The organism is Blautia sp. MSK18_10 (genome assembly GCF_020553185.1).
In the GTDB taxonomy this organism is placed as follows: Bacteria; Bacillota; Clostridia; order Lachnospirales; family Lachnospiraceae; genus Blautia_A; species Blautia_A wexlerae.
Genome location: NZ_JAJCGT010000027.1, coordinates 1 through 47,104 on the forward strand (window position 1 = coordinate 1; position 47,104 = coordinate 47,104).

The 47,104-nt window shown below is 42.6% G+C and carries 38 protein-coding genes, 1 other RNA gene and 1 pseudogene; 38 read left to right on the forward strand and 2 right to left on the reverse strand.

The genetic code is table 11. The features are described from left to right. Positions 1 to 168: 168 nt before the first annotated feature. From ssrS to LI074_RS11530, 32 genes are all read left to right on the forward strand, one after another. Positions 169 to 350: non-coding RNA, 6S RNA (ssrS, locus tag LI074_RS11375), on the forward strand. Between the two features lie 78 nt (positions 351 to 428). Continuing rightward, positions 429 to 1,490, forward strand: coding sequence for an aldose epimerase family protein (locus LI074_RS11380; protein ID WP_055149247.1), 1,062 nt, complete (start codon positions 429 to 431; stop codon positions 1,488 to 1,490). 231 nt (positions 1,491 to 1,721) lie between these two features. Further along, entirely contained in the window at positions 1,722 to 2,618 is an 897-nt protein-coding gene (locus tag LI074_RS11385) for a YihY/virulence factor BrkB family protein (protein ID WP_008703238.1), read from the forward strand. 109 nt (positions 2,619 to 2,727) lie between these two features. Beyond that, a complete protein-coding gene (locus LI074_RS11390) occupies positions 2,728 to 3,606 on the forward strand; it encodes an undecaprenyl-diphosphate phosphatase (protein ID WP_173679625.1) in 879 nt (292 codons plus the stop codon). A gap of 42 nt (positions 3,607 to 3,648) precedes the next feature. Then, positions 3,649 to 6,348 (forward strand): FtsK/SpoIIIE family DNA translocase, encoded by a 2,700-nt coding sequence (locus LI074_RS11395; protein WP_227218779.1) that lies wholly within the window; start codon positions 3,649 to 3,651, stop codon positions 6,346 to 6,348. Positions 6,349 to 6,361: 13 nt separating this feature from the next. Next, entirely contained in the window at positions 6,362 to 7,453 is a 1,092-nt protein-coding gene (locus LI074_RS11400; RefSeq protein WP_144137148.1) for a chitobiase/beta-hexosaminidase C-terminal domain-containing protein, read from the forward strand. A gap of 50 nt (positions 7,454 to 7,503) precedes the next feature. Then, the gene (rlmH, locus tag LI074_RS11405) at positions 7,504 to 7,983 is read left to right on the forward strand and encodes a 23S rRNA (pseudouridine(1915)-N(3))-methyltransferase RlmH (RefSeq protein WP_022381411.1); all 480 of its coding nucleotides are present in this window, start codon (positions 7,504 to 7,506) and stop codon (positions 7,981 to 7,983) included. Positions 7,984 to 8,021: 38 nt separating this feature from the next. Next, a complete protein-coding gene (locus LI074_RS11410) occupies positions 8,022 to 8,558 on the forward strand; it encodes a DUF2284 domain-containing protein (RefSeq protein WP_022381410.1) in 537 nt (178 codons plus the stop codon). A 73-nt stretch (positions 8,559 to 8,631) separates the two neighbouring features. Continuing rightward, positions 8,632 to 8,916, forward strand: coding sequence for a YabP/YqfC family sporulation protein (locus tag LI074_RS11415; protein ID WP_020993926.1), 285 nt, complete (start codon positions 8,632 to 8,634; stop codon positions 8,914 to 8,916). Beyond that, on the forward strand, positions 8,910 to 10,094 hold the full coding sequence (locus LI074_RS11420; RefSeq protein WP_118669839.1) for a sporulation protein YqfD: 1,185 nt from the start codon (positions 8,910 to 8,912) through the stop codon (positions 10,092 to 10,094). Before LI074_RS11415 ends, LI074_RS11420 begins: the two co-directional genes overlap by 7 nt. Positions 10,095 to 10,234: 140 nt before the next feature. After that, positions 10,235 to 11,245, forward strand: a complete 1,011-nt coding sequence (locus LI074_RS11425) for a PhoH family protein (RefSeq protein ID WP_118669840.1) — start codon at positions 10,235 to 10,237, stop codon at positions 11,243 to 11,245. Next, positions 11,242 to 11,736, forward strand: coding sequence for an rRNA maturation RNase YbeY (ybeY, locus tag LI074_RS11430; protein ID WP_022381407.1), 495 nt, complete (start codon positions 11,242 to 11,244; stop codon positions 11,734 to 11,736). Before LI074_RS11425 ends, ybeY begins: the two co-directional genes overlap by 4 nt. 103 nt (positions 11,737 to 11,839) lie before the next feature. Continuing rightward, positions 11,840 to 12,697: a glutamate 5-kinase gene (gene proB / locus LI074_RS11435; protein ID WP_008703221.1), complete on the forward strand. Its 858-nt coding sequence runs from the start codon at positions 11,840 to 11,842 to the stop codon at positions 12,695 to 12,697. 92 nt (positions 12,698 to 12,789) lie between these two features. Then, the gene (locus LI074_RS11440; protein WP_173698126.1) at positions 12,790 to 13,011 is read left to right on the forward strand and encodes a DUF896 domain-containing protein; all 222 of its coding nucleotides are present in this window, start codon (positions 12,790 to 12,792) and stop codon (positions 13,009 to 13,011) included. Beyond that, complete coding sequence (locus LI074_RS11445; RefSeq protein ID WP_062807706.1) at positions 12,989 to 13,546, forward strand: 5-formyltetrahydrofolate cyclo-ligase; 558 nt, start codon at positions 12,989 to 12,991, stop codon at positions 13,544 to 13,546. The genes LI074_RS11440 and LI074_RS11445 overlap by 23 nt, the downstream gene beginning before the upstream one ends. 14 nt (positions 13,547 to 13,560) lie before the next feature. After that, a complete protein-coding gene (locus LI074_RS11450) occupies positions 13,561 to 14,811 on the forward strand; it encodes a glutamate-5-semialdehyde dehydrogenase (protein ID WP_055052767.1) in 1,251 nt (416 codons plus the stop codon). A gap of 137 nt (positions 14,812 to 14,948) precedes the next feature. Next, positions 14,949 to 17,006 carry an LPXTG cell wall anchor domain-containing protein gene (locus tag LI074_RS11455; protein WP_243868822.1) on the forward strand — a complete coding sequence of 686 codons (2,058 nt, stop codon included), beginning with the start codon at positions 14,949 to 14,951 and terminating at the stop codon, positions 17,004 to 17,006. Positions 17,007 to 17,157: 151 nt separating this feature from the next. Next, positions 17,158 to 18,057, forward strand: coding sequence for a M14 family zinc carboxypeptidase (locus LI074_RS11460; protein ID WP_008703215.1), 900 nt, complete (start codon positions 17,158 to 17,160; stop codon positions 18,055 to 18,057). Between the two features lie 143 nt (positions 18,058 to 18,200). After that, positions 18,201 to 19,601 carry a tRNA (N6-isopentenyl adenosine(37)-C2)-methylthiotransferase MiaB gene (gene miaB / locus LI074_RS11465; RefSeq protein WP_020993922.1) on the forward strand — a complete coding sequence of 467 codons (1,401 nt, stop codon included), beginning with the start codon at positions 18,201 to 18,203 and terminating at the stop codon, positions 19,599 to 19,601. 121 nt (positions 19,602 to 19,722) lie between these two features. Continuing rightward, entirely contained in the window at positions 19,723 to 21,042 is a 1,320-nt protein-coding gene (locus LI074_RS11470; protein WP_055052823.1) for an MATE family efflux transporter, read from the forward strand. Between the two features lie 455 nt (positions 21,043 to 21,497). Continuing rightward, positions 21,498 to 21,815, forward strand: coding sequence for a metal-sensing transcriptional repressor (locus LI074_RS11475; protein WP_173698128.1), 318 nt, complete (start codon positions 21,498 to 21,500; stop codon positions 21,813 to 21,815). Between the two features lie 116 nt (positions 21,816 to 21,931). Further along, positions 21,932 to 24,586, forward strand: a complete 2,655-nt coding sequence (locus LI074_RS11480; RefSeq protein ID WP_173698129.1) for a heavy metal translocating P-type ATPase — start codon at positions 21,932 to 21,934, stop codon at positions 24,584 to 24,586. Between the two features lie 19 nt (positions 24,587 to 24,605). Continuing rightward, entirely contained in the window at positions 24,606 to 25,661 is a 1,056-nt protein-coding gene (gene rsmH / locus LI074_RS11485; protein WP_055059502.1) for a 16S rRNA (cytosine(1402)-N(4))-methyltransferase RsmH, read from the forward strand. Positions 25,662 to 25,953: 292 nt separating this feature from the next. Next, the gene (locus LI074_RS11490; protein ID WP_055052772.1) at positions 25,954 to 26,586 is read left to right on the forward strand and encodes an RNA polymerase sigma factor; all 633 of its coding nucleotides are present in this window, start codon (positions 25,954 to 25,956) and stop codon (positions 26,584 to 26,586) included. After that, the gene (locus LI074_RS11495; protein ID WP_055052824.1) at positions 26,573 to 26,941 is read left to right on the forward strand and encodes a hypothetical protein; all 369 of its coding nucleotides are present in this window, start codon (positions 26,573 to 26,575) and stop codon (positions 26,939 to 26,941) included. Before LI074_RS11490 ends, LI074_RS11495 begins: the two co-directional genes overlap by 14 nt. Then, entirely contained in the window at positions 26,925 to 27,551 is a 627-nt protein-coding gene (locus LI074_RS11500) for a hypothetical protein (protein WP_055052825.1), read from the forward strand. The genes LI074_RS11495 and LI074_RS11500 overlap by 17 nt, the downstream gene beginning before the upstream one ends. Next, positions 27,548 to 28,171 (forward strand): PrsW family glutamic-type intramembrane protease, encoded by a 624-nt coding sequence (locus tag LI074_RS11505; RefSeq protein WP_020993918.1) that lies wholly within the window; start codon positions 27,548 to 27,550, stop codon positions 28,169 to 28,171. The genes LI074_RS11500 and LI074_RS11505 overlap by 4 nt, the downstream gene beginning before the upstream one ends. A gap of 152 nt (positions 28,172 to 28,323) precedes the next feature. After that, the gene (locus LI074_RS11510; RefSeq protein WP_020993917.1) at positions 28,324 to 28,668 is read left to right on the forward strand and encodes a hypothetical protein; all 345 of its coding nucleotides are present in this window, start codon (positions 28,324 to 28,326) and stop codon (positions 28,666 to 28,668) included. After that, a complete protein-coding gene (locus LI074_RS11515; protein WP_173698130.1) occupies positions 28,665 to 32,087 on the forward strand; it encodes an Ig-like domain-containing protein in 3,423 nt (1,140 codons plus the stop codon). Before LI074_RS11510 ends, LI074_RS11515 begins: the two co-directional genes overlap by 4 nt. A 655-nt stretch (positions 32,088 to 32,742) precedes the next feature. Then, a complete protein-coding gene (locus LI074_RS11520) occupies positions 32,743 to 33,399 on the forward strand; it encodes an IS607 family transposase (RefSeq protein ID WP_167338119.1) in 657 nt (218 codons plus the stop codon). Next, positions 33,329 to 34,492: an RNA-guided endonuclease InsQ/TnpB family protein gene (locus tag LI074_RS11525; protein ID WP_044952123.1), complete on the forward strand. Its 1,164-nt coding sequence runs from the start codon at positions 33,329 to 33,331 to the stop codon at positions 34,490 to 34,492. The genes LI074_RS11520 and LI074_RS11525 overlap by 71 nt, the downstream gene beginning before the upstream one ends. A gap of 195 nt (positions 34,493 to 34,687) precedes the next feature. Next, entirely contained in the window at positions 34,688 to 35,932 is a 1,245-nt protein-coding gene (locus tag LI074_RS11530) for a serpin family protein (RefSeq protein WP_020993915.1), read from the forward strand. A 39-nt stretch (positions 35,933 to 35,971) separates the two neighbouring features. Here LI074_RS11530 and LI074_RS11535 read toward each other — a convergent pair. After that, positions 35,972 to 36,496: pseudogene (locus LI074_RS11535) on the reverse strand (OLD family endonuclease); the annotation flags it as partial. Beyond that, on the reverse strand, positions 36,486 to 36,779 hold the full coding sequence (locus LI074_RS17910; RefSeq protein WP_319017571.1) for a helix-turn-helix transcriptional regulator: 294 nt from the start codon (positions 36,777 to 36,779) through the stop codon (positions 36,486 to 36,488). The pseudogene LI074_RS11535 and the gene LI074_RS17910, both read right to left, overlap by 11 nt. A 428-nt stretch (positions 36,780 to 37,207) precedes the next feature. Here LI074_RS17910 and mutS point away from each other — a divergent pair, with 428 nt between their 5' ends. From mutS to LI074_RS11570, 6 genes are all read left to right on the forward strand, one after another. Continuing rightward, the gene (gene mutS / locus LI074_RS11545) at positions 37,208 to 39,838 is read left to right on the forward strand and encodes a DNA mismatch repair protein MutS (protein ID WP_020993914.1); all 2,631 of its coding nucleotides are present in this window, start codon (positions 37,208 to 37,210) and stop codon (positions 39,836 to 39,838) included. A gap of 6 nt (positions 39,839 to 39,844) precedes the next feature. Beyond that, positions 39,845 to 41,896 carry a DNA mismatch repair endonuclease MutL gene (gene mutL, locus LI074_RS11550; protein WP_022379970.1) on the forward strand — a complete coding sequence of 684 codons (2,052 nt, stop codon included), beginning with the start codon at positions 39,845 to 39,847 and terminating at the stop codon, positions 41,894 to 41,896. Between the two features lie 19 nt (positions 41,897 to 41,915). Next, the gene (gene miaA / locus LI074_RS11555) at positions 41,916 to 42,860 is read left to right on the forward strand and encodes a tRNA (adenosine(37)-N6)-dimethylallyltransferase MiaA (protein ID WP_022379971.1); all 945 of its coding nucleotides are present in this window, start codon (positions 41,916 to 41,918) and stop codon (positions 42,858 to 42,860) included. Between the two features lie 95 nt (positions 42,861 to 42,955). Then, a complete protein-coding gene (locus LI074_RS11560) occupies positions 42,956 to 44,230 on the forward strand; it encodes a methionine gamma-lyase family protein (protein ID WP_173698131.1) in 1,275 nt (424 codons plus the stop codon). Continuing rightward, entirely contained in the window at positions 44,227 to 45,417 is a 1,191-nt protein-coding gene (locus LI074_RS11565; RefSeq protein WP_173698132.1) for an NAD(P)/FAD-dependent oxidoreductase, read from the forward strand. Before LI074_RS11560 ends, LI074_RS11565 begins: the two co-directional genes overlap by 4 nt. Next, positions 45,414 to 47,009, forward strand: coding sequence for an NAD(P)/FAD-dependent oxidoreductase (locus LI074_RS11570; protein WP_173698133.1), 1,596 nt, complete (start codon positions 45,414 to 45,416; stop codon positions 47,007 to 47,009). Before LI074_RS11565 ends, LI074_RS11570 begins: the two co-directional genes overlap by 4 nt. Positions 47,010 to 47,104 lie beyond the last annotated feature (95 nt).

Sequence of the window (47,104 nt, forward strand, 5' to 3'; positions counted from 1 at the left end):
TTGTATGTCTCGGGATTTTGGCATATTCATGCCAAAACACCTCGCGGGATAGTGGTGTGTGAACAGTAACCGATAATCTCCATATTATAAAAAAATATAATTAATTCTACATTTTATGTTGAAAAAGAACATATACTGGAGTATAATAAGAATCAGTTAAAAACAGTGAATATCCTGAAATGTACGAGGCCCCTTCTTTTTTTGAACCTACATCGACTTTAACGGGAACCCAACATCGCAGGCCGGATGTCAGGCCGTCATTATGCAGCGGAAGACAGAAGGTCTGTTGAGGATACCCACCTAGCTGCGGCTAGGCGTCAATGGGAAGGGAACGGCATTTCGGGAACTGTAAAAATGAGCCGTAGAGAGGCTCTTTTTTATTATCTTTTGGATTTAATATTATTTTATGATACGGGAGGTTGGAAACAATGAGTGTTTCTGAAAGAAAGTTCGGTGTATTACAGACTGGGGAAACAGTAAAAATTTTTCATCTGGAAAACAAATCCGGGGCATATGCGGAAGTGACAGATTTTGGAGCAATCCTGGTTAAGGTCTGCGTACCTGATAAAGATGGTACTTTAACAGACGTAGTACTTGGATATGATGATCTGGCATCTTATGAAGTAAATGGATGCTTTTTCGGTTCAACCATCGGCAGAAACGGAAACCGCATCGGCGGTGCGAAATTCTCTGTCAATGGCAAAGAAGTAGTTCTTGCTCAGAATGAGAATGACAATAATCTTCACAGCGGTCCTGACGGATTTGAAAAAAAGCTCTGGAAAGTGGCTGAGATTTCCGATGATAAAAACAGTGTTATATTTAACCGTATAAGTCCGGATGGCGAGAATGGTTTCCCGGGAGAATTTGATGTGTCTGTAAAATATGAGTTTACGGAAGACAACGAACTGAGGATCCATTATCAGGGAATCTGCGATGAGCCGACAGTTGCCAATATGACAAATCATTCTTATTTCAATCTGAATGGTGAGGGAAGCGGAACCGCCATGGATCAGTATCTTACAATCCATGCAAAATATTATACACCTGTAGCCGACAGTCATTCCATTCCTACAGGAGTGTATGAGGAAGTTGCAGGGACTCCCATGGATTTCAGAACTGCCAAACAGATCGGGCAGGATATTGAAGCAGAATTTGACCAGCTGAAATTCACAGGCGGATATGACCACAATTATGTGACAGACAACTATGCAAAAGGAAACAGAAGACTGATCGCAACCGCATACAGTGATAAAACCGAAATTGCCATGGATGTCACTTCCGACTGTCCATGTGTACAGTTTTACGCAGCAAATTTTGTCGAAAATGAACATGGTAAAAATGGTCATACTTACAATAAGCGGGATGCTTTCTGTCTGGAAACGCAGGTTGAACCGAATGCGGTCAATGTTGAAGATTTCCACTCCCCGATTCTTAATGCAGGTGAACAGTATGATTCTGTGACTGCTTATCATTTCTACATCAGAAAGTAAAAATCTGACCATAAAACTAATTACATATTGATCCGGTTTTTTTCATATCTACAGCGTTCCAGCATGAAAAGAACCGGATTTTATTATCCATAATTCATGTTTGTCATAACGGCAGTTTCATGGTATGATAGTAAACAGAGATATTCGAAACAGTTATCTTTATAATTACAGCAATCACCATAAATGCATTATCAGAAATGACTGCTGTAAAATAACAGAATGGAGACATATATGAAAAAGAAAAATAAAACCCGGTCTGTTACAGGGCTTTTATTCGGGTTTATGGAACGTGTATCCGGAGATCACGTAGGAGCTTATGCGACACAGGCAGCGTATTTTCTGATCATGTCTTTTATTCCCTGTATTCTGTTTCTGACTACACTGGTACGGTATACACCTCTGACCTATAATGTAGTCAGGGATGCGATCGTTGCTTTTATTCCGGAGAATCTGCAGAGTTTTGTTCTGGGGATCGTGGTAGATGTATACAAAAGAAGTACTGCAATTGTCCCTTTGTCAGCAATTGTGGCACTGTGGTCTGCCGGAAAAGGAATGCAGTCTATCATCAATGGATTAAATACCATTTATCACGTAAAAGAAACCCGTAACTGGCTGTTAACCAGAATTTATGCAGTATTCTATACTTTATCACTGGTGATTGCGGTAATCGTGTCTCTGCTTATGCTTGTACTTGGAAACGAAATACAGAAAGTTGTATCAAGATATATTCCTTTTCTTGGAAGAGTTCTGGGAAAAATACTGGGGGCAAGAGCACTGTTGGTATTTGGTGTGTTGTTTCTGGTTTTTCTTATGTTGTATAAGGTTCTTCCGAACAGAAAAGCCACATTCAAAAGCCAGATTCCCGGAGCCTTGATCATAGCAGTTGCATGGTCGATATTTTCATACGGATTCTCTTTTTATTTTGAGATTTTTCCGGGGTTCAGTAATATGTACGGAAACCTTGCGACGATCATCATGGTCATGGTATGGTTGTATATCTGTATGAATCTTCTGTTATACGGTGCAGAGATCAATGCTTATTTTGAAAAAGAATTCCGGATTGCACATAAATCGGTACAGGAACTACTGGCACATGAAAAAGAAAAAAAGCAGCAGGAAAATGAATGAATTTTGGCTACGTTGTGAACATGACAGTCAGGGGGCTTTTTATTGTAAAGCCTTTCTGAGTGTGCTATAATAAACCATAATTTTGGAGAAACAAAAAGGAATCAGTTCTATGATCGTTGTATATTTGATATTTTTGGCTGTCATTCAGGCTGTGACGGAATTTCTTCCTGTCAGCAGCCTGGGACATTTATGCATATTGGAACAATATATGGGAATCGGCCACGAAACCGAATTGCTGTCAGAAACGATGCTCCATCTTGGAAGTGCAGCAGCAATTATATTTTTGTTCCGCAAAGATTTAAAAAAAATCGGACTAGGACTTCTGGGGATGTTTATGGATATGATCGGTAATCTGAATCTATATATCCATAACAAGAAGACAGGGGAAAGTTTGGGCTATGCCAGAATAGTCACCGGAACATATCGGAAAATAGGTGCACTTCTTGTGATTTCCATGATTCCAACAGCACTTCTGGGACTTACAGGAAAACGGCTGGCTCTTCTGGGCGCAGACTCTCAGATTGTTCCGGGAATCGGATTTTTACTTACAGGCGTATTTCTTCTGGTAACAGATCTGAATAAATCCGGTGGAAAAAAGGGACCGAGAGAGGCTTCTTATGACAGCGCCATGTGGATTGGAATTTGTCAGGGGATTGCTGTCTTTCCGGGGATTTCCAGAATGGGATTTACGTTATGTGCTGCACTGTTATGCGGATATAACCGCAAATTTGCGGTTCGTTTTTCTGTTTTTATGAGTCTGCCTGCTATCATAGGTGCTTTTTTTACGGAAATCGGAAATTTTGGTGCTTCTGAAATGACGGCAGGACTTGGGTTTACCTATGTATTTGCAATGATCATCGCCGGTTTTGCGGGATGTCTTGTTATCCGAAATACAATAGCCATGACTCAGAATATAAAATTACGCTATTTTGCATATTATTCATTTATAGTCGGTATTATTACACTGGCATTAAATTTTGCCCTGTAAAGGGAAGATATTTACGAGAAGATCAAGGAAGGGAGCCTTAGAATGGCAGCATCAAAGAGTAAGAATACCGGGCATTCGGGAAGAAATACAAAAAAGAAGACAGCAATGGAACAGGAAGTCGGCAGATTTCAGACAGAAATCATATTATTTGTGATTTTGGCCGCATGTGTGATCCTGATGGCAAGCAATTTTGGAGCAGGTGGTTTTGTGGGAGATGCGATCAGTAATTTCTGTTTCGGACTGATGGGACTGATGGCATATCTGTTTCCAATCGTATTTTTCCTTGAATCAGCATTTATTCTGATCAATAAAACAAACCGGCTGGCATATAAGAAACTTGCAGCGGCGTTTGTGATGTTTCTGTTTCTGTGTGGGGCAGCGCAGCTTCTCACAGACGGATATATGCAGAGTACAACTTTGCTGGATTATTATGCTTTAAGCGCAGATTATAAAACAGGCGGTGGTCTGATCGGAGGAGCGATCTGTATTTCTGTCACATCTGCTTTTGGAACTATCGGCGGATATGTGATCATTATACTGGCATTTGTTGTATGTATGATCATTATCACACAGCGCTCTCTGCTTGATTTTGTAACGCGGCTGGTTATAAAGGTGTGTGATTTTGTAAAAGACAGACATATGCGCTATATGCAGGGGCAGCCTGAACGTGAGCGATATAGAGAAGAACGTGCCAGAGAACGTCAGCTTATAAGAGAACAGCGGCGTGAAGAAAAAGTCCGCAGACTGGAGGAAGAAATTGGCGATGATGAATTTTCAGATGATGACTTTCTCATGGATCCTTCGGAAGCAAAAAAAATGAAAAAAGGCGGCTTTCTGGAAGGAACCAAGCTGACAGGCTATTCTGAACAGAAGCCAAAGAAAAAGGGGAAACTTCTGAAAAAAGCAGCAGATACAGATAAAGCAGCAGCAGAAACAGCCGAAGCTGCGGAGAATACCGAGAACACAGGGATTAAATCCTCTGATGATGCGGATAATAAACCATACATCGATGCTCCGATGAATTTTGAGATTCACAGAGCGGATACATCCCCGGATACATACGAGGCAGATAATGAATCACAACAGCAGGAAGACCTTCCATTTGAAGATGCTGTCACTGACCGGAAGAAATCTGTGGTTTCAGAACCGGAGGAAGATCTGCCCCCTTTTCAGGATGAGAAGGCAGTGCGGCCGCCTTCGAAAAACCCCAAATCTTCTGAAAAAGAGATACAGAGCGGAATTGTAAACATTCAGCATGAGATCACCCGACAGGAAGCAGCCGTAAAAAAAGAATATAAATTTCCAGCCTTAAATCTGCTGAAGAAAGGAAGCAGCAAAGCTCAGGGGGATTCTGATGCCTATCTGCGTAAGACTGCAAAAAAACTCCAGGAAGTACTTCACAATTTCGGCGTGAACGTGACTGTCACTAATGTGAGCTGCGGACCAACAGTTACCCGTTATGAACTTCAGCCCGAGATGGGAGTGAAGGTCAGCAAAATTGTAGGTCTTGCAGATGACATCAAACTGAATCTTGCCACTCCTGATATCCGCATTGAAGCACCGATCCCCGGCAAAGCAGCAGTGGGCATTGAGGTTCCCAATAAAGAGAACAGTACGGTTATGCTCAGAGATCTGCTCCAGTCAGAAGAATTTCAGAAGGCAAAATCCAAACTTTCTTTTGCAGTAGGAAAGGATATTGCAGGTAAGACTGTAGTTGCGGATATTGCCAAAATGCCACATCTTCTCATCGCAGGTGCAACCGGTTCAGGTAAATCAGTATGTATCAATACACTTATCATCAGTATCCTGTACAAGGCAAATCCAGATGAAGTAAAGCTTATCATGATCGATCCTAAAGTAGTAGAGCTCAGTGTGTATAACGGAATTCCACATTTGTTTATTCCGGTTGTGACAGATCCGAAGAAAGCAGCAGGCGCATTAAACTGGGCAGTACAGGAGATGACAAACCGTTACAATACATTTGCGGAGTACGGTGTCCGTAATCTGGATGAATATAATAAAAAAGCAGAGCAGATCAAGGCGGCAGGAGCTGAAGAAGAACCTGTGAAAATGCCGCAGATTGTGATCATCGTGGATGAGCTTGCAGACCTTATGATGGTTGCGCCCGGAGAGGTGGAGGATGCTATCTGTCGCCTGGCCCAGCTTGCACGTGCGGCAGGTATCCATCTGATCATTGCCACACAGAGACCGTCTGTAAATGTTATCACCGGTCTGATCAAGGCGAATATGCCTTCCAGAATTGCTTTCTCTGTATCTTCCGGTGTGGATTCCAGGACAATTCTGGATATGAACGGAGCCGAGAAGCTTCTTGGAAAAGGTGATATGCTCTTTTATCCTCAGGGATATCAGAAGCCTGCAAGACTTCAGGGTGCATTTGTATCTGATGATGAGGTAAGTGCTGTGGTTGAATTTCTTGCAGATAAAAATCCGGGTGTCCAGTATAACCAACAGATCGAGCAGCAGGTAAATTCTCCTGTAACAACAGGTATGTCCGGAGATGAAAGGGACATCCATTTTGAAGAAGCAGGTAAGTTTATCATAGAGAAAGAGAAAGCTTCTATTGGTATGCTGCAGAGAATGTTTAAGATTGGTTTCAACAGAGCGGCAAGAATCATGGATCAGCTCTGCGACGCAGGTGTAGTGGGACCGGAAGAGGGAACAAAACCGAGAAAAGTTCTTATGTCTATGGAGGAGTTTCAGAATTATCTGGAAAATCAGTAAGTGAGGACTGTCTATGAAATGTCCTAAATGTCATAAAGAGGTGGAAAAAGGCTTTCTGTACTGCCCCTACTGCCTTGCGGAGATACCCTGGGTAAGAGAATTCAGCACAGTGGAAACTCTGATGAAAAAGGAGCAGCAGAACCGCCCATCCGAAAAAAAACAGGAAACAGAAATTATAAAATATTTCAAACATCCAAAAAGAAGAAAGCTGAAATTCAGCAGGAAACAGCTTCTATGTCTGCTTCTGTGTGCGGCGACACTGCTGGGATTCTTTTGTTATCGGCAGTTAAATACTTTTTCTGCCTTATATTCCAGGGCAAAAAAACAATATGCACAGCAAAACTATGAAGAAGCACAGCGGATTGCAGAAAATGCTCTGGATAAAAATCCCAAAAATGAAGCCGCCAATCTTCTTCTGGCCAAAAGTATGGCGAAATCAGGCGATAAACGATCTGCACTTCTTGTTTTGCGCCCGTTTATCCAGAACAAAACTGCGGGAACAGGAATATATAAAGAGTATGTGAAGCTTCTTACACAGGAGGGAAAGACCAACGAAGTCAGACTAATCCTGAAATCTGCTGACAGAGAGGTGCAGAATGCCTGCGCAGAATATATCTGCGAAACACCTGTATCAAATCCTGCCCCCGGAACCTATACTACAACGCAGACTCTGAAACTGGAAGGTAACTGCCAAAAGATTTATTACACATTAGATGGAAGCACACCTACCAGAAAGAGTAAAGTATATACAGAACCTATTATTCTGAGGGAAGGCACAACTGAATTAAAAGCCTTTGGTGTAAATGATAAAAACATCGAAAGTGATGTGATCAGCAGAAAGTATGTGATTGTTTTAAATGCACCGAAAGCCCCTAAGGTAACACCTAAATCAGGGGATTACAATAAAAAAACAGAGATTAAGATCACTGTCCCGGATGGATGTAAAGCATATTATGCATTTGATTCTGAACCGGATCTTAACAGTACTGTTTATGAACAGCCAATCTCCATGCCTGTGGGTTACCATAGGCTGAATGTTATTCTTGTTGCAGCAAATGGCAAGACCAGTAAAATGACTGCTATGGAATATTATCTGCAGTACTAAAAATACTGTGATTTTATCGCTGATTTTATTAAAATAGAAGGAAGAAGATCATGGAAATCCGTATTGTTACAGTTGGAAAGATCAAAGAAAAATATCTGTGTGACGGAATCGCAGAATATGCCAAACGGCTGAGCAGATACTGCAAGCTGACTTTCTGTCAGGTAGCAGATGAAAAAACACCGGATAAAGCGTCAGAAGCACTGAACACACAGATTAAAAATACAGAAGGCGAACGTCTGATGAAACATATACGCGAACAGGATTATGTCATCGCACTGGCAATTGACGGAAAAACGCCGGATTCTGTAGAACTCTCTCAAAAAATTGAGAAACTGGGAGTTTCCGGTATCAGTTCCATTGCATTTGTGATCGGAGGTTCCTTAGGACTGAGTGAGAGTGTTCTGAAACGTGCAGATTATAAGCTCAGCTTTTCCAGAATGACTTTTCCGCATCAGCTGATGCAGATGATCCTTTTGGAACAGATATACAGAAGCTACCGCATTATGAATCACGAACCCTATCATAAATAAACGAATGTACCAACAAGCCCAAAAGAAAGAAGAAAACTATGAACACAGAAAAATTTGAAGAATTTATTTCACAGTACCCGATTTTTGAATACCGCATACTGGACACAAAAGATATTACAATTCAGGAACGCGTACGCACGATCTGCCAAGAAGAATGCGAACGTTATGATTCTACCTGGGCCTGTCCCCCCGCAGTAGGAACCCTGCAGGAATGTGAAAAAAAAATAAAAAGTTATCCTCAGGCTGTTTTCTTTTCCAGTGTAGCGGAAGTTTCGGATATCATGAACATGGAAGAAATGCTTTCTACAAGACGGGCACACGAGGATCTGACTACAGAGGTGGGAAAATATCTGAATAAAGAAGGGTATGAAACTTATATCCTGTCTACAGAATCCTGTGATATCTGTGAAAAATGTGCCTATAAAGAGGGAAAACCATGCAGATATCCTGACCGGATGCATCCATGTCTGGAAAGTCATGGTGTAGTAGTAAATGAGATTGTAGAGCGTGAATCTATGGAATATAATCTGGGTGGAAATACAATTCTGTGGTTTTCTATGGTTTTGTTTCGATGATTGCTGCTGAAACGTGTTTTAAAGAAAGTTCTTCCGGCATAGACTGATAGTAAAAGCCGGGGGAGCTTTTTTTATGAAAAAAGCAGGACAATGGAAAAACCGGATGGTGCTGGCATTAGAACTTCCGCCTGATCTGGCATATAATGAAACGATCGTCACACTGACCGGTCAGACGGAAGCTGTTATCGAAAATTATAAATCTGTTTTTAAATATACACCTTCTGAAATTGTGATACAGTCTTTTTGCGGAAAAGTGACCATATCCGGGAAAAATCTTGAAATCCGCTGGTACAATTCCAGTGCAATGAAAGTGACGGGAAGTATTTATGATATAAAAGCGGGTGACAGCGAATGTTGAAATTTTTGAAATTAATATATGGTTATGTGATCATCCTTGTAAGAGGAGAAAATCTGGAACGCTTTCTGAATCTCTGCAAAAGCAGAAAAGTTTATATGGAAAGGATCCGGTACAGAGAGGATGGCCAGCTTATGGCACAAATGCAGGCCGCTGATTTCTTTCGCCTGAGACCTCTCCGGAATAAAACAGGTGTACATATTCAGATCATACAGAGACGGGGAATGCCCTTCTTTTTTTTAAGGAATAAAAAAAGAAAGGCTTTTTTTACAGGCATGATTCTGGGAGGTATCCTGATATTTTTTTTGACAGGGAGAATCTGGAATATCCATATTGAAGGAAATATCAGAAACAGTACCGGAGAAATCCTCGATTTTCTGGATAAGCAGGATATAAACCATGGGATGTCCAAAAAAAAGATCAACTGTTCAGAAGTTGCAGCAGCTGTACGGAAAAATTTTCCGGAGATTACCTGGGTATCTGCCAGAATAGAAGGAACCCGTCTGATTCTTAATATCCAGGAAGGAATTATCCCCCCAAAAATCAACAGTAATACCTCACCCTGTAATCTGCTCGCAGACAAGGACGGAGTGATCACAGATATGATCGTCCGAAGGGGCATACCGGTAAAAAAGCCCGGGGATTCCTGCAAAAAAGGGGAACTTCTGGTATCCGGGGAACTTCATATCATGAATGACAGTCAGGAAGTCCTGCGAAAGGAATACGTTCATGCAGATGCGGATATTTTTATTTCCAGACAAATTTCCTATTATCAGGAATTTCCATTAAAATACCGTACAGAAATCCCTGCCGGCAAAAAGAAAAAAGAAATGTACTTCCGGTTTGGGCACTGGTATCTGGGATTGTATCCGACATTACATACAGGTCAGAAACGTATCACAGAGGAAATTCCTCTGCGTATCACAGAAAATTTTATACTTCCTGTATGGATCGGATGGACCGAAACTACTGATTATACAGTAAAAGAAGAAACCTATACCAGAAAAGAAGCCGAGAAGGAAGCTGTGCGAAGATTTCATCAATATGAAAAGAAGCTGCTTCAAAATGGCATTAAGATCAGTGAAAATCATATTACTACCAGGCTGACAGAATCTCTGTGCATTACCGGAGGAACCCTGCTTATCATCGAACAGACAGGCGAAAAAAGCCGGATAACATAAAATTCCATAAAAATTTGTATTTAAAAAGTTGCAGGGAGGTGTTACAATGGATGCATCTGGTTTTAACCGGACTTTGATTATCGTCCATAAACGAGGCAATAATCCATTATTAACTTATCAACAGGAAAGGACATCACAGGATGGCTGGCAATATTATTGAATTACACACAGAAGTCCCCGCAGAACTGGAAGCAAATGTATTTGGCCAGTTTGATGAGCATCTTAAGCTGATTGAGAGAACACTGAATGTGACAGTGATCTCCAGAGACGGAATCCTTAAGATACTTGGCAATGAACAGAATGCGGCTTCTGCGAAGAAACTGATAGAAGAACTGACAGTACTTGCAAAAAGAGGCAACACGATCACGAAACAGAATGTCAATTATGCTCTTTCTCTGGCAATGGAGCAGAGAAACGAAGTTCTCACAGAAATAGACAAAGATTTTATCTGTAACACCATACAGGGCAGACCTATCAAGCCCAAAACACTGGGGCAGAAAGATTATGTAGAACAGATACGCAAAAAAATGATCGTGTTCGGTGTAGGTCCTGCCGGTACCGGCAAAACCTATCTGGCGATGGCAATGGCTGTCACAGCCTTCCGAAATGAGGAGGTCAGCAGGATCATCCTGACACGTCCTGCTATTGAGGCCGGTGAGAAGCTGGGATTTCTTCCGGGAGATCTGCAGAGCAAGGTAGATCCTTATCTGAGACCACTCTATGATGCACTGTACCAGATCATGGGAGCGGACAGCTTTGCGAAAAATATGGAGCGCGGCCTGATCGAGGTTGCACCGCTTGCATATATGCGCGGACGTACACTGGATAATGCATTTATCATTCTCGATGAAGCACAGAATACTACTCCGGCACAGATGAAGATGTTCCTGACACGTATCGGATTTGGTTCAAAGGTTATCATCACCGGAGATGCCTCACAGAAAGATCTTCCAAGAGATACCACATCCGGACTTGACGTGGCAATGAAAGTACTGAAAAAAATAGATGACATTGGCTTCTGCCAGCTTACCAGCAAGGATGTTGTCCGTCATCCTCTGGTACAGCAGATCGTACAGGCTTATGATGCCTATGAGAAGAAACAAAAACCTGAAAGAACGGCAAGACGCAGAAACGGGGTAAATGAACGATGAACATGCAGATTGATTATGAGACAGAGCGTGAACTGGGGATCGACTATGAGACACTGGCAGTAAAGGTAGCTGACAAGGTTCTTGAAATGGAAAAATGTCCCTATGATGCACAGGTGAATCTTGTACTTACAGATAACGAAGAGATTGAGAGAGTTAATACTGAGTTTCGCGATATCGCAAGACCTACGGATGTTTTATCCTTCCCTATGATTCCTTTTGAGACACCGGCAGGATATGATATTGTGGAGGAAGATGAATCTTACTTTGATCTGGATACAGACGAACTTCTTCTTGGAGATATCATGATCTCAGTTGACAAGGTATTTGCGCAGGCAGAGGAATACGGACACAGTGTGACAAGAGAATTCTGTTTTCTGGTTGCACACAGTATGCTGCATCTGCTGGGATATGACCATATGACTCCCGGGGAAGCGGCAGTCATGGAGGCAAAACAGGCGAAAGCCCTGGAGGAGCTTGGGATTACACGCTGATCTTCAAATTCTGTTATTGCAGGCAATTTCTGATGGATTTTGTCTCGTAACTGTAAAGACACTGAACAGTTACAAAAATATATTTATATGGAGTAACAAAAAGATGAATTACCGGGAACGACTTAAAGATAAAAAACGTATTGTAATTAAGATCGGTTCTTCTTCCCTGACTCATTCGGAGACAGGAAGACTGAACCTTCGCAAACTGGAAGTGCTGGCAAGAGAGCTCAGTGACCTTCGCAATCAGGGAAAAGATGTCATACTGGTTTCTTCAGGAGCTATAGCAACAGGTGTGGCAGCTCTTGGAATGCATGAGAAACCCACAGAACTGAAAGGAAAACAGGCATGTGCAGCAGTAGGACAGGCTAGACTGATGATGATTTATCAGAAACTTTTTTCTGAATATAATCAGCTTTCCGCTCAGATTCTTATGACAAAAAATACTATGGTTAATAATGTTAACCGAAAGAATGCTCAGAATACTTTCAATGAACTGCTCAGTCTGGGAGTGATTCCCATTGTAAACGAGAATGACTCCATTTCCACCTATGAGCTTCAGAATCTGGAGAAATTCGGAGATAATGATACATTGTCTGCAATGGTTGCCGCACTTGTACGGGCAGATCTGCTGATCCTGTTATCAGATATTGATGGTCTTTTTACAGATGATCCCAATACTAATCCTGATGCAAAATTCATTGATGTGGTAGAAAATCTGGATGATAATCTGCTTAACATGGGAAAAGGTACTTCCGGAAGTAAGGTAGGAACCGGCGGAATGGCTACTAAGCTGACAGCAGCACAGATCGCTTCTGCAGCAGGCGTAGATATGGTGATCGCAAACGGAGCCGATTTCCATATTATCCATAAGATCACAGAGGGACGCAGGTACGGTACGCTGTTTGTAAGCCAGTCCAAAGAAGAAGTTTATCTGATCGATATTATTGACAGACTGTTATAATACCGGAAATTTACCGGTGCCAAATGACATTCACAGAGTAAATGGCAGTGTTTACAGACAGACTGCCGCAGACAAAAACAGGAGGAAGAACTATGGAAGTTGAGAAAATCGACCGCATTAATGCACTTGCACATAAAGCCAAAAATGTGGGGCTTACTGAAGAAGAGAAAAAAGAAAGAGAACTGCTGCGCAAGGAATATATTGCATCTGTCCGTATGAACCTTCGCGCTCAGCTGGACAATGTGGATGTTCAGCAGGAAGACGGAACAATCATTAATCTGGGTGAAAAATATGGAATCAAAAAAAGACATTAGAAAGAAGATTTTCGCAGAAAGAAAGCTGCGCACAGATGAACAGATAGAGGCAATGAGCCTCACGATCACTGACAAAGTGACCGCACTTCCTGCATTTAAGAATGCGGACCGCATTCTGGTATATGCAGATTACAACCATGAAGTTGTCACAGAGTATCTTATAAAAGAAGCATGGAAGGCCGGCAAGGAGGTTGCAGTTCCCAAGGTTGTGGGAAAGGATATGGTATTTTATAAGCTGACAGACTTAGCCCGGCTGGAACCCGGATATTTTGGGATTCCTGAGCCTGTATCGGGGGAGATCGTCAACTGGTCAAAGGCTCTTATGATCATGCCGGGAGTGGCTTTTGACAGAGCAAACCACAGAGTCGGATACGGCGGTGGCTTCTATGACCGTTATCTTGAGAAACATCCGCAGCTTGAAAGAGTTGCCATTGCATTTTCTTTTCAGATGTTGCCGGAGGTTCCCACAGAACCTACTGATATCTGTCCGCAGATCATAGTAACAGAAGAGGAGATATGCTATCTTACTGACTGAAAGGGGACCTGAACATGAATGAAATGCTGAACCGTCTTGGCATGAATGCGAAGGCAGCTGAAACAGAAATGAGAAATCTTTCTACAAACAAAAAGAATGAAGTACTTCTTGCAGTAGCAGACAAACTGGTAAAGGATGCACAGACTCTGATCAATGCCAACAGGCTGGATGTGGAAACCGGAAAAAGGAATCATATGCCTGAGGGGCTGATCGACAGGCTTCTTCTCACAGAGAGCAGGATTGAAGGAATGGCAGAGGGCTTGCGCCAGGTAGCAGCCCTGGATGATCCTGTCGGGGAAGTAACCGGGATGAAAAAACGCCCAAACGGACTGCTGATCGGGCAGAAGAGAGTACCTCTTGGCGTGATCGGAATTATCTATGAAGCAAGACCGAATGTAACTGCGGATGCATTTGCACTCTGCTTTAAGACCGGTAATGTAGTAATCCTAAAGGGTGGAAGTGATGCGATCCATTCCAACGAGGCCATTGTAAACTGTATCAGGGAAACTCTGAATGAACAGGGCGTGACAGAGGATGCGATCCAGCTGATTTCTGATACATCCAGAGAGACAGCAGCAGAATTCATGAAGATGAACCAGTATGTGGATGTACTCATCCCGCGAGGCGGCAGAGGCCTGATCAAAGCCGTAGTGGAGCAGAGCACCATCCCTGTGATTGAGACCGGTACTGGAAACTGCCATATTTATGTGGATGAAACCGCAGACCTTGAGATGGCAGCAGACATTATCATGAATGCCAAGACTCAGAGAGTAGGCGTCTGCAATGCCTGCGAATCTGTTCTTGTACATAAAGATGTAAAGGATGCCCTGCTTCCAGTCCTTGCAAAGCGTCTGCAGGAGAAACATGTGGAAATCCGCGCAGATGAAGCGGCTTATGCGTTGATCCCGGGAGCTGTACACGCAACAGAAGAAGACTGGGGCAAAGAATATCTGGATTATATTCTTTCTATTAAAGTGGTTTCTTCTGTAGAAGAGGCGATTGCTCACATCAATAAATATAATACAAAACATTCAGAGGCAATTATTACCAATAATTATGAACATGCACAGAAGTTTCTGGATGAGGTGGATGCTGCGGCAGTTTATGTCAATGCCTCCACACGTTTTACAGATGGATTTGAATTCGGTTTCGGGGCAGAGATCGGTATCAGCACACAGAAGCTTCATGCGAGGGGACCTATGGGACTTCTGGCTCTGACCACAACGAAATATATCATCTATGGAAACGGACAGGTACGCCCATAGACAGCACATTGATTTTTTCTGAGGGATGTGCTATACTTCAATTCAGATTTGGGATTACTGACTGCTTCGTGGGGAATAAGAAATCGGATGGTGTCAGTAGTGATTTTAACTAAAACTCATCTATGGGAGGACATACAATGAGAAAAAAACAACTTTTTGCATTATTAATGGCAGGTGCCCTGTCTGTAGGAATGGCACCGACAGCCACATTTGCAGCAGATGCTGCTGCTGAGACATCAGCCGAAGGCGAACTGGAAGGTGAACTTGACTCTACAGATACAGAAGAACCTTCTGAAGATCCGGCTGAAACTCCTGAGGAACCAGCCGAAGATCCAGCCGAGACACCGGAAGATCCGGCTGAAACTCCTGCCGAAACAACAGCTGATCCTACAGAGGCACCGGCTGCTGAAGAAACTGATGAGCAGGCTGCTGAGGCAGGATCTGCGATTGTGATTGGCGGAAATTCCTTTACTTCTCTGGAAGAAGCGTTCGCAGCAGTACCAGACTGTGAGGATATGATAAATGGTGAGCCTACTTATGTAAAATTAAAAGGAACCATTGAAGTCAACAACACAATAAATGTCCCTGAAAAAAAGAATATCATGCTGGTTGCTGCTGAAGATAATACTACGATCAAACGTGCAGCAGGCTTTACTGAGAGTATGTTTACTGTTAATGGTGGTAATCTTCAGATGGCAGGCGGTTCTGTAACTGCTTCAGATGGAAATGCTATCGGTTCAGGCAGTTTAACTGTTGATGGTACAGGCGATGGCGTTACCGGTTCGATTGTAGAAGTAGTAAGCGGTAATTATGCATTGATTGACGGCACAACTCTGACAGGAAATACCACAACCGGAAATGGCGGTGCGATCAACAATGCTGCCGGTGCAAATGTATATCTTCTGGGTGGTACTATCACAGCAAACTCCGCAGCAGCAGGCGGTGCGATTTACAGTGAAGGAACTGTCAATATTCGTGGAACTGTAAGTGTTACAGGAAATACAGTTACAAATTCTTTTGAAGCTGCAAGTAACCTTGTGCTTGCCAAAGACGGTGTGATCAATGTAAGCGGTGCTGTTACAGGTTCTGCCATTGGTGTTGCTGTTCAGGAGGCTAACGCCGGAAGAACAGTCGTAAAGCTGGGTGACGCTGTTACTGATGTGAAACTGGCGGATGTTCTTTCTCAGATTACATATGAGGGAGATTCCAGCCTTAAAATCGGAGAAGACGGAACTTTAGTCAGTACAACAGAACCGTCCCCTACCCCAACTCCTGCAGAAGAAAAACTGAAAGTAACAGGAAAAGAATGCAAATGGTCAGGAAGTGGTACTGTTAAAATTAAGTTCCAGTCAAATGTAAAAGGTACCTATTATATAGACTGGGTAAAACGTGGTGAGAAAGCACCAACAATCGATACTTCCAGAGTAGGCGCGCCTATTGAGGCTGATACAAATGTAACAGCAAAAGTTACTGATCTTCCTGACTATGATGTTGATATTTATGTATGTGTGATCAGTGATAAGGATAAGAGTAATTATGGCTCTGTCATGTTCCAGCCTGATTCAAAAGAACGTCCTGTTACACCTACACCATCTCATACTCCGGTAGTACCCGATGTAAAAGAGAGTGTTGTACAGGGATTTGAGAAAGCACTTGTGTTCTATCCGAATACTTTCTATGACTTCAAGGTAATCGGTGCAGGTACACAGAACAATAATCCGGGAGAAGGTGATGTCAGATGGGTACCTGTAGGATGGAGTATGTCTTCTAACCCGTCAACCTGGAACACATCCTGGAAAATTGGTGCCAAGAGTGGTATTTATACAGATGCCGAGAAAGCATATACTATTTACATTAAATATGCAAAGCAGGTATACAGTGGAAATGACTGGCAGGAAACAGATGCTTCCGAAGTTCTGCCCTATCAGTTCAAGGCAGCTCCTCTGACACAGGCCACTACCACACCAGGTGCAAACGGAACAAGCGGAGACGGAACCGGATCCGGCGACGGAACTACAGATGGAGGAACTACAGATGTAACTCCTACCACCTATGCAGATGGAACAAACGGAACAGCGAAATCAGCAGTATCCACAGGTGATGAATCACCGATCGGAACTATGCTGGCTCTTGCTGCTGCTTCTGTTCTTGCAGGTGGTTATGTACTGATAAGAAGACGTAAAAAAGAAATGTAAATATAATTCAATTATTTTTAAGAGACAGGTCTTATGGCCTGTCTCTTTTCATATATATAATAATAAGGCAGCCATTCAGCCGTCCATACAGGTCAGAATCCGGAATCTGATCCAGGCTGCTGAACATTTGCCAAAAAGGAGGAAAGAATGTATGTCAACAGAACAGATGGGAACTTATGAAAAAATATACTTCGCATTGTGGGAACTCGGACAGAGATATGGAAATTTTGTCCAGTTCAGAGTGATCGGAAGAAGTCATGATGACAGAATGATCCCCATGCTTGAGATTGGAAAGGGTGATACCTGCATTATCTGTCTGAGCGGAGTGGAAAGCGGAGACAGAAATCTCCCGGAATATCTTTTGTCTATTGCAAAAGATTACTGCAGATCCTATGAAAGCAACTGGACCATCGGAGAAAGTTATGAAGTTCGTAAACTTCTGGATAAGGTTCGTATCTGTATGATCCCCATGCTGAATCCTGACAGCTATGAAATATGTGAATACGGATATGGTGCCATACATAATCCCATCCACAGACAGATGCTGAAAATGCAGGACAGGCCTGTGGAAGAGTATGAATGTAATGCCAGGGGAATTGATCTGCGCAGAAATTTTCCGACTAATTATTATCAGCGGAAAAGAGTGAATCAGGAGCCTGCCAGTGAGAATGAGACTCGTGCCCTGATCAGCATTTTTCAGGAATATTCAAGCCTTGGCCTGCTTACATTCAGTTATTCCAGAGGGAAGATCGTTTACTGCAGACAGGAGAAAGGCTTTGCCTACAATCAGAAAAATTACAGACTGGCAAGGCATTTACAGAAATGTTCCGGCTATCGTCTGGAAAAAGGGATTGCAGGTGGTGCGAGAGTCAAAAAAGCCGGAGCAAAACCTGAGATGGGATCTCCGGAACAGTTTTATGCGGAAGTAATCCGTCAGCCCTCTCTGGCAATTGAGATTCCGGAATACCGCAAGGACGATATGGAAGAACTGCGTCTGATTCCACTTGAATATCTTTATTCTCTAAACAGCGGCATATTGGCAAACGCATAAATCCGTCACATAGTCAAAGAAAAACTGTATCCGAAAATAAAAAGTAATAAAAACAGAGATTAGCGTTTGACATAAAGCCATAGATTCTGTATGATAAAAAGAGTGCCCCGAAATGTTGTAAACAGAAAGATGAGGAATCAATAGTGAATAATAATACACAGGAAAGTAAAATACAGTTAGAATATATCAATAAATGTACAGAGCTTGTGAAGGAAAAATATGAAAAGGCGCCAGCTTTCTTTATCCAGAATGCAGGCTGCCAGATGAATTCCCTGCAGACGGATACAGTGGCCGGTATCGTGAAACGTATGGGCTATACAGAAGTATCCAGAGAAGAAGATGCAGATGTTGTCATCTATAACACCTGCACAGTCCGGGAGAATGCAAACCTGAAGATTTACGGTCATCTTGGCCATCTGAAAAGTATTAAGAAAAAGAATCCTGAACTGAAGATTATATTGTTTGGCTGCATGATGCAGGAGCCGGAAGTAATTGAGAAGATCCACAAAGAATATTCTTTTGTTGATCTGGTTTTCGGTACCCATAACTTCCATAAGTTTCCGGAGCTTTTCTACAGAAGCTTAAATACGGAGGGACAGATTATTGATGTCTGGAAGGAATCTGATGAAATCGTGGAGGGTATGCCTTCTGACCGTAAATATTCCTTTAAAACGGGTGTCAATATTATGTTTGGCTGCAATAATTTCTGCAGTTACTGTATTGTACCATATGTAAGAGGAAGAGAGAAGAGTCGCGAACCGGAGGCGATCATAGAAGAGATCAAGGGTCTGGTGGCTGATGGTGTAACGGAAGTTATGCTTCTGGGACAGAACGTTAATTCCTATGGAAAGACACTGGAACATCCGGTTACTTTTGCACAGCTTCTGAAACAGGTGGAAGCAATTGAAGGATTAAAGAGAATCCGTTTCATGACTTCCCATCCGAAGGATCTGTCTGATGAACTGATTCGGACAATGGCAGAGAGCAAAAAAGTGTGCCATCACCTTCACCTTCCCATGCAGTCCGGAAGCAGCCGAATCTTAAAGATCATGAACCGCCGTTATGACAAAGAAAAGTATCTGGAGCTTGTAGCCAAGATCCGTAATGCCGTACCGGATATTTCCCTTACTACAGATATCATTGTAGGTTTTCCGGGAGAAACGGAAGAGGATTTCCAGGATACTCTGGACGTTGTGGAAAAATGCGATTTTGATTCTGCATTTACCTTTATTTATTCCAAAAGAAGCGGCACACCTGCTGCCAAAATGGAAAATCAGGTGCCTGAGGATGTGGTAAAAGACCGTTTTGACCGTCTTCTTGCTCTGGTTCAGGAAAAAGGCCGAAAGGCTTCTTCCCGTTTCGAGGGAACTGTTCAGGAAATCCTTGTAGAGGAAGAAAGCAGAGAGAAAGGCATTTTCACAGGAAGGACAGAATATAACCTTCTGGTCCATTTCCCGGGATGTCAGGATCTGATCGGTAAATATGTAAAAGTAAAACTGGATACCTGCAAGGGATTCTATTATTTCGGAAGCCTTGCAGAATAAAAACATTGAAAAATACTAACTGTTTACGAACAGTAATATAAAGGACTTCTACAGAAGCCCATATCAATTTGGATATAAAGGGTGGAAGATAAAAGTGAAACAAAATAAATACGAAATAGATATGTGTAACGGAACCATCATGGACAAGCTGATTTCCTTTTCACTGCCGCTGATGCTGTCCGGAATCCTGCAGCTGATGTTTAATGCTGTGGATATCATAGTGGTGGGAAGATTTAGCGGAAGTCAGGCACTTGCAGCCGTAGGCTCAACCACAGCACTGATCAATGTGTTTACCAATCTGTTTATTGGTATCTCACTTGGTGCGAATGTACTTGCTGCCCGGTTCTATGCGGCAGGAAAAGACCGGGAAATGTCAGATACCGTTCATACGGCTGTAACTCTTGCACTGGTAAGCGGTATCGTCATGGCATTTGTAGGACTGATTTTTTCCAGATGGGCTCTGGAACTGATGGGTACCCCGGATGATGTGATCGGACAGTCTGCACTGTATATGAAAATCTATTTTCTGGGTATGCCGTTTTTTATGCTTTATAATTATGGAGCTGCGATTCTGCGGGCTGTAGGAGATACGAAACGTCCACTGATCTTTCTGGTTATTTCCGGTGTTGTAAATGCAGTACTGAATCTGATCCTCGTGATCATGTTTCATATGGATGTGGCGGGCGTAGCCATTGCTACTGTGATCTCCCAGTTAATTTCCTGCATTCTGGTACTCAGATGTCTGCGTACATCGAAAACCAGCTACCAGCTTCATTTTGGAAAATTAAGGATCAATACTGTTTACTTAAAACAGATTTTCCAGGTTGGGATTCCGGCCGGGATCCAGAGCACAGTCATTAATCTGTCAAATGCTCTGCTTCAGTCCTCGGTTAACTCCTTTGGATCGACCGCCATGGCAGGGTATACGGCGGCCAATAATATTTTCGGTTTTCTGTATGTGGCGGTGAACTCTGTCACACAGGCATGTATGAGCTTTACCAGTCAGAACTATGGTGTGCATAAATTTAAACGTATGGATAAGGTTCTGGTCGACTGTCTTATTATTTCCGTAGTTACCTCCTTTTCCCTTGGATGCGGTGCATATTTCTTCGGTTCTGAGATTCTTAAGATTTATACTGCCGATCCGGAAGTGATCCGCTGCGGACTGGAAATCCTGTCTTACACTACCGTACCTTATTTTCTCTGCGGGATTATGGATCTGTTTCCGGGTGCCCTGCGTGGAATGGGACATTCCGGCGTTCCAATGATCCTGTCAGTGATCGGAACAGTAGGAACCAGGATCGTATGGATATTTGGAATATTCCCGCATCACAGATCACTGGCTGTTCTGTTTATTTCCTATCCTGCATCCTGGATGCTGACGATCATTATGCAGGTCACCTGTTTTTATTTTGTCAGAAGAAAAGTGCATAGAGTATAGGTCTTTGAGCTTTCGCGAAAAATAATTACCGGCAGAATATTACCGGCGGTTATTTTCTGTGAGAGCTCTTTTTTGTGTTACTGCTGCTTACTCTGTCCACAGTAATCTTTGTTACTGTTCACACACCACTTGTTTCCGATATGAAAAACAGTATTGACAAATACCCCATAAGGGTATATAGTGACTACTATAAAGATACCCCGTAAGGGTATTTTGAAATCGTTATATGTTTCAGAAATTTATATAAAACAGAGCTTATTTATAAAAATGTACTCTCGGAGTCTTTATTGCACTTGCTTTTATGGCTGATTTTTCGCCAGATGCACCCGAATTTTATCAACGTACGCACCGCGTACGCCTCAAAAATTCGGGCACATCTGACAAAAAATCTTCTCATAAAATCAAGTACAAAAAGATTCCGAGAGTGCATAAAAATCAGAAGGAGGATTTCCCATATGGCAGATATACTGGAGAAAAAAGTCTGTCCCTGCTGCACAAAACACACAATGCGTTCTGAGGAGGAGAGAAAGAAGCTGATCAATCGTCTTAAACGTGTGGAAGGACAAATCCGAGGGATTATCGGTATGCTGGAGAATGATGCGTACTGTAACGATATCCTGATCCAGTCCGCAGCAGTTAACGCAGCAGTGAACGCATTTAACAAAGAACTGCTTGCCAGCCATATCCGCAACTGTGTGGCAAGAGATATCCGCGGGGGCAAGGATGAGACGATCGATGAACTGGTGGCTACTTTGCAGAAACTGATGAAGTGAAAGCTGTGTTCAGACTGTTATAGCATCAGAGTACAGCAGAACAAAGATCCGGGAACTGCAAAGCAACAGAGCAGTAGATATCAGGTAAGGAACAACAAGTCGTAGGAGGAATAGAAATGGAACAATACAATGTAACCGGAATGAGCTGTGCAGCCTGCAGCAGCAGAGTGGAGAAGGCCGTATCCAGAGTTCCGGGGGTGACATCCTGTTCGGTCAGTCTGCTGACCAACTCTATGGGAGTAGAGGGAACTGCCGGTGCAGGTGCGATCATCAAGGCAGTACAGGATGCAGGTTATGGAGCATCCTTAAAGGGGGCATCCGGAGAACAGATATCTGCTTCTGCGGCAGAGGAGGCACTGGAAGACCATGAAACACCGGCACTGAAACAAAGGCTGATCGCATCTGTAGGCTTTCTGCTTGTGCTGATGTATTTTTCCATGGGACATATGATGTGGGGCTGGCCTCTTCCGGCATGGTTTAATGATAATCATATTGCCATGGGACTGGTGCAGCTTCTTCTCGCCGGAATCATAATGGTCATTAACCAGAAATTTTTTATCAGCGGCTTTAAGAGTTTGTGGCATCGTGCACCAAATATGGATACCCTTGTGGCACTTGGTTCCATGGCATCCTTTTTGTGGAGTGTTTATGTACTTTTTGCAATGACAAGGGCACAGGTGGACGGAGATTCTGCAGCAGTTATGAATTACATGATGGAGTTCTATTTTGAATCTGCCGCCATGATCCTTACCCTGATCACAGTTGGAAAAATGCTGGAAGCCCGATCTAAGGGAAGGACAACGGATGCGCTGAAAGGTCTGATGAAGCTGGCACCTAAGACAGCAGTTGTTGTCCGGAACGGACAAGAGGCTACGGTGCCCATCGAACAGGTCCGAAAAGGTGATGTTTTTGTGGTACGTCCCGGTGAGAACATTCCGGTGGACGGAGTGGTCCTTGAGGGAAACAGTGCTGTCAATGAGGCGGCACTTACAGGGGAGAGTATTCCTGTTGACAAGAATCCGGGAGATGCAGTCTCTGCTGCAACCGTAAACCAGTCCGGATTTATCAGATGCGAAGCTACCCGGGTAGGCGAGGACACTACTCTTTCCCAGATTATTAAGATGGTCAGTGATGCGGCTGCAACAAAAGCACCTATTGCCAAAATCGCAGACAGGGTTTCCGGAGTTTTTGTTCCGACAGTTATCAGTATTGCGGTTGTCACCACCATTGTCTGGCTGCTGACAGGAAAAGAGTTCGGATATGCACTTGCCAGAGGTATTTCTGTTCTGGTCATCAGCTGTCCCTGTGCCCTTGGACTTGCCACACCGGTTGCCATTATGGTAGGAAACGGAATGGGAGCCAAAAACGGAATCCTGTTTAAAACAGCAGTATCCCTGGAGGAAGCAGGTAAGATCCAGATCGTTGCATTAGATAAGACAGGAACTATCACAAAGGGTGAACCGCAGGTGACAGATATGGTTCCTGCAAAGGGAATCTCAGAGGAAGAGCTTTTAGGCTATGCCTATGCACTTGAGAAGAAGAGTGAACATCCTCTTGCAAAAGCCATTATTGCCAGAGCAGAAGAGAAAAAGATTGTTTTGCAGAAGGTTTCTGATTTTCAGGCTCTTCCTGGAAACGGTCTTCGTGCAGCATTAAACAGTGATGTGCTTACAGGCGGAAATATGAAATTTATCAGCAATGAAACCTCTGTATCACCAGAACTGATGAAGCAGGCAGAAAAACTTGCAGGAGAAGGAAAAACACCACTTCTTTTTGCAAAAGGCGGGAAGCTTCTCGGCATGATCGCAGTGGCAGATGTTATAAAAGAGGACAGTCCTCAGGCAATAAAAGAACTGCAGAACATGGGAATCAGGGTAGTAATGCTTACCGGTGATAATGAACGCACAGCAAAAGCGATCGGAGCACAGGCAGGAGTGGACGATGTAATTGCAGGTGTTCTTCCGGATGGCAAGGAAAGTGTGATCCGTTCTCTGAAGGAACAGGGAAAGGTTGCCATGGTAGGAGACGGAATCAATGATGCCCCTGCACTTACCAGGGCAGACATCGGTATTGCGATCGGTGCAGGAACAGATGTTGCCATTGATGCCGCAGATGTGGTATTAATGAAGAGCCGGCTCAGTGATGTACCTGCTGCCATACGTTTAAGCCGGGCAACATTGAGAAATATCCATGAGAATCTTTTCTGGGCATTCTTCTACAATGTGATCGGTATTCCACTGGCAGCCGGTGTATGGATTCCGATTTTCGGATGGACACTGAACCCCATGTTTGGTGCAGCTGCCATGAGCCTTTCCAGTTTCTGTGTGGTAACCAATGCACTGAGACTGAATCTCTTTAAGGTACATGATGCTTCCAGAGACAAAAAAATAAAACAGAATGTGGAAGAAATCCATTATATTTCAGCTAATGCAGAAATGAAAAACGTAACAGAAAACAAAAGTCTAAAGGCAGAGAATCCAGACTTTTGCAACAGTGAAATTCATGATCCAAAAGATCAGGAAAATATAAAAGAAAACAAGGAGAACAAAGAAATGACAACAATCACAGTAAACGTAACAGGAATGATGTGTGGACATTGTGAAGCACATGTGACAAAGGCAGTAAAAGAGGCATTTGGAGTGGAAGATGTAGTTTCCTCCCATGAAAAAGGAACCACGGTGATCCATGCTCCGGAGAAACTGGACGAGGATAAGATCCGCGAAGTGATCAAAGAAGCCGGCTATGAAGTAACTGGTATCACACAGGAATAAAAAACAAAAAGGGGATTTTATGGAAAACCAGAACCAGACACCACATAAAAGACGTGTCCGTTATAAAGGAAAATATCCGAAGAAATTCGAAGAGAAATACAAGGAATTACAGCCTGAGAAATATAAAGATACCATTGAACACGTGATTCAGAAAGGAAATACCCCGGCGGGAATGCATATCTCCATTATGGTTAAGGAAATCCTTGATTTTCTTAATATCCAGCCGGGCGAAACTGGATTTGATGCCACATTGGGCTATGGCGGCCATACGAAAGCGATGCTTCAGTGTCTGAATGGCAAGGGCCATATTTATGCAACAGATGTAGACCCTGAGGAATCCGCCAAAACAAAGAAACGTCTGGCAGAGCAGGGATTCGGGGAAGAACTGCTGACAGTAAAGCTTCAGAACTTCTGCACCATTGATGAGATTGCCAAAGAGGTTGGAGGATTTGACTTTATTCTGGCAGATCTCGGTGTTTCATCCATGCAGATTGATAACCCCAAAAGAGGTTTCTCTTTTAAAACAGACGGACCTCTGGATCTGCGCCTGAATCAGGAAACCGGCATCAGTGCAGCCCAGCGTCTGGATACCATTTCCAGAGAGGAGCTTGCGGGAATGCTCTGTGAAAATTCTGATGAACCATATTGTGAGGAACTCGCCAAAGCCATTACCGATGAGATCCGCAGGGGAAATCATATTGACACTACCACAAAACTGCGTCAGGTAATCGAAAAAACTCTTGATTTCCTTCCTGAAAAGGAAAAGAAAGAGACAATTAAGAAAACCTGCCAGCGAACCTTCCAGGCATTGCGTATTGATGTTAACCATGAGTTCGAAGTATTGTATGAATTTATGGAGAAGCTTCCGGATGCTTTGCGTCCGGGCGGACGTGTGGCAATCCTTACCTTTCATTCCGGTGAAGACAAGCTGGTAAAGAAAGCGCTTAAAGCAGGATACAAGGAGGGAATCTACTCAGACTATGCAAAAGATGTGATCCGCCCCTCAGCCAAAGAGTGCACACAGAATCCAAGAGCCCGTTCCACAAAGATGCGCTGGGCTATAAAGGCTGAATAAAGTTCTAATAAATGTTTGTGAATTACTCGGTAACTGAGTTACCAGAGCATCTGAAAAAAGGCGGGATACCGCCTTTTTTCAGGGTGCATCCATGACGCCACTACTGTTTGCTCTTTAGAGCTATACAGCTGCTTTTATTATTTCCGGTGTTTTCAGTCCGGTTACGGACAGTTCTTTTGCACTGTCCACTGTAAGAAATCAGATAACACAGGAAAGTATACAAAGTTGCATTATTTTGTAGAATTGCTATGAACTATGAACAATTGACGTATTTTGTAAACAAAAGTATACTATGCTTATTAAAAGAACGAAGGAAAGAAGCCAGGAGATTACACCTGACAACAGAGGAGTAATATGGGGAAAGGAATTGAACGGTATGGCTACTGATGAAGAGCTTTATGGGCAATATCTGAGCGGTGACGAGACAGGACTTGAACTATTGATAAAAAAATACGGCGATCCATTGACCTTATACATCGATGGTTATCTGCATGATGTCCACGAAGCGGAGGACTTAATGATGGAAACCTTTTCCTGGCTGTTTACGAAAAAGCCCCGCATCCGGGATGGATGTTTTAAGGCTTATCTCTATAAAGCAGCGCGTCACATGGCATTACGCCACAAAAGCAGACGACGGATTATCTTCAGTCTTGACGACCTGACCAGAGAACCGGAGGCACAAACGCTGGTGGAGGAGATCGTCCGCACAAAGGAACGAAATCAGATCCTGCATCTCTGCATGGACGAGTTAAATTCAGATTATCGGGAAGCTCTTTATCTGACCTATTTTGAGGGTATGAGCTATCAACAGGCTGCTAAGGTCATGGGAAAAAGTGTGAAACAGATCACAAATATGGTGTACCGGGGAAAAGAGCGTTTACGCGGATTATTGCAACGGGAGGGTATTACAGATGTTGAAAAATGAGGAACGAATTGCTGAAGTAAAACGGCGTATTGGGGAAAAAGAACGACAGCAGAGACTGAGGCACAGACGGATTGTCTCCGCATTCTGCATAGCGGCATGCCTTGCAGTAATCGTTGGTGTTTCCTTTGTCATGCCAGGTATTGTCGGACAGATTGAGCCCGGTGCTTCTTCCGGCTTTGAAACAGCAGCAACAATTTTAGGCGGCGGCACCGCACTGGGATATATGGTGATCGGACTGCTCGCTTTTATTCTCGGCGTGTGCGTGACGGTTCTGTGCTTCCGCATCCGCCAGCTGGACAAAGAGGAGCAGACGGAGGAACAAAAGGGGGACAATGGAGATGGAGCTGATCAATAATCTTTTTCAATTCGCTGTCACCCTGCTGGGCTTTTGTCTGAGTGGTATCTGGTATCTGAAAGATCGAAAACAGACCTGTTTCCTGCTGACCTGTTTTTACGGCTGCTTTGCCCTTGGCTCTCTTTACTGGACGCTGTATCTGCTTCTGTTTTCTGAAACGCCGCAGGTCTTTTATGTGTCAGAGTTCGGCTGGATAGCCAGCGTGATTTTTCTTTATCTTCTGCAATACACCCTTTCTTCTGCGGAGGAAAGAGACTTTTCGACACGGAAATCTCTGATAGCTCCTCTGATTGGCATTCCGCTTTGTGTGTTTTACTGTACCTTTGGGGATGTTCTCTCCAATTTGCTCTGGTGTAGCATGATGATCGTTGTTTCTTATCATTCCATCAGAGGGCTTATTTATGCTCTGATACAGACGGGAACGGCACGTAAGATCCGGTATTTTCACATTGGGGTGCTGTGCTATGTGGCGGTGGAGTATGCTCTTTGGCTCTCCGGCTGTCTGTGGCCGGGTTATTCCATTTCCAATCCCTATTGCTGGTTTGATCTTCTGCTTACAGGCTGCCTGTTCGCACTGCTCCCGGCCACAGGAAAGGCGGTGCAGACATGACCTATATTGAAAATGTATTTCTCTGCATTGCTTCGCCCCTGTTGATCGCGGCTCTGTGTATGGGAAAGCGGCAGAGAAAATTCTTTCTGTTCTGCCTTGCCGGAATGGGTGCCTGTCTGCTGTCTGCTTACATCAACACCTTTTTTGCCGCACTTTATAGAGCGGACACCTTTACCACTACTACAGAGATCGCCCCGGTGGTGGAGGAAGTGATGAAATTTCTGCCATTGCTCTTTTATCTGCTGATATTTGAGCCGAAAAGAGAGCAGATAAAAAATACAGCTGTAGTTATAGCTCTTTCCTTTGCCACATTTGAGAACGTCTGCTACCTGATCCAAAACGGAGCCGGACATTTTTCTTTTATTTTCTTCCGTGGTATTGGGACTGGAGCCATGCATGTGATCTGTGGAGCCATTGTCGGCGGTGGTCTTGCATATGTGTGGCAGAGAACATGGCTGAAGATTGCCGGAACCTGCGGTCTGCTGGGAGCAGCAATCACTTTTCACGCAATTTATAATCTTCTGATCGCCTATGGCAGTGCAGCACAGTATATTGCTTATCTGTTGCCTGTACTGATCCTGGCAGCGGGAAAACTGATCTTCCGCAGTTCAATACAATAATATAACCTGATTTTCCGCTTTTGGGAGCTGTTTCGGCAGCTCTCAAATTTTTTTGAAAAAATTTGATTTTCAGGTGAGAGTTTTTCGCTTTTTTTGTACCTATATAAGTGAAAGACTTTTTAGGACTTTTTTGTGAAAGGAGGATGGAAGGCATGTATGATACAGAAAAGCGTATCGAATTGGTAAAAAAACGAATGCATGAATACCACCGCCGCCAGGAGCGGCGCACAGTCTGCCGGCTGTCTGTTCTGTGTACCCTGTTGTTCCTGTCTCTCGTGGGAACAATGGGGATGATGCAAAGCCAGCCAATAGACATCACGGGAATGTACGGCACAATCCTGCTGCATGAGGACGCAGGCGGTTATGTGTTGGTGGCTGTCATTTCCTTTACTGTGGCAGTCGTGATTACTGCATTATGTATCAAATTCAGAAAAAGAGGACAAAAGAGTCAAGACGTAGAAGATCATGTATTAAAGAAAGGAAAGGTGGAAGTATGAAGAAAAAGTGTTTCAAAAAAACTGTTTCATGGGCATTGAGTATCGTTATGTCCGCAACGATGGCGGTAACTCCGGTATTGGCAGACACTTTTACTGATGGTAGTCAGCTGATCGTTTCCGAAGATGCAGGAGAAGAGACTCCGGCAGCTACAATATCCGATGCAGAAGACGAAGGTATGATGGAGCCAGAACATACCTTTGAGATCGAAGATAACTGCGAAGATTCAGGACGTACCGGATTGTCCAGCGAAAATGAGGCAAGCGGGTTTTCCGATGACAGCGTTCTAGCTGCGCAGACAGAAGAAAAAGCGGCTGTTTACCTGGATCCGTCATCTGGAAACGATGGTAATACTGGAGAGAGTGCTAAGTCTGCCGTAAATACTCTTTCGAAAGCCGTAGAGCTTGCACAAGGTGGCGATATTTTTCTTCTTGATTGTGTGGAGGTCGATAGTGATATCAAACTGAGCAATGTGACATTTCGCCCTGGAAAAAGCAATATGTCAGGTATGCTGTATATAAGTAGAGGTAAGGTAACATTAGAAAACATAATAATAAATAATAAAACACCGGATGGTAAGTCTTGCCAGTTCTCTAATTATCCTATTGAAGTGACTGGAAGGTTGGCAACATTGACTATAGCGGATGGTACTGAGATTGGACCGTTCCCGGGAAACAGTTGTATTATTGTATCACACGATAGTACTGTAAATCTGAATGGTGGTAAAATCCTGGGAGATAAGCAGAACACAGTTGAATATGGCGGTGGAATATATGCGGAACATGCAACTGTCAATGTGAATGGAGGTACAATCAGTGGACATAGTGCAACGTATGGCGGTGGAATATTTTCGTCTTACTCAAACATTAAAATAAACGGGGGTACAATCAGTGATAATCAGTCAATAAGAGGCAGTGGAATATATGCGATAAATGATTCAAACGTAAGTTTAAAAGGAGGCAGTATTATTCATAATAAAAGTGGACAGGGCGCAGGTGTCTACTTGTCTATTTCTAAATTGTTTATAAATGGGGAAAGCTGCCAGATCACCCAAAATACAGTAACAACAGAACCTTCTCCTAAAGATATGCGCGGCGAAGGTGGCGGAATTTATCTGATTTATTCTGAAGCAGAAATTGAATCTGGAACCATCAACAAAAATACAGCCATTGCAGCAGCTCCTGACGAAAACGGTAATATCCAGGGCGGATTAGGTGGTGCAATTTCAGCAAAGTATTCAAGAGTAACCATCAAAGGAGATACAAAAATCCGTAATAACAGTGCGGGTAACCGTGGAGGTGCGATATACACAGAGGGAACGAACAATGATTCTAGTCTGCTTAATATAGAAGGTGGAACTATCAGCGGCAATCATGTGAATGGAAGCGGAGCCGGTATATTCGCTATATGTTCTAGGGGAAACAAACATAATATGGATGTGAACATTTCCGGTGGAACGATAACAAATAATTACAGCGGAACAGGAGAGAATGAAGAAGAAAATGCGATCGTCTTGATGGGGTGGGATCCGAATCTGACTGAAGATACCGGTTTCGCAGATCTGCATCTTAGTGACAGTCCGGTAATAACGGGAAGCGTAACACTTTCAGATGATAATAATTATGGGCCTCGTATATATGTAGGTAAATCTTTGCAATTATCAGACAAACATATTTTGGTGACACCTACATATGGAAAAGCTGATTTAATTGCGGTTGAATATGAGAATGATTCAGCAGCTGAATCGTTTGAGTCACAATTCTATTCAAATGGTATGAGCAAACTGGTAAGAGATGGAAAGTATTTAAAATGGGCTCTGGTAAAGCCAAAAGTCCAAGTTTCAGCGGACAAAGAAAAAGGCTGTCCGTCTTCTAAAATTGTTTTAACGGCAAAGGCAACGCATGTGCTTGACGATAAAGGCATTACGTACAGCTATCAATGGTATAAAGATGATCAGATCCTGAATAGTCAGACAGGAGAAACTCTTACAGTCTCTGAGGCGGGAACCTATAAAGTGGAGGTAACAGCTACAAGTCAAGCAGGAGTGAATTCCACAGAGACAGCATCTATTGTAATTCCTGCGTTTGAACATTCTTATTCCTGGCAGTTTGATAAAACAAATCACTGGGAGCACTGCAGCATTGGAAATGAGAATACAACTCAGGAAGCACATACATTTGGTAACTGGGTAGTGACAAAACAGGCATCAATCGGAGCAGAAGGAGAGAAGGAACGAACCTGTACGGTTTGTGGATACACAGAAAAAGAAACAATCCCATCGATCTACATCCCAAGCTACCCTGTAACAGGTATCAAGGTATCTCAGGACACCCTTATGCTTACAAAGAAGGACGAGACTGCACAGCTTTCCGCGGAAGTGGTTCCATCATATGCAGATAATACGCGGGTAACATGGAAGTCCAGTGATGAAAGTGTGGTAACTGTAGACGAAAAGGGTAAAGTAACCGCCGTTGGAAATGGAACAGCTACAATCACAGTCACATCCGTAAGCGGAAATTATACCGCAACGGTAGCCGTAACCGTAAAGATTCCTGTAGAAATTGAGAAGATCTCGATTGAAGCAGAGAAGGAAACACTGACGAAGATTGGTGAATCCACAGAACTGAAAGTTAAGATCGAACCTGAGAACGCAGACGCTCAGAAGCTGATCTGGAAGTCTGACAATGAAATGGTTGCTGCTGTAGATGAGAATGGTAAAGTAACAGCAATCGGAAATGGAATGGCAATAATCACAGTAACTACAGAGTATGGAAAAAACACAGCTTCAATAATAATCACAGTGAAGATCCTTGATAAGCCTGTAATTAACAAAACAAAAGGGTTCGGACGCTTAAAAGTCCGTTCTGTAAACCAGACGAAAACTTCCATAACCTTAGAATGGAGTAAACTTGATGGTGTGGACGGATATTTGGTATATGGAAACCGCTGCAATACAAGTACAAAGACATACAAATACAAAAAGCTTGCCACTATTACAAACGGACGTACATGGACACATAAAAACCTGAAGAAAGGCACTTTCTATAAATATATCGTAAAAGCATATAAGATAGTAGATGGCAAAAAGGTAGTGACAGATACATCTGCCTCCATACATGTAATCACACAGGGCAGCAAATACGGAATTGCAAGATCTGTTTCCGTAACTAAGATCGGAAACAAAAAGAATGTTTCAAAAATAACCCTGAAAAAAGGAAAAACAGCACAGATCACAGTAAAAGAAATAAAAAAGGACAAAAAGATCAGACACCACAGAAATCTCTGCTATGAAAGCAGCAATACAGCAGTAGCCACTGTTACCCCGGAGGGGCTTATCCAGGCAGTTGGTAAAGGAACCTGTACGATATGGGTATATGCACAAAATGGTGTATATGCGGCACTGACGGTTACTGTGAAATGATAAAACATGATATCATCTGAATATATATAAACTACGGCCACCAGCTAATCCAGTGACCATAAGCAACGGGGCAGCACACATTTCAGCAAGAGTTGGATCGAAGCGTTTTGTTTTTTATATTCAAGTACTGACGAAAAAAAGCCATAAGTGACTCCAACAGCTATCATTTGTTCTGATTCTGTTTTCTACAAAAGAAATAAAAAATATTAAGATATTAGAAAATCATAGGTATATAATCTTTAACACCAAAAACCGGATTGAGTTTATTCTGCTCAATCCGGTTTTGCCCTATTCCCTTTCTCTTTTTAAAGTTTAACTTTTTCAGATGAAGAAAAAAAGGGCTGCCATATACAGAACGCTATGGAAATGTTGTTATACTATGATGCATTACAAAGCTTTTTCAGCTTTAATATATCCTGATTAGTGCTATAATATTCTAAAATGTTAATAGACATACATTTTTTATTTCCAAAATGTTGATTTCTATACATTTTTTATTTCCAAAATGTTGATGCTCGAACTATAATAGTTACTGTAGATATTTTTATATTATTTGTTGATAGGAGGATTTTATAAGTAACTGAATACATTGACTAACAGGATTAAATGTGTTTAAATATACTCAAAGGAGTAAAAGGTTATGAACACATCAAATATCACAAATTATAAGCCAAAAGATTTTGCGGAACTGTTAGGCGTATCCGTTAAGACATTACAACGCTGGGACAGAGAAGGGATTCTAAAGGCAGACCGAACCCCAACTGATAGACGTTATTACACTTACGACCAATATCTTCAATTCAAAGGCATAAATACCGAAAATGATATGCGACAAGTGGTTATTTATACAAGAGTGTCTACAAGAAATCAAAAAGATGATTTACAAAATCAAGTCGCGTTTTTACGACAGTTTTGTAATGCTAAAGGAATTATTGTTGATCAATGTATTGAAGATTATGGAAGTGGTCTTAATTATAACCGTAAAGAATGGAATAAACTGTTAGATGCAGTAATGGAGGGAAAAATCAAAACCATAATAATCACCCATAAAGATAGATTTATCAGATTTGGTTATGATTGGTTTGAAAAATTCTGTATGAAGTTCAATACGACCATAGTGGCAGTCAATAATGAAGAACTATCACCACAAGAAGAACTTGTACAGGATATTGTTTCGATCCTTCATGTTTTCTCTTGCAGGCTGTATGGACTTCGTAAGTATAAAAAACAAATAGAGAGGGATGAGGAAATTGCGAAAGAGCTTCAAGACGGAAATAAACCCGTCAGAGGAACAGAAGATCAAGATCCGTAAGACAATAGGAACTTGCAGGTTTATCTACAACTTCTATCTTGCTCATAATAAAGAACTTTATAATAATGGCGAAAAATTTATGAGCAGCAATAAGTTCAGAGTCTGGCTTAATAATGAATATCTTCCACAACATCCGGAGTATTCATGGATCAAGGAAGCTTATTCAAAAGCAGTAACGCAGGCAGTGAACAACGGACAGACCGCATTTACAAGATTTTTCAATCATGAAAGTGCCTTTCCTAATTTCAAAAAGAAAGGCAGATCTGATGTGAAGATGTATTTTGTAAAGAATAATCCAAAAGATTGTCGATGCGAAAGACATAGGATCAACATCCCGTCACTTGGCTGGGTTCGTATCAAAGAAAAAGGATATATCCCAACCACAAAAGATGGATATGTTATTAAAAGCGGTTCCGTTTCAATAAAAGCTGACAGATTTTATGTTTCCGTTCTTGTAGAGATCCCTGATAACAAAATAACTGATGATCCTAATGAGGGAATAGGCATTGATCTTGGATTAAAGGAATTCGCCATTGTTTCTAATGGTAAAACTTATAAGAACATTAACAGATCAGCAAGACTTAAAAAGCTTGAAAAACAACTTATTCGGAAACAGAGAAGTCTCTCGCGAAAATATGAAAATTTAAAGAAAGGAGAGTCCACTCAAAGAGCAAATTTACAAAAACAAAAGCGCAAGGTACAGAAACTTCATCATAAGATAGATAATATCCGCACTGATTACATTAACAAAACAATCGCTGAGATAGTAAAAACCAAACCATCTTATATAACGATTGAAGACTTAAATGTAAAAGGCATGATGAAAAACAGACATCTTTCAAAAGCAGTTGCATCACAGAAGTTTTATGAATTTAGAACAAAACTTCAAGCCAAATGCAGGGAAAAAGGAATTGAACTTCGAGTAGTAGATAGATGGTATCCATCGTCTAAAACCTGTCACTGTTGCGGTGCTGTCAAGAAAGATTTAAAACTTTCAGATAGGATCTTTAAATGCAGTTGTGGTTATGTCGAAGATAGGGATTTCAATGCTGCTTTAAATCTGAGAGATGTCACGACTTACGAAATTGCATAACGAAACGCAAACGTGAGTATGTACCGAAGGCTATTTCGGGAATTTACGACTATGGAGTGTACAAGAACCTGTGAGTAGATATGATCTCGTTCAATCCAAAGCATACACGATGAAGTAGTAAGTAGAACTCGTGAGAGTCTACATTATCTCGATGTGCGTATATTTGCACACGCTTTGAGTGGCAGGAAATGCCTTATGATAAGAAAACAACTCTTAATCGGAATACTGGCAGCTATGACTGTCGCGCTGCCAGCTGTCGGCATATATGCCGGTTCCGCAGAAGCCAGTGAAATCCAAAGCAGCAATGAAGACACGGTGTCCGGTAATAAAGGAGCCAGTATCGACAAAGCCGTGACATTACAGAATTCCGTAAAAATGACAGACCAAATCTCTGCGGCAGTCAATGGAGAAAATATTATGTTCAGTCCCACAAGCCTTAATTTTGCGCTGGGCATGATCGCAGAAGGTGCAGAAGGAGAGACAAAAGAAGTTCTATGTAATTACCTGGGAACCGATGATTTTGCATCTTATGCAAAGGAATATCTGAACAAGATTAAAGAATATAATACTGAAGATGAGAGTTACGGATATAAGTCAAAATTAAAGATTGCAGATGCAGTCTGGGTGGATAATAATCTGACATTACAGGAAGAATTTAAAAATTCAGTAACGAACGGTTTTGGGGCGGAAGTGGAAAATGTAGATTTTTCCGCTGCAGAGAAAACATGCGGTATCATTAATTCCTGGTGTGACAAAAATACGGAAGGGCTGATCCCGAAAATCATAACCCCGGATCTGATCAATGATACTACCGGACTGTGCTTAACTAATTCACTATATTTTGAGTCCGGATGGAGTGGAGAACCCTGGAATGTTTCTGATACAGAAGAGAAGTTTGGAAACAATGAAAAGACAAAATACATGACCTGTGCCGGAGACAGGTATTATGAAAATGATAAGGCAACAGCATTTGACAGAGAGTATGCAAACGGACTGAGTTTTGTCGGAATCCTGCCTGTCGATGAAGGCGATTTTACACTTGAGGATCTGGATATTGGTGGACTCCTGAAATCTCAGCCAGAGTATGACGAAGTACAATGTAAGATGCCAAAACTTGATTTTGAGACTACCGCCATCCTAAATGACATACTCTCAAGCCTGGGGCTTGATAATATATTTTCCAGCAACGCTGATTTCTCCGGTATTGCAGACAAAAATGTAAATGTAGATACGATACTGCAGAAAACAAAACTGGAACTGGATGAAAACGGCACGAAAGCAGCAGCGGTGACAGCAGTTATCATGGAATGTATGTCAGCTGTAGAGGAGAAAGAACCAGTTATCAAAAATGTGGAACTCACTCGTCCTTTTGCCTTCCTGATCTATGACAGGAGCAATAACGAAATACTGTTTATGGGAAAAGTAATGACCGTTTCCTGATGAAAAGGGGATGCCATGCGTGGCATCCCTCTTCATGAATTATTTTTTTCTGTTCTCAAAATAAACAAAACGGTCAATTGCATCCAGAATATCTTTAAAAGTATCCCTTGGAGCCTCCTCTATATAGGATTTGAGGATTTCAGTTTCGTTTTTACGGAATCTTCCGTAAAAGATATCATATAAATTATGTCCGCGGAGACAGATACGGATTTCTTCCATATGTTCTCTGATATCTGTAGTATTTTTGAGAGCATGGCCGATCATTTCTGTGAGATGCTGACCGCTTTTTAATTTGTATAGATATTCATTCCACTTTTTCAACAGGATTTCGTAGAAATCATCCTCACTTTTTATCACTCCGATTTTTTCCATTATCTTCGGATCCAGGAAATAATTCTCAAAGGAATAATACTTCAGGATCAGAACATTTTCTCGAGTCACACGCGGTAGTCTGTCCATATCCTCACGGTTACGAGCCTCATAATACCTGCACAGGGAAGAAGCCAGTTCTTCTGCATCTTTACCATCCCCATCCCGAATCATCAGGAAATTATCACGCAGATATGTCTAATATTGTGGTTTTATCACAATAACAAATATGATGTGAATCATGAAGTACACGGTATTCCCTTGGTGTACATCCATAACACTCCATAAAATATTTGGAAAAATAACTCAGGTGATTAAATCCACACAGCATGGCAATTTCCGTAATACTTTTCCGGGTGGTACACAGAAGCTGACAGCTGATTTTCAACCTGTATGCATTCAGAAAGTCAACCGGTGACTGTTGCATATAATGCTTAAAAATCTGGCAGCACTTACTAGGAAACGACTTCTGAGGAATCCGGCATAAGCTCTGTTCTGATTAAATCCAAAAAGCTCACCTCGTGTACGATTTTTATAAAAATCAAAGACTATTCTGATAGATTTCCATATATGAGAATACTATAATTATAGCATCTGCAAAAGTAAAAAATCAATCGGAAACAATGTAGTGATTGGCGCAGGAAGTGTGGTATCCAAAGATATCCCTGATAATATGATCGCAGCTGCCCTGGAAAGTAAACTGATCGTGACTACGCTGAAATAAATTATAAAGGGATGGTGAAGGAGGATGTTTAGTAACATATAGTCAACATGATAGAATAAATGTTTATACTCTATCTTGCATCTTCTATTTATTCATGTTAAAATCTTAAGATGTCAAAAATACAATATATATGAGATAAAAAACAGCAGTGAGCTGTTATGAAGATAGGAGATAACAATTAAATGGCAATGAGTCCGATGATGCAGGAATACTGCAAGACAAAGGAACAATATAAAGACTGCATTTTATTCTACCGTCTGGGAGATTTTTATGAAATGTTTTTTGATGATGCATTACTTGTCACCAGGGAACTGGAGATTACCCTTACAGGAAAAGACTGCGGATTAGAGGAGAGGGCACCCATGTGTGGTGTCCCTTATCATGCTGCGGAGACTTATATCAATCGTCTGATCGAGAGAGGACATAAGGTAGCAATCTGTGAGCAGGTAGAGGATCCTAAAAAAGCCAAAGGACTGGTAAAGCGTGAGGTTGTAAGGATCGTAACCCCAGGAACCACACTGGATGCTGCTGCTCTTGATGAGACAAAGAATAATTACCTGATGTCTATTGTGTCTATGGAAGAACATTTCGGATGCGCTATTGCAGACATTACAACAGGTGACTGTTTCCTTACAGAGGTGGACAAACCTCAGAAACTTCTTGATGAGATCAATAAATTTGTTCCTGCAGAGATTATCTGTAATGATTCTTTTTATATGTCTAATATAGATACAGATGACTTGCAGAACCGTCTTGGGATCTGTGTTTTTTCATTGGATTCCTGGTATTTCGATGACGAGTTGTGCCGCCGCACACTAAAAGATCATTTTCATGTAGGTTCTCTGGAGGGATTGGGCGTTGGTGATTATGACTGCGGGATCATTGCTGCAGGAGCTCTTTTCTTATATCTAAAAGAAACCCAGAAGACAGCCTTGTCCCATATGACAACTATCCGTCCCTATGCAGCAGAGAAATATATGCTTATCGACAGTTCCAGCCGCAGAAATCTGGAACTTGTGGAAACCCTGAGAGAGAAACAGAAAAGAGGTTCTCTTCTCTGGGTACTGGATAAGACAAAAACAGCAATGGGAGCCAGAACTCTCCGCAGTTATGTGGAACAGCCACTGATCGACAGAGATGAGATTGAACAACGTCTGGAAGCACTGGAAGAGTTAAATAAAAACGGAATGCTCCGGGATGAGATCAGGGAATATCTGGGACCTGTTTATGACCTGGAACGACTGATCAGCCGTATCAGTTATAAATCTGCGAATCCAAGAGATCTGATCGCATTTGCTTCTTCGCTGGAAATGCTTCCTTATATAAAACAGGTTTTAAAAGAATTTAAAACACCTCTGCTTCAGAAAATCTATGAGGATATGGATTCGCTGGAGGATGTGACAGATCTGATCAAACGTGCCATCGTGGAAGATCCGCCTCTTGCACAGAAGGATGGAGGCATTATTAAAGAGGGCTATAATGAAGATGTAGATAAATTCCGCCGTTCCAGGACAGATGGTAAGAAATGGCTTTCAGAACTGGAGGCCAAAGAGCGGGAGCGTACAGGCATCAAAACAATGAAGATCAAATATAATCGCGTATTTGGTTATTCACTGGAGATCACCAATACTTTTAAAGATCTGGTGCCGGATAATTATATCCGTAAACAGACGCTTACCAATGCAGAGCGATACATTACCCAGGAGTTAAAAGAACTGGAAGACCTGATCCTTGGGGCAGAGGATAAGCTGTATGCTCTGGAATATGAACTGTTCTGTGATGTGAGAGATGCAGTCGGGAAAGAAGTTATGCGGATCCAGAAGACTGCCAAGGCAGTGGCTGCACTGGATGTGTTTGCTTCTCTTGCACTGGTTGCGGAAAGAAATCATTTTGTACGTCCGAAGACAAATACAACAGGTGTGATAGATATTAAAAACGGCCGTCATCCTGTTGTGGAACAGATGATAGAGAACGATATGTTTATTGCGAATGATACATATCTGGATAACCATAAGAAAAGGGTATCCATTATCACAGGTCCGAACATGGCAGGTAAGTCTACCTACATGAGACAGACTGCCCTGATCGTACTGATGGCACAGATCGGAAGCTTTGTCCCTGCTGAAAAAGCAAACATTGGAATTGTTGACAGGATTTTCACCCGTGTGGGTGCCTCTGATGATCTGGCAAGTGGTCAGAGTACCTTTATGGTAGAGATGACAGAGGTTGCCAATATTTTGAGGAATGCAACTGCAAGAAGCCTTCTGATTCTTGACGAGATCGGACGTGGCACCAGTACATTTGACGGTCTTGCCATTGCCTGGGCTGTGATCGAGCATATCAGCAATACAAAGCTTTGTGGTGCAAAGACATTATTTGCCACCCATTATCATGAGCTTACTGAACTGGAGGGTAAAATTCCGGGAGTTAATAACTACTGTATTGCTGTCAAGGAAAAAGGGGACGATATTGTATTTCTGCGTAAGATCGTTCAGGGCGGCGCAGACAAAAGTTATGGTATCCAGGTTGCCAAGCTTGCCGGTGTTCCGGATTCTGTGATCCAGAGAGCAAAGGAACTGGTGGAGGAACTAAGTGATGCGGATATTACGGCAGCAGTAAAAGACCTGACATCTGCGAAAAAGAAAAAGCCTGTATACGATCAGATGGATATGGCACAGATGTCTCTGTTCGATACAGTTAAGGATAACGATATCATTGATGAGATAAAAGGTCTTGATATGGGGAATATGACTCCTATCGAGGCAATGAATACACTTTATAACCTGCAGAACAAGATTAAGAACAGATGGTGATAAAAGTTGAGAAAAATTGCAGTATTAGACCAGCAGACCATAGATAAGATCGCTGCCGGTGAGGTAGTGGAACGTCCGTCCTCCATTGTGAAGGAGCTTGTGGAAAATGCAATTGATGCAGGAGCAACTGCTGTAACAGTGGAGATCACAGACGGCGGCAAAAAGATGATACGTATCACAGATAATGGCGGGGGTATGGAAAGAGATCAGGTACCCCTGGCATTTTTGCGTCATGCCACCAGTAAGATTGAGAAGGTTGAGGATCTGGAACACATTGCGTCTCTTGGATTTCGCGGTGAGGCTTTGTCCAGTATTGCTGCTGTTGCACAGGTGGAACTGATCACAAAAACCCCATCTGCATTAAGCGGCGTCCGTTATGTGATCAACGGTGGTGTACAGGAGTCTTTAGAGGATATGGGAGCACCGGAAGGAACTACTTTCCTGGTGAGAAATCTTTTTTACAATACACCTGCTAGAAGCAAGTTCCTGAAATCAGATACTACGGAGGGAAATTATGTCAGCACTTTGATGGAGCAGCTGGCATTGTCCCATCCTGAGATTTCTTTTAAATATATCCAGAATAAACAGGTGAAGCTTCATACTTCCGGAAATTACAATGTGAAAGATGTGATTTATAATATATATGGAAGAGATATCACCAAAGCACTTCTTGAGGTATCCTACGAGAATGATTTCATGAAGATTGAGGGTTTTGTGGGAAAACCGGAGATTTCCAGAGGTAACCGTACCTTTGAGAATTATTATATTAACGGACGTTTTGTAAAGAACCGGATCATTGCAAAGGGGATAGAGGATGCCTATAAGGGTTTTCTCATGCAGCATAAGTTTCCCTTTGTTTCTCTTCATATTCAGATGGAGGGAAATGATCTGGATGTAAATGTGCATCCAAGCAAGATGGAGGTGCGGTTTGCAAGAGGAACAGAAGTTTATGATGCAGTTTACGAGACAGTCCACAAGGCTCTTACCACAAGAGAAATGATCCAGACAGTGCCTTTTGGAAAAGAAGAACCGATTAAAAAGCAGCAGCCTGTGGTAAAACCGGGGGATGTACCGGAGCCATTTGAAACCAGACGTCGGGCTGAAATTCCGGAGTATCGTCCACAGACTGTAAATACAGCTTCCAGGGTTTCTGAGCATACCGCACTACCACGAGGAACTGTTACAATGGCAGAACAGGCAGTGCGTGAACAGCAGATCTATCAGACTAGGGATCCTCTTACCAAGGCAGAGGAACAGCTTTTTGAGGGAACACTAAGCGATAAAAAGAATGAAGAACAACCGGTATTTTCAGAGACAAAGCAGGAAATTGCAGAACAGAAAACTGCAGAATATCTGAAGACTGCTGTGGATTCAGAAGGAAACAGAAAACAGATAGAACAAAACAAAAATGTAATATCAGAAGAAATCAGACCACAGCAGCTGGAATTATTTGAGGAGAAACTTCTTGCTCCTGAATCCCGAAGCCGTCATCAGCTGATCGGACAGATTTTTGATACTTACTGGCTTGTTCAGTTTGAGGATAAATTTTTTATTATCGACCAGCATGCGGCACATGAAAAGGTTTATTATGAGCGTTTCGTAAAAAGGTTTCGTGAGCAGACAGTAGAATCCCAGTATCTCAGTCCGCCGCTGATCGTATCCCTGAATCTTCAGGAAGAAGCTCTTCTTAAGGCTAACCGTAAATATTTCGAGGATTTTGGATTTGAGATTGAACCATTTGGCGGTAAGGAATACTGTATCAATGCAGTCCCGGCCAATCTGTACGGTCTTACGGAGGAAGAACTTTTTCTGGAAATGCTTGACAATCTTGCTTCTGAGAAGGATAAGGATCCACTTGGAATCTTTGCTTCCAGACTGGCCACCATGGCATGTAAGGCTGCGGTAAAGGGAAATCACCAGATGTCCGACCGGGAAGCAAATGCCTTGATCGATGAACTGCTCACACTGGAGAACCCCTATCACTGTCCTCATGGAAGACCGACGATTATTTCCATGACTAAAACAGAACTGGAAAAGAAATTTAAACGTATTGTATAGTTTATATAAAGGAGCTATTATGAAAAAGCCACTGATCGTTCTTACAGGACCGACGGCAGCAGGAAAAACCCATCTATCCATCGCTCTTGCGAAAGCAGTAAACGGAGAGATCATTTCTGCTGATTCCATGCAGGTCTACAAATATATGGATATTGGATCAGCTAAGATCCGGCCGGAGGAGATGCAGGGAGTAAAGCATTATCTGGTAGATGAACTGCTGCCTCAGGAAGAATTTCATATCGTGAAATTCCAGCAGATGGCAAAAGCTGCCATGAAAGAAATTTATGCCAAGGGGAAAATTCCTGTTCTGGTAGGAGGAACCGGATTTTATATACAGGCTATTACAAAGGATATTGATTTTACTCAGGCAGAGCAGGAAGACGGATACCGTCAGGAGCTGGAACAGCTTGCTGCAGAGAAGGGAAATGAATATCTGCACCAGATGCTTTTGGATGTTGATCCTGTCAGTGCCGGGGAAATCCACGCCAATAATGTAAAACGTGTGATCAGGGCACTGGAGTTTTATCATCAGAACCAGTCGCCGATCTCCGCACATAATCAGGAGCAGAAGGAACACGAAACCCCTTATAATCTGGCATATTTTGTGCTGAATGTACCAAGGGAACTTCTTTATAAACGGATTGATGACCGTATTGATGAGATGTTAAAAGAGGGACTCCTTGAGGAAGTGCAGAAGTTAAAAGATATGGGATACCACAGGGGGATGGTTTCCATGCAGGGACTTGGATATAAAGAAATCCTTGCATATCTGGATGGCGAGTATCCGTTAGAGGAAGCGGTCAGGATCCTGAAAAGAGATACCAGACATTTTGCAAAACGCCAGCTGACCTGGTTTCGCAGGGAGAAGGATACCATCTGGATGAATAAGGATGAATTTGACTATAATGAAGACAGAATCCTTGATGAAATGCTGAAGGTATGCAGGGACAGAGGAATTTTATAACCGAATTTTTCTTAAAAATCACTGATACAGAATAAGTGAAATTCAGAGATAAAATAAAGATAATAATGCAAACAGAAATGAGGACGAAACAAATTATGAAAGAAATGTACGCACAGCTTGGGATTTCTTCAGAGGTTTATGACTTTGGTCATAAGATTGAGGAATCTTTAAAAGAAAGATTTGAAAAATTTGATAAAACGGCAGAATATAACCAGATGAAGGTGCTTCTTGCCATGCAGAAAAATAAAGTAAGCGCAGAATGCTTCGGAAGTTCTTCCGGTTATGGATATGACGATATTGGCCGTGAAACACTTGAAAAGGTTTATGCAGATACTTTCCATACGGAAGCCTGTCTGGTACGCCCGCAGATCACATGCGGAACTCACGCGCTGGCCATTGCCTTATTCGGTAATCTCCGTCCGGGTGATGAACTTCTGGCACCTGCCGGAAAGCCTTACGATACTCTGGAAGAGGTGATCGGCATCCGCCCGTCAAAAGGTTCTCTCGCAGAATATGGAGTAAGTTACCGTCAGGTGGAACTGTTAGAAGACGGAACCTTTGATTATAACAGCATCCGTAAAGCAATCAATGAAAAGACACGTCTTGTGGAGATCCAGCGTTCCAAAGGATACCAGACACGTCCGTCTTTCTCTGTAAAGCAGATTGGAGAACTGATTTCTTTTGTAAAGAGTATTAAACCGGATGTGATCTGTATGGTGGATAACTGCTACGGTGAGTTTGTAGATACCATTGAGCCAAGTGATGTGGGAGCTGATATGATTGTTGGTTCTCTGATCAAAAATCCGGGCGGCGGACTTGCGCCTATCGGCGGTTATATTGCAGGTACTAAGGAGTGCGTGGAGAATGCTTCTTACAGAATGACCTGTCCCGGACTTGGCAGTGAGGTAGGCGCAACTCTGGGAGTCAACCGTTCTTTCTTCCAGGGATTTTTCCTTGCACCAATGGTTACCAAGGGTGCGTTAAAGGGAGCTGTGTTTGCGGCAAATATTTATAAGAAACTTGGATTCCCGGTAATCCCGGATTCCACAGAGCCACGTCAGGACATCATTCAGGCAGTAAGCCTTGGCACACCGGAAGGTCTGATCGCGTTCTGTAAGGGTATTCAGGCAGCAGCTCCGGTTGACAGTTATGTGGATCCGGAGCCATGGGATATGCCCGGATATGACAGTCAGGTTATCATGGCAGCAGGTGCTTTTGTGCAGGGTTCTTCTATCGAACTTTCTGCAGATGGTCCGATGAAGCCTCCATATGCAGTGTATTTTCAGGGAGGACTTACCTGGGAACATGCAAAACTGGGTGTTCTGATGTCCCTGCAGAAAATGGTTGATAAAGGACTTGTAACTTTATGAAAAAAAGACAGGTAGTGATCACAGGAGCAGGAGCCTGTGGACTGATGGCAGCGATCATGGCAGCCCGAAACGGGGCAGCAGTCACTGTTCTGGAACAGAACGAGAAACCCGGAAAGAAAATCTGTGCTACAGGAAACGGCAGATGTAATTTTTCCAATCTTGCAAGACCGGATGATGCATACAGAGGTGAACATCCGGAATTTGTCGAAGATGCACTCAGAGAGTTTTCTGTCGAGGATACCATTGAGTTTTTCAAAGAGATAGGAATCTATCCTTTAAACAGAAACGGCTATCTTTATCCGAGAAGCAATCAGGCGCAGAGTGTTGTAGATGTACTGTGCATGGAGGCTGCCAGTCTGGGTGTGAAAATAAAGACAAACGAACAGGTTACAGAAATAAAAACCGGGACAAATGGAAAGAATTTCCAAATCCTGACAAAAGGATGGCACTATGATGCAGATGCACTGATACTTGCCAATGGATCCCGGGCATCTTCTGTTTCAGGTTCAGACGGCAGCGGATATATGCTGGCAGAGAGCTTTCAGCACCGCATTGTCCCGGTTTATCCGGCACTTACTGCCCTGAAGTGTAAAGGTTCTTCTTTTAAGGCATGGGCAGGCGTACGTACAGAAGGAGAGATTTCTCTTTTTACAGATGGGAAATTCTGTAAATCTGAACATGGCGAGCTGCAGCTTACAGAATACGGAATCTCCGGAATCCCAGTGTTTCAGCTCAGCACTTATGCAGTACGTGCAGTCAGAGAAGGACATAAAGCAGAGCTCCGCATTAATTTCATGCCGGAGCTGTCAGAAGAAGAATTAAAGAAACTTCTGTATGCACGAAAGAAGGCATGTCCCTATAAAAAAGAAAAAGAACTCCTGGTGGGACTTTTCCCGGAAAAGCTTATCAAAATCCTTATATCACAAAAACAACTGGTTTCTGCCATAAGGGAATTTCCTCTTGAAGTGCAGGATGGCATGTCATTTTCACAGGCACAGGTCTGCTCCGGGGGAGTAGATACCTCACAGGTAAATTCTCAAACCATGGAGTCAAAGCTCTGTAGGGGTCTGTATTTTGCAGGGGAGCTTCTGGATATTGACGGTACATGTGGCGGATATAATCTGCAATGGGCATGGAGCAGCGGCGCAGTGGCCGGCAAAAATGCAGCAAAGGAGGAGAAAAATTGATTCGAATTTCACAGCTGAAACTTCCAATCACACATACAAAGGCACAGCTCGAAAAAAAGATTGCAAAAACATTAAAAAATCCCGGAAACAGTTTTACTTACGAGATAAAAAAGCAATCTCTGGACTGCAGACACAAAAATGACAAAATCTTTGTATATACTGTAGATGTAACGATCAGAGATGAACAGAAACTCGCCAAAAAAGTTAACAATAACAACATTATGTTAACAGAAGAGAAACCATATGAATTTCCCTCTCCGGGTGAGACACCTCTTTTACATTCTCCCGTTATTGTGGGAAGTGGTCCTGCAGGGCTTTTCTGCGGATGGTATCTTGCGAAGGCCGGATATTGTCCAATAATACTTGAACGCGGAGAAGAGGCTGAGAAACGTCAGAAAACAGTAGAGAATTTCTGGAAAAATGGTGTTCTTGACCCTGAGTCCAATGTACAGTTCGGAGAGGGCGGCGCCGGCACCTTTTCCGACGGAAAGCTGAACACGCTGGTAAAAGATCCTTACGGACGTAATCATGAGGTACTGAAGCGTTTCGTAGCTGCCGGCGCACCGGAAGAAATTATTTATCAGCAGAAGCCACATCTGGGAACGGATGTGCTGGTTGGTATTGTTGAAAAAATGCGTCATGAAATCGAAGAAATGGGAGGAAAATTCTGCTTCCGTTCCAAGGTGACAGATCTGATTTTTGAGAACAATACATTAAAAGAAATTGAGATCAACAATGATAAGAGAATCCCTGCACAAGTCTGTGTACTGGCACCAGGACACAGTGCAAGAGATACTTTTGAAATGTTACAGAAACGTGGTGTTTATATGGAGCCAAAGTCATTTGCAGTGGGGCTGCGTATTGAACATCCTCAGGAAATGATCAATATGGATTTTTATGGAGAGCCTGAGAATGAATTACTTGGTGCAGCCAGCTATAAAGTAACCCATAAGTGTGCAAATGGCAGAGGTGTTTATTCTTTTTGTATGTGTCCGGGCGGATATGTTGTAAATGCATCCTCTGAACCCGGTCGTCTCGCAGTGAACGGAATGAGCTATCAGGCACGTGATTCCAGAAATGCAAACAGTGCCATGATCGTCACCGTTACACCAGAAGATTTCCCGGATAAAGGAGTTCTTGGCGGCGTAGAATTTCAGCGTGATCTGGAGAAAAAAGCATGGGAGCTCGGAGAAGGAAAAATTCCTGTTCAGCTGTTTGGTGATTTTTGCAAAAATCAGGCAAGTGAAGCATTAGGAGAGGTTACTCCCTGTATGAAGGGAGAATATATACTGACAAATGTACGCTCTGTTCTGCCAAAAGCAGTAGGCGATTCTATTGAAGAAGGTGTCAGAGCCTTCGGAAAACGAATTTCCGGATTTGACAGAGAGGATGCACTGCTCAGTGGCATTGAAAGCCGTACTTCTTCTCCTGTAAGAATCGTACGTGATCAGGAGCTCACAGCAAATATGGCAGGAATTTATCCATGTGGCGAAGGTGCAGGTTACGCAGGCGGAATCACAAGTGCTGCCATGGATGGAATCAAAGTTGCTGAGACTGTATGCCGAAAATATGCGGCTATAAAAAACAATTGATCTCTTAAGCGGGATATTACCGATAACCAGTAACCCAGTAACGTTACTGTTCACTCCGTTCACAGTAACGTAGCCAAAATTCATTCCAGATTGCC

Excerpts from the sequence above, each read along its gene's own strand:
- LI074_RS11380 (WP_055149247.1), top strand. The coding sequence starts at position 429 with ATGAGTGTTTCTGAAAGAAAGTTCGGTGTATTACAGACTGGGGAAACA.
- LI074_RS11385 (WP_008703238.1), top strand. The coding sequence starts at position 1,722 with ATGAAAAAGAAAAATAAAACCCGGTCTGTTACAGGGCTTTTATTCGGG.
- LI074_RS11390 (WP_173679625.1), top strand. The coding sequence starts at position 2,728 with ATGATCGTTGTATATTTGATATTTTTGGCTGTCATTCAGGCTGTGACG.
- LI074_RS11395 (WP_227218779.1), top strand. The coding sequence starts at position 3,649 with ATGGCAGCATCAAAGAGTAAGAATACCGGGCATTCGGGAAGAAATACA.
- LI074_RS11400 (WP_144137148.1), top strand. The coding sequence starts at position 6,362 with ATGAAATGTCCTAAATGTCATAAAGAGGTGGAAAAAGGCTTTCTGTAC.
- rlmH (WP_022381411.1), top strand. The coding sequence starts at position 7,504 with ATGGAAATCCGTATTGTTACAGTTGGAAAGATCAAAGAAAAATATCTG.
- LI074_RS11410 (WP_022381410.1), top strand. The coding sequence starts at position 8,022 with ATGAACACAGAAAAATTTGAAGAATTTATTTCACAGTACCCGATTTTT.
- LI074_RS11415 (WP_020993926.1), top strand. The coding sequence starts at position 8,632 with ATGAAAAAAGCAGGACAATGGAAAAACCGGATGGTGCTGGCATTAGAA.
- LI074_RS11420 (WP_118669839.1), top strand. The coding sequence starts at position 8,910 with ATGTTGAAATTTTTGAAATTAATATATGGTTATGTGATCATCCTTGTA.
- LI074_RS11425 (WP_118669840.1), top strand. The coding sequence starts at position 10,235 with ATGGCTGGCAATATTATTGAATTACACACAGAAGTCCCCGCAGAACTG.
- ybeY (WP_022381407.1), top strand. The coding sequence starts at position 11,242 with ATGAACATGCAGATTGATTATGAGACAGAGCGTGAACTGGGGATCGAC.
- proB (WP_008703221.1), top strand. The coding sequence starts at position 11,840 with ATGAATTACCGGGAACGACTTAAAGATAAAAAACGTATTGTAATTAAG.
- LI074_RS11440 (WP_173698126.1), top strand. The coding sequence starts at position 12,790 with ATGGAAGTTGAGAAAATCGACCGCATTAATGCACTTGCACATAAAGCC.
- LI074_RS11445 (WP_062807706.1), top strand. The coding sequence starts at position 12,989 with ATGGAATCAAAAAAAGACATTAGAAAGAAGATTTTCGCAGAAAGAAAG.
- LI074_RS11450 (WP_055052767.1), top strand. The coding sequence starts at position 13,561 with ATGAATGAAATGCTGAACCGTCTTGGCATGAATGCGAAGGCAGCTGAA.
- LI074_RS11455 (WP_243868822.1), top strand. The coding sequence starts at position 14,949 with ATGAGAAAAAAACAACTTTTTGCATTATTAATGGCAGGTGCCCTGTCT.
- LI074_RS11460 (WP_008703215.1), top strand. The coding sequence starts at position 17,158 with ATGTCAACAGAACAGATGGGAACTTATGAAAAAATATACTTCGCATTG.
- LI074_RS11470 (WP_055052823.1), top strand. The coding sequence starts at position 19,723 with ATGTGTAACGGAACCATCATGGACAAGCTGATTTCCTTTTCACTGCCG.
- LI074_RS11475 (WP_173698128.1), top strand. The coding sequence starts at position 21,498 with ATGGCAGATATACTGGAGAAAAAAGTCTGTCCCTGCTGCACAAAACAC.
- LI074_RS11480 (WP_173698129.1), top strand. The coding sequence starts at position 21,932 with ATGGAACAATACAATGTAACCGGAATGAGCTGTGCAGCCTGCAGCAGC.
- rsmH (WP_055059502.1), top strand. The coding sequence starts at position 24,606 with ATGGAAAACCAGAACCAGACACCACATAAAAGACGTGTCCGTTATAAA.
- LI074_RS11490 (WP_055052772.1), top strand. The coding sequence starts at position 25,954 with ATGCTTATTAAAAGAACGAAGGAAAGAAGCCAGGAGATTACACCTGAC.
- LI074_RS11495 (WP_055052824.1), top strand. The coding sequence starts at position 26,573 with ATGTTGAAAAATGAGGAACGAATTGCTGAAGTAAAACGGCGTATTGGG.
- LI074_RS11500 (WP_055052825.1), top strand. The coding sequence starts at position 26,925 with ATGGAGCTGATCAATAATCTTTTTCAATTCGCTGTCACCCTGCTGGGC.
- LI074_RS11505 (WP_020993918.1), top strand. The coding sequence starts at position 27,548 with ATGACCTATATTGAAAATGTATTTCTCTGCATTGCTTCGCCCCTGTTG.
- LI074_RS11510 (WP_020993917.1), top strand. The coding sequence starts at position 28,324 with ATGTATGATACAGAAAAGCGTATCGAATTGGTAAAAAAACGAATGCAT.
- LI074_RS11515 (WP_173698130.1), top strand. The coding sequence starts at position 28,665 with ATGAAGAAAAAGTGTTTCAAAAAAACTGTTTCATGGGCATTGAGTATC.
- LI074_RS11525 (WP_044952123.1), top strand. The coding sequence starts at position 33,329 with ATGAGGAAATTGCGAAAGAGCTTCAAGACGGAAATAAACCCGTCAGAG.
- LI074_RS11530 (WP_020993915.1), top strand. The coding sequence starts at position 34,688 with ATGATAAGAAAACAACTCTTAATCGGAATACTGGCAGCTATGACTGTC.
- mutS (WP_020993914.1), top strand. The coding sequence starts at position 37,208 with ATGGCAATGAGTCCGATGATGCAGGAATACTGCAAGACAAAGGAACAA.
- miaA (WP_022379971.1), top strand. The coding sequence starts at position 41,916 with ATGAAAAAGCCACTGATCGTTCTTACAGGACCGACGGCAGCAGGAAAA.
- LI074_RS11560 (WP_173698131.1), top strand. The coding sequence starts at position 42,956 with ATGAAAGAAATGTACGCACAGCTTGGGATTTCTTCAGAGGTTTATGAC.
- LI074_RS11565 (WP_173698132.1), top strand. The coding sequence starts at position 44,227 with ATGAAAAAAAGACAGGTAGTGATCACAGGAGCAGGAGCCTGTGGACTG.